Here is a 56995-nt window from a genome sequence, read left to right on the forward strand (position 1 = left end):
CGCGAGGGCGTCATCGGCCCGCCGTTGCAGGAGCACTCGTCCGGGTTGAAGCCGATCACCTGATGCTGCATGTACGTGCACCTTGCGCCCTGCTTCCCGGGCCGGTTGTGCCCGGCCGCCTCCCGGGTGGCGTCCATTTCCTCGAACCATCGATCCTCATCGATGATGTGCTGGGTATCGTGGTCCAGGACTTTCTCCCTGTCCCAATCGAAATACCGCTTGAGGTTTTGGAGGTGCTCCCCGCTCATGACGCTCGCCTGCTTGATTGCGGTCATTTTCCAACTCCCTTCAAAAACCGCCGTCAGTCGACGAAGAGGCCGGACCATCCGTCGGCAACAGGCGGCTCCGCGGCCTCTTCCTCGAATTCGGGAGTCCAGAGATCGACGCCGTCCTCACGACCCATTTGCCTTGATATCAGCCTGGCCTGGTATTCCATCCTCTTGGCCGCCTCGTGCTCGCGCGTCCCCAGATCGAAGTGCTCCTTCGTCGGCATCCGCGTGCAATCGCAGACAGGGGCCCGGAAGCACCCCGCATGTTCCCTGCCCACGCCGTTCTCCGCGGTCTTCACCACGATGACGCCGTCCTTGTCGGGGGACATCTCCGTCCACTCCCAAGGATGAATCAGGTCGTCGGCGTGCTCGCTGTAGGATGTCGACCCCGTACCGCCCGAAGGCCCCCTGCTCGAGCTGGTTCCCATGGTGTGCCGCGTCGTCTTCCCGACTAGCTCGGTGAAATACTGGCGGTCCTCGGCCTCGCCCAGTTTCATGGCGACCTTGACGCCGCAGTTTGCCAGGATCTTCTTCCGTCCGTCGCGCTCGCCGTACTTGTTCAGCTGAGAGATGTTCTGGACTGCGCCCATCCAGAACAGGTCGTACGAGCGCCCAAGGCTGAGAAGGCTAGGCAGGCACTCGACCTTCGGCAGGTTCCCCCATTCGTCGCCGAGGATGGACACCGGCCGCGGCAGCTTTCCACCAGCTGCGTCCGCGATGGAATACACGGCAGCGTAGAGCTGCTCGAACAGGACCGCCGCGATCGCGTTGTAGGGGGAGCCCTCGTCCATCACGTGGAGGAACAGCGCGGTCTTCTCGCTCAGGATTCTACTCGGATCGATATCATCGCCCGAGACCATTCGTGCAATCGGCGCCGAAGCGTAGATCCTCAGGTTGACCTTTAGCGTGGAAACGATGCTCCTCAGCTCGTTGCCGCCGCTCGAGATGAACTGTGAGGCACGCGAGCGGGCCGGATGCCCCTGCGGCAGGGAACGGAACAGGCCCTTCAGCGGCTCACACGGATCCTCGCCGGCCCCCTCCGTCCCCAGGCACATGATGTGGTAGACCGTCGCGAGGTGCTTGCAGCCCCGCGGGCAGCCCTCGTCCAGCACGACCAGAAGGATCGTCGCGGCGAGCAGCGACCGCGCGGATTCCGTCCAGTGGCTCGCCTTCGCATCGCCCTCCCCGGCGATGAGCGTACGGGCGACGGCATCCGCGGCCTGCTCAGCCCCCGGCAGATTCCCCCCGTTCGCGAGCCTATCGACCATTTCCAGTGGATTGAACGTGTCGCTCTTCTCGGGATGCTGGGCGTCCAGCAGAAGCACCCGGTACCCGCGACGCTCCAGCTCGTCGCCCGTCAACTCGATGAGCTCACTCTTCACATCGGACACGATAATGGTCTGCGGCCTCGATTCCCCGTCATCCGCCCCATACGTCAGCAGATCAATTGTCGGGATCAGCAGCGATCTTGATTTTCCGGCACCCGTTGAGCCGTCGAGGAACATGTGCCGCCTCGGTTCGAACAGATACTTGGAGCCGAACAGCGTCTTCTCAAACCCGTACACGAATCCTCTGCTTTTCGGCTGTCCGTGCCCGTCCCAAATCTCCGAGCCCCGGATGGTCTCCGGCCCCGTTTTCACCCGCGCCTCCCCAAGTACACCTCCGTCGGCGGCTCGCTCCTTCGAGGAAGCCGATAGCTGCATGAGCACGAATACCGACAGGAACAGCGCGAACGAGGCGAGACAGCCAGGGACGCAATGAGGCCCCACGTTAATCCACCACCAAATGGTGTTATCCACGCTCAGGGTGAATCCGATCGAGCTCAGCTCGATTGGAAATCCGAGGATCATGCAATCGAGGGGAATGGCGATAAGTGGCGCAAACCCCGCGGTAAGCAGCGCTGCGAAAACCAGCGCCATGACCACCTTCTCCTTCACGAGAACCACCTACTCTCTCGCACGGGCGAGTAGGTCGTTGACCCAGCCCACCGCCGTCGAGACGATTGATGTCGCCCGGTTGAGATTATTGAGGACGACCGGATCGGACCCGTAGGTGTTGAGGGCGCGGACCGCCTGGTTGAGGTTCGTGCCGATCTTCTTCAACTCAGTCCTGATACCGGCAAGTTCCCCCGCGTCGGCGACCCTGACCGGCTTCTCGCCGCAGAGCAGGGCGGCATCGCGCATGAAGGAGGACGCCGGCATGTTCATGGCCGCCGCCCTCTCCTCGATAGCCTTACGCTGCGACTCACTCATCCGTACGTTGATATGCGTATTCATGGAAGTCATAACCATCCAATCCGAGCGGGGCCGACGCATCGGCCCCGCCCCTTTTATTAAGTTGAAATTGTTTGGAGCATCTGACCGATGCGCCCAATCCTCACCCTCGCCCAGACATCGAAGGGGACTCCCGGCAAGCTGCCGAGATATATACGGTATGGTCGCCATTGTTCTCTATAGATATCGAGAGCATCGAGCAGGCGCTTCCATTCCCAAATGAGCTCATCGGCCGAGAGCAGAGGAAGATCCCTGTTCTCGGCGCGCGCGAGCTCATCGGACGACAAGCATGGATTGGGAGCCCGGTATCCACCAATGTAGGGTCCGGGCTCCATAATTAGCCGATTTCGGTAAACATCGCTGCTGGTGCGTTGAACTCAAACTCGACAATACCGCAGGAACCGTAACGGTTCTTTGTGATTGAAGCAATGACGGGCCGTTTTTTAAGCAACATATTGGCATTACGCTCTTCGGGCTTATCGCCCTTAATAGAAAGCGACATAACGAGATCTGCCGAATACTCGAACATGTTGCACCCGCCTATCGCCTGAAGCCCGGTGGTCTGCTTGTCGTAATTAACGCGGTTAATTGATGAGATAGCGAAGAGCGGACAATGGGCCTCATCCACGATTCGGCGGAGCTCGGAAGCGACGAGCTTGAGACCGATACGCTCGTCGGCAATGCGCAGTTCCTGCGGCAAAGAGACGATTTGCGCGTAATCAACAATAACCAGTGGCGGTTCGCCATGTTTATCGGCAACCTCTTCGATTGCCTTTCGCATCCCGGCATATTTAATTTCACCAGGAATGATATACATTCGCTCGGCGATGCTGCGGGCGTAAATGTCGAGAACCTTCTCGAAGAGCCCGCGTTTGTCCTCAGACATGCCATCGCCGTTCATATCATCGTGCGTGAGCTCGCCGCCCGAGATGCGGGTGAGGCTCTTCGCGAGCATGCTGTCTCGCCCGAGCTCGCCCTCAAAGATGACCACCGGATGGCCAGCAATGGCCCATCCGTCGGCGATTTGCTGCATAAACGTTGTTTTACCCGTACCGGGTCCGCCGGGGACGATGCACAGGTATTGACGAAGACCTCCGAGGATAGTATCCAGCGCACCGTGTTCGATATGCCCAAGCGGCCTATTCTTTAAGATACGCAAGGCGGTCTCGTCGAGGCCGACGCTCATGGGATTTAAAGCCGGCACGGTTCGCTCGCCTCCAATTCATGGAGGTATGCAAAGAAGCTCGATTCAAGGATGTAAATGCGGCGGTGCAACGCAATCGCGCGCCCGCTCTCCTTCATCATCTTCGAGGCCGTAACCGGACTCAAGCCGGTTATCTTGCACACTTCAGCGATGCCAAGAAGGCGCTCGTGGCCCAAGTTGGAATCAGAAGAAACCGCAGTTGATGCTTGTACGGCAGCGTACGGTTCAGGCTCTACAATCATGGTAGAATCCTTTCAGGCTAGCTCGCCCCTCCCCCTTCGTCGCCAAACTTAGATAGGGAAGGGCGGGCGGCTTTTTAATCAATGACCGAAAATAAAATAACTCCTTTCAAACAAGCTGGTCAGGCGCTTACTGTTTATATTGTAACACTGTCTGTTGCACAATCATATCTAGTTACAGTTCTAATTTCTAATTCACTTTCTGACTGTATAGACTTTATTGTCTGACTGATTTAATATATATACAACGATGATTGGAGTGGTTATGGGACGTTTACCATTATCCGGAAGTAAGATGCGGAAAATTAAGTTCGGAACAACTGTTCAGGCGACGACCCCGGAGAAAATCGAAGAGCTACGCCTCAAGAACCCCGAATCAGTCAGAAGCACCGGCGAGGCTATCGACTATCTATGCAACCTGCTCACGGGGTTGCAGCCGAGGGTCGCCAGGGCCCTCGATGAGGCGTGCCTCAGGGAAGCTCGGCAAATCACCAATGAAATGAAGGCCCTTCCCGTTGACGGATCAGAAGAAATGAGTTTTAGTCAATTGGAACTTTATCGAGAGCAATTCCAGAGGCTCCACGACCATTTCTCTTTATATTGCGAGAAAGAGGAGAGGCCCCAGGGAATGAGACGGGTCGATCTCCTCGGCGGCGATTACGCTGTCCTCCCCTCCTCTTGGACTTTATTGGAAACAGAGGAATGCGCGAAGTCTTGCAGCCAGGTCGGAATTATCGAAATTCGCGGCGGCGCAAAATACGATGCGCCTCATTTTGCCTTCTTCCATAACGGAGAGTACAGTCAAAAGGACAAATTGCAGCGCGCAACCAAACTCTGGCCCCGCATGACCGACGTGATGCGCGACGAGGTCAAACTGGTCACAGATGATGAGGGACATTACCTAAATATGGACGAGCACCTAGCCGCCCCCATCATTTGTTATTTCAACCTTCTAGATGCCAGCTACTATCAGTCTATGGAGCTGGAGCCGCCATATGGCGCAATGATCTACCGAAACAATGTCGCTTAAAAAAGAGGCCCCAAAGGGGCCTCTTTTTTAGCCCTTTTTAGCCCTTCAGCAGATCATCCAGCACTGATGCTGCCTTCTGGTCATTTGCCTCGATAAAGTGGCTATAGATAGACAGCGTCGTCGATGGGCTAGCATGGCCCAAACGCGCCTGGATCGTCTTAATGTCCGCATTGGCACCAACGAGCAAAGTCGCTTGCGTATGTCTAAGCTCATGAGGCTTCAGCCCGCTATAACCCGTATAGCGGGTACGTTTGACGCCGTCACTCCCAATGACTTCCCTGCTCTCCTTAAAAGTACCGAAGCCGTTTTTCGCCGCAAACAGCCTAAACGCCCTTGAATAGTTATGTCCATCCATCCGGGTCACAAGAGCCCGTTTGCCGTTGGCGGCGTCAACGATCCCAATGGAATGGACAATGGGCGTTTCTCCAGTCTGCCCCACTGCAAAGGAATCGAACTCACTCCGCTGAATGGCTTTCCACCTGTCCAGATAGTCGGCAAGTTCATTTCCAACCGAAATCTTACGCCTGCTCATCTTTGATTTAGGCGGCCTCAATGTCCTGTCGTTCGTATATTGCTTTACTATCCTCAGAGTCTTGGCGTCGGGGTCATAATCCTCCCATGAGAGACCAAGGGCCTCCCCCTTCCTCAAACCGCAGAGAAGTAGAAGCATTGTGCATGTGATAAAGGAAGATGGCTTCTCCTCCAAAAGGACCGCAAGAAGCCTTGCCGCCTCATCGGCGCTCAGCGCCTTACGAGCCTCGACATTCTGCTTGGGCAGTTTCACTCCCCTACAAGGGTTTTTGCCCACGAGGTCGTTATCGACGGCATCCTTCATTACCTGTTTGAGCTTGATGTGGATGCGGCGAATTTCACTTTCGCTGAATCGGCCTTCTTTTCTAGCCTTGGCATAAGCAGTGCGAACGTCATCCGATTTAAGCCGAGTGAGATCGGGATTGCCGAACAGCTCGCGTATGTGACGAATGTCCAAACCTTCACGCTCATAAGCAAGAGGTGATCCCATGGTCGACTCCCTGTTCGCGTGAAACCTGTCCGCATAATCTGATAGGCCCAGAGGACCATTGCCACGGTTGGAAGCGCCCTCAAGTTCAGCTCTATAGGCCTCCAGCGCCTTGGCGACTTCACTCGGCCAGTTTTTCGGGTTCTTGCTTCTGCAGTGAACCCTGCGTGACGGACTACGGCGGTACCGTCCTGTCTCCGGATCTTTTCCCAGGGAAAAATAAATCCGATAGACGCCTTTGCTCTTATCGATGCATTCCGATGTGCCGCGAGCGGTCTTTTTTATCAATCCCTGCAATCATATCCCTCGTTAGATTTTCGATTAGGCTTGCTGGCAAAGCCTTTAAAGCTTTGCCAGCAAGCCTAATCGAAACTTTTCACACTTTCAAGTCTCTCTAAGTGTGAAAATAGTGGGAAATATGATTCTAATAGCTAGCTCAATAATTGTTAGTTACCTATTTCTACCTGCGCTTCCTTTTAATTCAGTGAAATTGGCCTCATATCGTCAAATGCCGAATTCACGTACTCGTAAAGCGGGGGTCACCGGTTCGAGCCCGGTCGCTGGCTCCATTGCACAAGACAGCCGCCTTCGGGCGGCTTTTTTGTTGTCGATTTCGGGCGCGCATCCGCCAATCCAAGCACAACGCCGCCGGAAACTCTCCTACTCAACAAAAGCCCCGCCAACCGCAATCCCCAAAGGAACCGCGTTCAGCGGGGCCCAAGCGAGCTCCCCCAAGGGATAACGCTCGCAGCACGAACAGCTCAGCCGAGCAGCGCGCTACTCCTCCCAGTAAGCATCTGCAAGCAGCTTAAAGCAAATCTTCTTGACCGGCTGCGCGCCATCGCCCTGGAACTCGAGCGTGGGCATGTGAGGCTCGCCGGCAACAAACAGCGCAAACTTGTCGTCAGCAAGATCGCCGGCGATCGAGGCGTCGGAATCGACCAGATCGTAGTCGTCCTTCTCGTCGAACTCCTGGACCAGCGTCAGGCTGCCCGTGGCAACCTTAAAGGCCTCGCGACCCTCGACGTCGATCTGCAGGTCGTGATAGCGCTGATGCGTCTCATAGTGAGCCTCGGCTTCGGGACGCGTCGTGGGAGCCATGACGTTCGCAAAGACCTTGTCGCCCAGAATCGGATGGCTGCCGACCTCGAGCTTCGCCGGATCGTTCTCCTCGAGCCAATCGATCAGCACGTCGAGGCCCTTGAGCATTCCACGGTACTCCTCGATATCGCCCAATGCACCGTAAATCATCTAAATCCCCTCTCGGATCGTTTCTTTGGCGGCTACTCGGCAAACGCATTACCGACGCTGTTGCCACCCACATGCGTCTCGACCAGGGTAAGGTCGGGATTGAACACGACAGTGTCGGCGTCGCGCCCCGGCATAATGCTACTGCACTTGTCGTCGACATGAGCTAGCAACCGATGCCGGGGCCGCAGCACAAGCTCCTACAGCTCGGTCACGACAACGCCGTTGTAAACCTCGTCCCAACGATCCATAACCAAGTGGCCAGTCATGGGATCCATGGCATTGAGCTTGCCGCAGGTGTTGGCGGTACGCAGCACCGTCTCGTCGTCGGCGCCGGCAGCAATCGCATGTGCGAAGCCGGCAATGGTCGAATCGCCAGAGCCCGTAGCGTTAACGGCGGGGATATCGGGCGTCTTGGCGCGGAACGCACGGCCGTTATGGAAACCAACGGAGCCGGCAGCGCCCATGGATACGACGACCCAGGGGATATCGGAGAAGCGGGCGTCAGAGGCGAGCGCGGAACGGAGCTCGTCCACATCGTCGGTGGTAAAGCTCGTGCCCAGAAGGCCGTTGATCTCGGTCAGGTTAGGCTTGACCAGCTCAGGCTTGACCTCGGACTTGAGCGCAGCCTCGAGCGAGGCGCCCGAGGTATCAAGCAGCACCTTGGCGCCGGCGTTCTCAGCAATGCCCGTAATCTTGGCGTAGTAGTCCGCCTCGACGCCGCGGGGCAGCGAACCCGAGATGGTAACGACATCGGCCTTACTCGCAAGCTCGGCGAACTTGGCGGTAAAGGCATCGAGTTCCTCGGGGGCAATCGTCGGGCCGCTCTCGAGCAACTCGGTCTGGTTGCCAGCATGAAGGATGTTGAGACAAATGCGAGTCTCGCCCTTGATGGGCACAAAATCATTCTTAATGCCGTTAGCATCCATGAGCTCGGCCATATAGGCGCCCATATGACCACCAAGCAAGCCGGTTGCCACGACATCGTCGCCCAGCTGGCCCAGGACGCGGGCCACGTTGAGGCCCTTACCGCCGGCGGTCTTTTCGGGCGTCACGCGGTTAACGTCGTCGATAATGAGCTCATCGAGCTGATAGCGCGTATCGACGGACGGGTTCATCGTAACGGTGAGGATCATTTCTAGCTCCTTATCTCGCAGGCTCCTTATGCCTTGCAAAACGAATTGGCTACATGCGACTACAGAATCTCGATTGTGAACGAGCGCACGATGGTTTCTTTGGGCTTGGCGATAAGGCAGCCGCGCTTGTGCTCAAGCACGTCGTCCTCATCGGAGCAGGTCGAAAGACCGCCCCAGGGCTCAACTGCCACAAAATCACCCTCGGGCTTGCTCCACACAATGAGGTACGGGAAGCCCTCAAAGCTCAGGCGAACACCCTTGTCCTCGCCCTTTTTGGAAAGCGTGACCTGACGGCTCTCGAGCACGTCAAAGATGGTCTCCGCAAAATCGAAGAGCTCATGTGACAGAGGCAGCGTCTTTCCCACCATGGGGTTCTTGGAGCGGTTGGTCACGTCAATCAAGCCAGTCGAGGGGACGGCAGCGCAAAGCTCAGCAGCCTCGTCTTTCTCAAAACGCAACTCGTAGTCCGTATAGGCCTCGCCCTCATCGAGCGGGCACCTAAAGCCGGGGTGTCCACCGATAAAGAAAGGCATGTCCTCGGTGCCCTCGTTGGTAACCTCATAGGAGACGCGCACGGCGGCGTCCTCGAGCGTATAGCGGGCGACAAGCTTAAACGGATACGGATAATCGCTCAGCAGCGCGGCGTTATCCTCCGAAGCCAGGCACATCGCCAGCTCGTTCTCGCTCTGGCTCAGCAGCTTCCACTCCTGTTTGCGCGCAAACCCATGGCGGGCGAGCTTCACATGATGTCCGGCAAACGTCATGGCGCTGTTATCGCGCAAACCTCCGCAAATCGGGAAGCAAATCGGTGCCTGGCCGGACCACACGGCGGGATCGCCCTGCCACAAGTACTCGCGACCTCCTGCCTCAATCGAGGTAAACGAACCACCGGCCGTGGAGACCTTGATAGAAATCGAATCGTTGGAGAGAGCGTATTCCATTGTCCATCCTTTCGAACAACTGCTTTTTGCTCGCAAGAACCCGTCTCGGCCCTGACCAAAGGACAAACCCGCACGTTCATCGATGCGTCCGGTTTCCCAGCCATGCAACGGGGTACCATACAGACATTGATGCAATTACAGCTGAAAGGCCTTCTTATGCGAACCATCATCCTTTATGCCTCACACCACCACGGCAATACGAAAAAGCTCGTGGACGCCATCGTCGAGGCGCACCCCGAGATCGATACCCTCGACGTGAAGTCACTCGGTAAAAACGAGTACCCCGACCTGCACGAATACCATCTGATCGGTGTCGCCACGGGCATCTATTACTCCGAGATCGACAAGGACATGGCACGCGTGCTCACGAACGTGCTGCAGCCGCAGGACAAGGTGTTTGGCCTTATGACCTACGGTGGCAAAAACAAGTGGTACGGCAAGGATATCGATGGCATCTGCCGCATGAGGCAGGCCATCTTTATGGGCGTCTACGGCTGTCCCGGCTTTGATACGTGGGGGCCGTTCAAACTCACCGGCGGCGTCCAGAAGGGACACCCGACCGCTGAGGAAATTAAGGGCGCCGTCGACTTCTTCGACAAGATCGAAGACGAGTATGGCGACATCATCGTCGAAGAGTACGCCAAGCGCGAGAAGCGTCTAGCATACGAAAAGGAGCATCCCGCGGGGGGTCTTGTGGCCGGCGTCAAGCGCACGGCAAAGAAGATCGTTAACAAGCTGTAACTGTTAAGGTGCTTTTGAGCGTTTAACCCATACGGCGGGTCCGAGCAGATTCGGGCCCGCCGTCTTTTTCTATCGTTAATCGGTAAAGGCGTTGCCGACGCTCTGGCCGCCAACATACGTCTCGACGAGGGTGAGCTCATGGTCGAACACGACAAAGTCGGCGTCGCGACCCGGCATGATGCTGCCGCACTTATCCTCGATGTGCGCAGAGCGAGCCGGCACCTCGGTTGCCATGCGAATGGCGATATCAGCGCTGGCGATGCCCCAATCGACAATGTTCTTGACGCCCTGGGCAAGCGTGAGCACCGAGCCGGCAATGCTTTTGCCGTCGGCGAGCCAGCACAGGTTGTCCTTCATGATGACGTCCATGCCACCACTGGTGTAGCTGCCCTCGGGCATGCCGCCGCAGCCCAGGCAGTCGGTGATGAGCACCGTGTGCTGCCAGCCCTTTGCCTGCAGCAGTGCCTTGATGGCGGCAGGGTTTACGTGCTTGCCGTCACAGATGATCTCGGCGTAGGTCTCGGGCGTGGACATGGCAGCACCCACGACACCGGGCTCACGGTGATGCAGACCGCGCTGGCCGTTATAGGTATGCGTAAAGCAGCTGGCACCGGCATTGATAGCGGCGATGCACTCATCGTAGGTGGCGTCGGAGTGACCGATGCTGGTCACCACGCCCTTGGCGTTCAGAGCAGCCGCATAAGCAGCGGCACCGTCGCGCTCGGCGGCCATGGCGCTCTTAACGATGCGACCGCCCGCAGCCTCCTGCCACTGGTCGAAAACCTCCTCGGAGGGGTCAATCAGGTAAGCGGGGTTCTGCGCGCCCACGTGCTTCATGGTAAAGAAGGGGCCCTCCAGGTAGATGCCCTGAATGCGGGCACCGCAGAAGTCGGGGCCGCGGCCCTCGTCCGCCTTGGCGATAGCAGCGCAGGCGTCCTTGATCTGTTCGACGCCATCGGTGAACGTCGTGGGCAGCCAGCTGGTGGTACCGCGACGGGCGAGCTCGGTTGAGCTGATATCGATGCCCTCGGGATCGTTATCGGTAGTTGAGTGGTTGTAGAAGCCATGGATGTGAGTATCGACCATACCCGGTGCGATCCACGATCCCGTGTAGTCCTTAATCTCGCAAGAGGGCTCGTCGGCCTGCCAGGCGCCAAAAACGCCATCCTCGACCATAAGATAGCCGCCCAGTTGCGGGCCTGCCGGCAAGAAGAACTTGTCAGCCTTAATTGCGTACGTGCTCATATGCACTCCTCGCTTCTAAAGCAGTTGACTGTGGTAATGCTTATACCCAGCTCACGTAAAACAAAAAGCGCCCGCCCGCCGTTATGAGCGGACGGGCGCCCTTACAGGGGGACGCGATTAAGCGGTGAAGGGGTGAATCGTCACGCCCTTAACCACGCGGTTGACCGTGCCGGTGGGGCTCGGCGTATCGGGCGTGTTGCCCACGCGGACGGAGTTGAGCAGGCTGATAGCCTGGGCAAACATCACGAACGGCAGGGCAAGGTAGCCCTCGGGAAGCGCCTCGTAGCCCTTAAAGGTAAAGGACTCACCCTCATAGACGGTGGCACCTTCCTGCTGAACGGCGATGGTGTGCTGAGCGATCTCGTCGCCACCGATCTCGTTGAGGATGTCGATGTCGTACTGACGGGTGTAGGCGTCGTTGTTGACGAACACGAAGACGAGCGTCTTATCGTCGACGAAGGACTTAGGTCCGTGACGATAGCCCATGGAGGTGTCGTAGGAAGTAGCGACCAGACCGTGAGCGAGCTCGAGGATCTTGAGCTGGCTCTCCTGAGCAAGGCCACCGAAGGAGCCAGAACCCAAGTAGGTCACGCGGTTGAAATCGCCAGCCAGGTAATCGGCGATCTCGGGCTCACGGGAGATGACCTCCTCGCCCATCTTGGCAATCGTCTCGACCCACTCGGCCTTCTGCTCGTCAGAGGCAGTGTCGAAAATAAGGGTGGAGAGCAGGGTCATGCAGGAATAAGAACCGGTCATGGCGAAGCCCTTGTCGTTGGCGCGCGGAATGAGCAGCGTCAGCGCATTGGGATCATCGGCAGACTCGACGGCAAGCTTGCCCTCGGGAGCGCAGGTGATGTTGAGGAACTTGACGTTGTGGACGAGCTCCTTGGCAACGGCAACGGCGGCAAGGCTCTCGGGGCTGTTGCCAGAGCGGGCAAAGGAAACCACGAGCGTGGGATCCTCGGCGCGCAGGAAGTCGCGCGGGGCGCTCACGATGTCGGTCGTGGCGATGGGCTTAAAGTCGTAGAGATCAGTGTTGCCAGCGTGACGCAGGTACGGGGCGCAGGTATCGCCAACGTAGTCGGACGTACCGGCACCGGTGAAGACAACGGACAGACGACCCTCGCCCATAGCGCGAGCCTCGGCCAGGAAGGCCTCGATGGCCTCCTTGTTCTCGCGATAGATGTTGAGCGTATCACGCCAAAGCTCGGGCTGCTGAGCAATCTCGGCCGTGGTGATCTGGGCGCCGAGCTCGGTGAGCTCCTCGACACTCTTCTCGAACATTTCTAATACCTCTCTCTAGAAGTAATCCTCTGACGTGCAATTATACACTTCGGTTGGTTATCTGGTAGTAACCAGTTAAATGCAAAGAATCACCATATGGAAACGATGCGAGCACTAGTTACTGCGCTGGTGGTAAACCTTGTATTTAAACTGATCGGCACGAGCAACCGAAAGTGTGTACTCCACTACCTCGTTTGACTCGTTATACGTAGTCCTGACCAAATCGAGCACAGGCGAGCCCTCGACAATTCCCAAAAGGTGGGCATCGGTGGGACGGGCTATGCTCGCATAGAACTCCTCTTCGGCCACGCGAATCTTTTGCTGAAAGTCCTGCTCAATCACATCGTAAAGCGGCTTACGCTCCAGCAGCGGTCGCTTTAGGGACAGAAATTGACGAACCGGTAGATAGCTGCGTTCGACCATCATGGGCATGTTGTCGGCAGAGCGAAGACGCTTGAGCTTAAAAATGCGATCACCGATGCGCAATCCCATATGCTCGGCCAGATTCTTATCGGCCTCCATCTCGCAAAACTCGAGAATCGTGGTCTCGGGTTCTCGACCCATCGCGCGCATCTGCTCGGTAAAGCTGTAGGACTGCATAAGATTGGTTGCTTTTGCCGAACGGTCGGTCACAAAGGTACCGCGACCGTGCTGCCGAACCACCAGTCCTAAACGCTCCAGTTCCTGCAGAGCCAGGCGTACCGTAGTGCGCGAGAGACCATAGCGCTCCGAAAGTTCGCGCTCGGAAGGAATCATGTCACCGGCGCGATATTCATGGTCAATCTTTTCGGTCAGAATATCGACCAGCTGATCGTACAGCGGTTGCTTACGCGCTCCGATCGCCATCCTATCCTCCCTTTTGCTCGAATTCGGCTAACTACCTAGGGTGTTATGCATTATCTGTCTGCCACACCCGAATCATTAAGAAAACAAAAGCCGCGCGCTCTTTCGAGCACGCGGCTTTTAACATACACATGGCTTAAGGGGTCGGGGTGTGAGCCGCGTAGGGACACACCCCTCAAGCTAGAGCCTTACCAGATGCTCGGCCAGAGACCAAGCGGGCCAGCGCCCAGGATGCCAAGGACGAAGAGCAGGAGAATGCCCTTGGTCGGGGTCCAGCTGTGCTTAGCGAACATGTAGTAAAGCAGCAGCGTAAGCATAAGCGGGACGAGCTTCGGGACGATGGTGTTGAGGGTGTCGGCAACAGAGAAGTTGACCGGATCCTCGGTAACGGTGCCGTAGGTCACGGACTCCATGCCGTTACCCAGATCGGTGACGCCGCACTCGACAGCGTTGCCGTCGGCATCGGAAGCGGTAAGGGCGTTGCCGTCCTTATCGGTCATGGCGATGGTACCGGCCTCAGCGGTCTCGGTATCGATGCCCTCCATACCGGTGAAGTTCTCGGCCTCCTTCTCGGAGACGATCACGGTAGTAGCGGAGAGACCACGGGTGGTGCCGTTGGGGATCTGGAGGTTGATCTGGGTGCCACCCATGGTGACGACCAGGCAACCGACGACGAAGACGCCCATGATGGAAGCGGCACGCGTGAAGGCCTGCATGTTGGCGGTCAGAGCGTCAATAGCGCTGGTGCCAAGCTTGTAGGACCAGTTCATGAGCCAGAAGCGCAGAGCGAACTGGACGACGTTGAAGATCACCAGGAAGATGATCGGTGCAGCGGCGTTGCCGTTGATGGCCATGTTGGAGGTGATGCCGGCCGTGATAGGCACGAGCGTCAGCCAGAACAGGGCGTCACCGATACCACCGAGCGGGCCCATTGCGGCGACGCGGACGGCGCGGATCGTGGGGATGTCAACCTTGTTCTGCTCGAGCGAAAGCACGATGCCCATAACAAAGGTGACAAGGAACGGGTGGGTGTTGAAGAACTCCAGGTTGTGGCTCATGGAAGCCGCGAGGTCGTTCTTGTTGGTGTGGATCTTCTCCAGACCGGGGATGATAGAGTAAAGCCAGCCAGCGGCCTGCATGCGCTCGTAGTTGAACGATGCCTGCAGGAAGCAGGAGCGCCAAGCCATCTTGTTGAGGGTCTTCTGGTCGAGCTGCGGAGCAGGAGTGAGATCCTCGTAGTGCTCCGGGATCACATACTCATTAGATGCCATCTTCGAAGTCACCTCCGTCAGAAACAGCTGCACCCTTCAGCTCGGTCTGCTGCTGGAAGTCCCAGAAAGCGATGCCGAAGCCGATGAGAGCGAGGATGAGCAGAGCAGGGGTTGCCAGCGAATCGTTGGCAACGGTGATGAGCGCGAGGCCAAAGCCCATGAGGAAGAAGCCCCACATATCGCGGTTCATCATAACCTTGAGCAGGACGGCGAAGCCGACGAAGCGCATCATGCCGCCTGCAGCGGAGAGACCGGTCTGCAGCCAAGTCGGGATGGCAGAAGCGATGGTCTGACCGATGGTAGCGCCAGCGATGAAGAACAGGGTGACGACGACAGCGAAGATCAGGCCGAGCAGAGCCATGGCGAAGTAGTTCAGGCGCTCGATGCCCTTGGTGTCCGCGTTGTGAGCCATGTTATCGGCCGTGGACATAAGCGGGGACATAAGCGTGAAGACCAGGGTAACGCCAAGCTGGCCAAGCAGAGCGAACGGAATGGCGAGGCCGACTGCCGCGTTGGGCTCGAGGCCCGTGGCGATAGCGAGAATGGCTGCCATGATGCCGCCGATGACGGCGTTAGGCGGCTGAGCGCCTCCGATCGGCATGTTGCCGATCGTCATGAGCTGATAGGTACCACCCACGAGAAGACCGGTGTTGAGGTCGCCAAGGATAAGACCGATGACGGCGCCGGTGACGATGGGCTGATAGAGAGACTCGAGGAAGTCAAACTGGTCGATTGCCGCGATGAACGTGACGACGAAGACCAGAGCGATCTGGATGATCGAGTATTCCATCTTGCTCCTCCTTTCAAAATGTATGTACGCACTTTGGATTTCACGTACAGAACGTCAGGGTTTCACTCCTGACAACGTGGATCACGAGGATTACGAGAAGAGCTTGCTCGTGTCCTCAACAGGCGTGCTCGGAACGCGCCTGATCTCCAACTCCACCCCCAATTCCTGCAGCTCTTTAAACGCAGCGACATCCTCGTCGTTAACTGCGACGGAGGTGGCGACTTGGCGCTTTCCTTCCGACATGTGCATGTTGCCGATGTTTACCTTCTTTATAGGCACACCGCCCTTGACGAGCGTAAGCACGTCTTCCGGTGTTTCGGCCACGATGAAGATCTTCTGGCGCGGGCTCGCCTTGCCAATGACGTCGATGGTCTTCTGCAGAGAGAAGAAACGCGTAGCGACGCCGGCGGGAGCGGCCATCTTCATGAGGTTCTGGCGCATGGTGTTGGACGCCACGTCGTCGTTAGCGACGAGGATGAGGTTGGAGCCCAGGGTGGAGTTCCACTGGGTGGCAACCTGACCATGAACCAGTCGGTTATCGATGCGGGTAAGAAGAATGTTGGGTTCTGCCATGTTGATCAGCTTCCTTTCGTTATTTGCTGACGACAGTTACTTGATCTCCTGAATCGCGTAACGCGAAACATCTACGACGGCTCCGGATCGGACTTTGATCTGGACCTTCTCGCCTTCGATGCCTTTGACGGTTCCGTAGATACCGCCGGCGAAAAGAACCTCTTGACCCGGCTTGAGCTCGGTGTGCAGCTCCTTGAAGTACTTCTGCTTCTTCTTCATGTTGATTTGCGACCAGATGGTGTAAATCAAGCCCATGATGACAAGCAGGCCTAAAAGGGCGACCGAGGAGCTCAGGACGTTGGCTCCGAAATCGGCCATTAGATGCCGTCCTCGTCGCCGAAGATATCCTCTTCGTCGGAGCCGGCAACGGATGCGACCGTCTGGGCGGTGATGCCCGTCTGGCCAACGGTCACGGCCTGCTCGCCAAGCTCGGCGAGCGTGGCGTTGCCGCGGAGGAACAGAAGCTCAATAACCATGGGAAGGTTGGTGCCGGTCAGAACCTCGACGTTGTCGACATCCTGGGCAATCATCATCGCCTGGTTGAACGGGGTGCCACCAAGCAGGTCGGTAAAGACGAGCACGCCATCGCACTCCTCGCGCATGGCGGTAATAGCGGCGCGGAGATCCTCACCGTAGGAAGCAGCCTGGTCGCCCTCAAAAGGAACGACGGTAAAAGCGGGCTGGTCGCCAGCAACCATAGCGATAGCGCTTGCGAGGCCGGGTGCGAACTGTCCATGACCGGTAAGAATAAAGCCAACCATTCAAATTTCCCTTCCGAAGGTGTGTACGATCTGAGTCCGATGATTTTCGGAAGCCAGCGGGCGCTCGCCCTTAAAGCTTCTTAGAAAGCGTGCTTTGAAGACCAGTGGTTTCTAAACTGGTAGTAACCACGTGACGTGTTGTTGTCACTATATCACCCCAGAAGAGGTCGCTTTCGTTGATTCATACGGTAAAACGTTTTTGCACCGCTCACGGTGATAAATCGACCGTTTACCGGTCGTTAACACTTCTACCTGCGGTTTTGAAACCGTTCCGAAATGCTTTGGCAAAAGATCGGATCTTTTCCTGTGTCTAAACAACGCAGGGCGGCTAAAAATAGCGTGTAGAAAAATTGCAGGTCATTGTGAAGATATGTGAATTGGTCTTTTTGACTTAATACCAGTTAGAACCAGTTTTGAGATTATCGGTGAACGGTAGTTTTCGACCGTTCACCGGTTACTTGCAATCGTTTGCAGTCGTTTTCCCAGATGAATTAGGGAAACACAATGGAGCGCTTGCGCGGGCGCGAGGCCTACTCCAGTGGTTTCGGCAGCAAAAAGCCCGCTAGAACGTTGTCCGTTCTAGCGGGCTAAATCAGGCAGATCGGCTAGCGCACAGTAGTGCAGGCAAACCTTACGCAAACAGGCCGTAGATGCTGATGTTGGCCTTGGCGTAGAGACCGTTAGCATACTCGGTCCACTTGGAGCTGGCGCTCGAAGCCTGCGAAGAGTACTGCTGATAGGCGGTGTAATAGGCAGTCATGGCCTGCTTATAGGTCGCGCTATCGGCCGTAAAGGCATCGTCGGCGAACGCCTTAGCGTAGGTGCCACCGGCGTCCTTCCAGGTGCCCTTCTCGCTATCCCACTCGTCGCCGGCAAGGTTGATGATGTAGTCGGCGTAATCCTTGCTCGCGGTCTCCTCGTTGCCGTCAGAAGGCTCGGTTGGGGCGGTCGGCATGCTTGCGGAGCTATCGCCCACCTTCTTCTTGTAGAGCTTCTGCAGCGTCGCGGACTGGCGGACGATCTGCTTGGCCTGGTCCTTGGACACGCCATACTGCGTGGCCATGGTCTTGTAGTCCGAAGTGCCGATGGAATCCTCGGCGTACTTCTTCATCTCCTTAGAGGAGACGGTAATGCCCTCGTCCTCGGCGGCATCGAGCAGGATCTTGTTGCGCACGTAGGACAGGATGACATCGGCAGAAGGAGCGGTGTAGTTGCCATCGCTATCCTTGACGGTATCGAGGCTGTACTGGCTCTCGATGGCCTCGCGCGCGGTGATGTCGCTCTTCTTGCCGTTGTAGCTATAGCTTGCCACGGTCGAATCGAGCTGGTCCTCGGTCAGGGTCGACGAGCCGACACCCTTGCCGCCAAAGCCGCCATTGCCAATAAAGAAGCCGACCACGGCAGCGATAACGACGGCAACCACGAAGGCGGCGATCATCGTCTTCTTGTGCTTGGATGCGTGGTCGTCTTCGTCGGAACCCAGGATATCGTCGTCCTCATCTTGGGCCTCGGGCATCAAATTCTCGTCAGCGGCATCCGCGGCAATCTGAGCCTCCAGACGGGCGTCCTCCTCCTCGGCCGTCGTACCGGCAGCAATATGCTCGGCAGACGTGCCGGCGACCAGATCGATCTTCTCGTCCTCGTCACCGTCGGGGCCTTCGCCGCGCTCGATGATCTGGATGCCGTCGATCTCGTCCTTCTCGTCCTTCTTTTGAATCAGACCCATATCAGTTACTCCTTGTTAGGAAACATAGTCCTCAATAGAATACGCCCGACAGAGTGCCGGGCGTATTGATTCTTAGGTTATACGCAAACACTTAAGTACTATTTAGGCATTTGCAGCCTGCATGTCTTAGGCCAGGTGCGCGATAACGGCATCGGCAAAGGCCTGCGTGCCCACGGCCCCCTCGACGGAGCCGGTCTGGGCACGACGCACGTCACCGGTAACCTGCTCGCCCTCGTCGAGCGTGGCAGACACGGCGGCACGGATGCGATTGGCAGCGTCGTTCTCGCCCAGGTGATCGAGCATCATCGCAGCAGAGAGAATCTCGGCCGTGGGGTTGGCGATATCCTGGCCAGCGATATCGGGCGCAGAGCCGTGCGTCGCCTCGAAGATGGCGCACTCGGCACCGATGTTGGAGCCGGGGGCCATGCCTAAGCCGCCTACCAGACCGGCGCACAGGTCGCTCACGATGTCGCCGTACAGGTTGGGCAGCACCAGGACATCGAAGTCGTTGGGGTTCTGGACCAGGCCCATGCAGGTAGCGTCAACGATCTTGTCGTTGAACTCGATATCGGGATAGTTGGCGGCCACCTCGCGCGCCACGCGCAGGAACAGGCCGTCGGTCGCCTTCATGATGTTGGCCTTATGCACGGCCGTCACCTTTTTGCGGCCGCAGCGGCGGGCGTACTCAAAGGCGTACTCCACAATACGGCGGCTCTTGGCGATGGAGATGGGCTTAATTGAAATGGCGGAATCGGCGGCAAAGGTCTTCTGGCCCGAGCGCTCGATGAGCTGTGAGAGCTCCTCGACCTCGGCTGCGCCCTCGTCGAACTCGATGCCGGCATAGAGGTCCTCGGTGTTCTCGCGCACGATGACCAGGTCGACGTCGCGGAAACGCGAGCCGTCGCCCGGCTGCGACAGACAGGGACGCACGCAGGCATACAGGTCAAAGTGCTTGCGCAGGGCCACGTTAACGCTGCGGAAGCCCGTGCCGACCGGCGTGGTGATGGGGCCCTTGATGGCAACCTTGGTCTCGGCGACCGCGTCGAGCACGTGCTGGGGCAGCGGCGTGCCAAACTCGTCCATGACGCCGGCGCCGGCCTCCTGGACGTTCCAGTTGATCTGGACGCCGGTGGCCTCGACCACGCGGCGCATTGCCTGCGTAATCTCGGGACCGATACCGTCACCGGGAATCAGGACTACATCGTGCGCCATAATCTGTTACTCCTCGTCTTCGGCGTCGTCAGATTTTTTAACGCTAGCACGCTTCTTCTTTTTGGAGAGATCCAGGCCAAAACGTTTAACAAGCATTTCGCAAATCTCGCTCGAACGGGCCTTGAGATAGCTGCCCTTGCCGTTCTCGGCATCGAACTTAAGGCGCAGCGCAAGCTTCTCTGCAACCTCGGCGTCAATCTCGCCCTGGCCAAACTCGTACAGGCACCCGAGCATATCGCGATACTCAAGGTCGCCGTGGTAGCACTGGATGGCCTCGTCCAGGATGGGCCAAGCCTCGCGCGAACGCTCGACACTCGTGGCGCCCCACACGCACAGCAGGCGGAAGGCGGCATAGCGCAGCGTGGAGGAAATCTCGTCGAACAGCGCGGTCTCGGCGCCCTCAAAGGCGTCCTCCATCTGCTCGGGGCAGGTGGTGGCGAGCGCCGCCAGGGCATCGAGCGCCTCCCAGCGGGTCTGTGCCTCGGGGCGGTCGAGCGCCTCGATCAGCGCTGGCACGCAGGGCACGACGCGCTGCGGATCGCGCTCGGCAAGCAGGTGCAGCACACGGGCGGCAAACTGGCGGATGCGGCGCGTGGGGCAGCCGAGCTCTTGGACCAGGCGGTCGACGGCGTTCTCATTCTCCTCTGCCAGCTGAAGCTGTGCCAGCTCCTCGTCGGTGAGCTGTTCGTCTTTATTTTCTGCCATAGTTACCTCTTCTTACTATTTCTTAGCGTGCTTGCCAGCACCCTTGCTGTCATCGGTGACCGAGATGAGCTGTCGGTCGGCCGCGCCATTGCGACGCGCGCGGCGGCGCTCCTCGGCGTCGCCCGCGTCGGCGGCGGCGCGGTGAGCCTTGTTGACGTTAAAGACCTCGTCGTGCTTGCACCACGGGCCGACGGATTCGCCAAAGCTCATTTTAAGGCCGGCGATAAAGCCGCCGAGCCAGCCGATCGGCGCAAACTGCACTAGCGGGAACAGCGAGAACACCCAGGTCAGCAGGATGACTGCCGCCGCTCCCGCAAAGTTGGCAATCCAGTAGTCACGCTTGGTGATGACGCGCTTTTCGCACGCCCACTGGCCGCACAAAAAGCCAATGTAGATCGCAAAGAGAAAGAGCACCAGCGCAAGCACCACGAACGTCCAGCTCATGGGCGCTACTCCCCGTGATGGTGGCCGCAGCAGCACTCGTGGCCGTCGTCATGGCCGTGGCCGCCGCAGCACTCGTGGTCCTCGCCATGGTGGTGGCCACAACCGCACTCGTGGTCGTCGCCATGTTCGCCGCAACCGCAGCCTTCCTCGTGAGCACCATGCTCCTCGGGACGATACTGCGACCAGTCAAGACCGGCGGCGATGGCGTCGGCCTCCTCCTTGTAGAGCACCGTGATGGCCTGGGTGCCCAGCTTGGCGCCACCGATGGCATCGAGCATGTCGTAGAGCGTAAAGGCCACGTCGGCGCCGGGCAGCGCAAGCTCGCGGTCGTCGGCATAGGCGAGCGCCAAGCGCAGGTCCTTGATGAAGTGCTCGACCATAAAGCCGGGCTTGTAATCGCCGTCGAGCGCCTTGGGCGCCAGACTCTCCATGGCGCCGGACTTGCCGGTACCGCCCAGAATCATCTGACGGGTCTTCTCCAGATCGAGGCCGCTCAGCTCGGCAAACGCCAGCGCATCGGCCATGCCGACCATGCAGGCGCCCAGCGACACCTGGTTGGCGAGCTTGGCAGCCTGGCCCTTGCCGGCGCCGTCGAAGCAGCAGATGGTTGCCGCAAAGGTGGAAAGGATATCGCGGACCGGTGCAATGTCGTTCTCGGTAGCGCCCACGATAGCCGTAAGCGTGCCGGCGATAGCACCCGACTCGCCGCCGGTGACGGGGCAGTCAAACGCCATGCGGCCGGAAACCTGGGCGGCCTCGGCAATGTCGCGCGCCAGCTCGGGCGAGCTCGTGGTGAGGTCGATCAGGACCGCGCCGGGCTTAGTGCACGCGAGCAGGCCGTCGCCCGCCAGGTAGAGCTCCTCGACCTCGGAGGGATAGCCCACCATGGTAAAGACGACGTCGGCGTTCGCCGCGGCATCTGCCGGCGTATCGGCCCAGACGGCACCGCGCTCAACGAGCGCTGCAGCCTTGGACTTGGTGCGGTTGTTGACCGTGACGGGATAGCCAGCGTCCAGAATGTGGCCGGCGATGGGGGCACCCATAATTCCGGTGCCGATGAATGCGACGGAGAGCTTGTTTGCCATGAAACCTTTCCTTTTGGGTTGGGTGTTGTTACCAGGTTGAATACTCGGTGCCAGCGTTTGGGCTGTGAGTCGAGGGCGATTACGGACGCAGCGCTTGCCTACTGACCGCGCACGCGGCGGGCGATACGGTCGGAAAGCGACGCCTTGTCGGCGCGGTTCTTACCCCAAAACGCGCAGCCCACCATGCCGGGGCCCACGTGCGAGCCGATGGTGGGACCCACGGAGCCGCGAATGATCGTGACGTCGGCGCAACCCTCCTCCTTGCGGATGGCGGCTTCGAGCCAGTCACCATCCTTTTCGGCATCGGCCGTCATGATGGCGATGGGCATGGTGCGATCGGGCACGTAGTTCTCGCGGAACGACTTGAGGATGGACTTGAGCGCCTTCTTGCGGCCGCGGTTGACGCCGATCAGCGACAGCGAGCCGGCCAGGTCGTAGGAGAGCTCGGGCTTGACATCGAGCTTTGCCGTGAGCTGCGCCGCCGCGGGCGGAATGCGACCGCCGGCAGCCAGCGCATCAAAGCTCTCGAGCGTAAAGTAGCCGTGTACGTAGGTCTTGGCCTCGTTTGCCCAATCGACCAGCTGCTTGGCAGTCAGTCCTGCCGAACGCTGGCGCACGGCCTCGAGCGCCAAGAGCGCACCGGTCGCGCAGGGCAGAGCGTTGTCGACCACGTAGAGCTCAAAGTTGGGATACTCGGCGCGCACGGCATCTGCCGCCTGGCACGCGGAGTTGTAGCTCGACGACAGCGCCGAGGTAAAGCACAGGTAGACCGTGGGCGTGCCCTCTTTGGCGCACTCGGTAAAGAACTCGATATAGCGACCGAGCGACACAGCCGAGGTGGACACGCGGGCACCGGCGCGCATGCGGTCGTAGAACTCCTTAGGGCTCATGCTCGACCAGATGTCGTCTGTGCGCTCCTCGCCATCGATAATGAAGGGGAAACCCAGGATATCGACATCAAGGTTCGCGGCGACCTCGGGGCTAAAGTCGCAGCAGGTATCGACGACGATGCGGCAACGGTTCGAATGACCGGCGGATGCGGCCTTGTCCATCAAAGCGACTCCTTACGTAAAAAGGCGGCCACCCGCATGGGATGGCCGCCAACCGTTAACTCATGCAAGTTAACGTATTTTACTCGTCAAGTGTTTCGATGCGGGGCTTGATGATGCCATATCCACCATTCTTACGGTGATACACCACATTGATGAGACCGGTCGTCGCGTTCTCGAACACGTAGAAGTCGTGGCCCAGCAGATCGGTCTGCACCAGCGCCTGCTCCTCGGTCATCGGGGTGACGTCGATAACCTTCTCGCGGACGAGCAGATCGTCCTCTTCCTCGGGCAGCAGCAGGTCGGCCAGATCCTCGACGCGCTCGACCGGCGCGACATCCGCGGCACTGGCACCACCCTGGCGGTTGTCCACGACCTTGGTCTTGAACTTGCGCAGCTGGCGGGTGACCTTATCGGCGGAGAGATCGATGGCGGCATACATATCTGCGCCGTGCTCGGCAACGCGAATCACAGAACCGCGGACACGAACCGTGACCTCGACGATTGCCGGGTTGGGGTTCGAGGGGTTCTTCTCATAACGAAGCACGACGTCGACTGTCATGGGCTCGATGTCGAAAACCTTGAGCGCCTCGCCGATTTTCTCATCCACATGCGCACGCAGAGCATCGGTTACCGTCGTCTTGCGTCCAGAAACCTTGATATCCATACGTGGCTCCAATCTGCCTCGGGGACTTACCGTACTGGCTATGTACCCATTGCCGTGCATTTAATCACGCGAATTCCCAAAGACCCGAATAACGACTGCTTGATACCGCATACCGAAGTCTCGCACTTTTCCGTGGCAAAGTGCGCTATAGGAAGGCGTCGACGGAGTTAATTTTTCTCCTGGAAATTAGCTTTGACCTGCTAGTTTTACCAAAATAGAAAAGCCGGGCTCCCCTATTTGGGAGACCCGGCCATGCGTGTTGAAACCGTGAAGAAGTGCCTCGTTCAATGTATGGCAGGCGCCACCCCTACCAATAACTAGCTATTGAGCTTGTTGATGTCATCGTCGGTGATGGTGCCCTCCTGGCTAGACGACGGGCTGTCGCCGTTGTTATCAGAGGCGTCGTCATCGGAGGACTCGGTCTCGTTGGACGTGGAGTCGGATGCCTGCACATTGGCCCCCGAAACGGTCTTGGCGGTAAGGTCATAGGGCATCTGTCCGTACCAGACGCAGTGGACTGCCTCGAGCGTGCCATCGACCGTGATGCCATCGAGGGCATCGCTCGCGGCACGGCACAGCTCATCGTTAGAGCTTAGGCCTGCGACGCCAAGCGTGGAGGGCGCCTCGAGCGTACCGACATAGGAGATCTGGCTCATCAGACGCGCGAGGTAGCCACCAGCCGTGGAATCACAGATCACGTAATCGACCTCGCCCGACTCGAGCGCCTCAAAGCACTCATTGATGTTGGAAAAGGTCTTTTGGTTGGCGGTGATGCTTTGCTTGGCGAGCGCCTCCTGCGAGGCCGAGGAGGTCTGAACGCCCAGGGTAGCGGTGTTAAGCGTTTCGGTGGAAACGCTCAGCGACTCGCCGTCACTGCTCTTGCCGAATACGGCGGCGGCATCGTACAGACAGGTGCCAAGCGAGCTGATGTCGCCGCCCGCAGACTTGATGTCGCCAATGAAGATGTCCGCCTTTTTATCGCTGAGCGCGGAATCGGCCGAGGACGCATCGACAAAGGCGACCTTGAGACCCATGCGGCATGCGAGGGCACGAGCGGCATCGACCGCATAGCCCGTGAGGTTTCCGTCGGCATCCTGCATGGCCTGCGGTGCATCGGACGTATCGAGGGCGACCGTCAGGGTTCCCGGCGTGACCAGGGCATCGTCCGATACCGTGGGGGTAACGGTCTCGCGCTCGATCTGGTCGATCGTGGGCGTCGTGAACGTGGACAGTGGATTGAACGCACATCCACTCAGGCCCAAAACGGCAATGACCACCGCGGTCCCAGCACCTAACCGAGCCGCATGCATCAAGCTGCCCCTCACCATGTCCACTACCCTGCCTTCTGTGTCGTATACAATCCGTTCCCTGCACGGAATATCGGGTTGTTCCCACCAGCTGACCTGGTATTTGACCCCACACTTGCGCACCGGGGCGTTTGCTCGGGAGGCCGCAGCCACCTTCACGACTGGCCCGCTCGCCCGCGAGGCGGTATTGCCCCAAAGAAAGTAGAACGGACGGTGCGGCTTACATCTAGGACGCGCCATGATCGCGCCGCGCGCACGCGGTCGCTTACGTGGATCCCTTTGACCGCGTCTGTCTTGGACTAGGATGGGCATTTCGTCCGTCCGCAACCACAGCCTGGCAGGAACGTAGGGCATTATAGCTAAGTTCAAGCTATAGTTTAAGGTTAGGGACGTTATTCGCATCGCGAGCACAGATTTCGCAGGTCGGGGCGGGCTGCACGCGCTCTGATTCAAGACTTTAGTCCGCTGGCCGCGCAGCGGCCAGCTTTAAACCACCCGCTACGCGGGTGGAGACAAACGGCTTTACAAAGCCACCCCTCCGACCGATATTGACGATTGTTCAGGCCGTCAAGAATTCGAGTCGAAGGGGTGGTCGCCATGGCCCAGAAGGCCTACAGCCTTTCCCACACGAAGTGGATGTGCAAGTACCACATCGTGTTCACGCCGAAGTATAGGCGCAAAGTGATCTACAACCAAATCAGGAGCGACATAGGGGAGATCCTCAGGAAGCTGTGCGAGTACAAGGGGATCGAGATAATCGAGGGGCACCTGATGCCCGACCACGTGCACGTGCTGCTGGCGATCCCGCCGAAGTACAGCGTCGCGAGCGTCATGGGCTACCTGAAGGGGAAGAGCTCGCTGATGATATTCGACAGGCACGCCAACCTCAAGTACAAGTTCGGCAACAGGAAGTTCTGGGCGGAGGGCTACTACGTGTCCACCGTCGGCCTGAACGAGGCGACGATCGCCAAGTACATCAGGGAGCAGGAGTCCCACGACATCGCGCTGGACAAGCTGAGCGTGAAGGAGTACGAGGACCCCTTCAAGAGGGGGTGATGCTGCCGGTTCGACCGGCGCGCCACGGGTCAAGATGCACTAGGCCTGGACGAAGTCCGGGCCCGCGCCTTTAGACGCGAGCCCGGGGCCCGTGGGTTATACCCTAAGAGCAAACCACCCTTTTTAAGGGTGGTTCTGATTGAGCCCGTAGCTCCCCATGGAGAGCCCCGACGCGCTCGTCTTGGGGCGCGTGGCCAAAAAATAGCAAATATGAGTACTGTTATCAAATTAGTGGCAGGAATTTTTGGCTCTGCAAACAGTTTTCACTCTCTATAACGTCAGATTGATGCCAGGGTATTCCACATTTGTTTAATATCTTTCTGATTTACGCCATCTTCTAGTCCCAAAATCCCTGATTTTGCTGTTACCGAATTTGTAGCAGTACTCATATTTGCTATATTTTGGCCAGAGCATGTATTCAACCCCCTGTTTCAGAGCATTGCTAGGCGGGTTTAAGCCCAAAACACGCCCGCAGCGTGTTAAATAGCGCCTCTTGTTTCTTTCTGCAAGCGTCAACACGGTTGCGATATCTCGCTTACCCATACGTTGGTGGATGCGCCATGCGAGCGCTTCCATCGCTTCCATGTCGCAGAGCATTTCGTTGTTGACCGTCGCGACCTCGATTCCCATAGTAATCAAGCCCGTGTTGCGTTTTTCATCATGGATACGTCCCCTCCGGGAGGAATGGCCCAGCTCACCGTTGTATTCCAGGTCAAACCGGGCTGCTTCCTGATGGGCATCGCAAACCGCATACGGCATCCCCGAGATCGCCTGCGCTCGGTCGTTGAACTCGATCTTGTGGTCGGTCTTAAAGGGACCGCAGGCAAATCCGCCATAGGAAAACGGAAGCGAAAACATGGCAAGCATGATGCATTCCATGGGTGAGCGCAGGTTTTCCGACAGAAAGGGGCACAGCCGCCGCAGCTGCTTGGCCGCGCTCCCCTTGCATGCCGCAAGGTAATCTGCCAGGCGATCGGGCGTCAGCACTGGCTCTACCTCAAAGTAGCCCACATCTGACGGCTGGTCCTTATCCTTTGCAAGCCTGTTCACGGTAGGCGAGCTGTAGGGAGGCAAATACTGCCCGCGATCGCTCAGCGAAATCTTGGAGCACAGCTCCTGGGCCAGGGCAAATGCCTGGATACAGCCGACTTCGCGCGCAACGGCTACGCAGAGGGCCTCGGGAGACAAGCTGTACACCCCCGGCTCCACCTCCAGAATCGAACCAACCGGCAGTCCTGCAGAACAAACGGACCAGCTTGCACCAGGCATGCGGCGACGCTGCTTTGCAGACCCCACCAGTAGACACAGGTCTTCTTGGACCTCGCCGCTCACGGCCCCGATCCTCACCAAATCGGGAAGATAGATGTCCTCGGCCGAGGGCGACGATGCGTGCAGCACACGGCGCTCTTCATCGGGATCGAGGTCCCTCCAGCTGATGTAACCCATTTGTCGGCGCTCGGCGCGCATCATGCGCAGCGCCGAGGTGCCGGTCAGGATTACGGAGGAAGCCAGTTGCTCGCTTGTCGGCTCGTCACGCCGCGCTATCTTCACTGCCACAAAACCACCCCTACCAGACGCGTACGATAGCGAGGCCATCGACTGCCGCGGCGCCGGCACGCTTGAGCTCTGCCGAGGCCGCCGCCATGGTCGCACCCGTGGTAATGACATCGTCGATGAGCAGCAAACGACAGCCGTGCACATCTTCGACCGTCTCGTACATGCCCCGGGCATGTTCCCGGCGCTCATCGCGACCGAGCTCTCGCTGGTCACCGTGACCGTATTTGACCAGGGCGTCCAGCAACGACACACCCGAAAGATCGCAAAACGAGCGCGCGATTGCTTCCATATGGTCGAATCCACGCCGCCGAAACGCTGCCGCAGTCGCGGGCACAAATACCACCGCGTCGGCGCCGGACAGCACACCGCCGTAGCGATCGGGGGCTGCCACCTGGGCATGTAAGACGGTGTCGTAGAGTAGCTCCGCCAGATACGGTGCCAGGCGGCGCTCGCCCGCATCCTTGTACGCCTTGATGATGCGCGGCAGCGGATGTGCGTAGACGGCACACGCCAGGCAGCGATCGAGCGCCTCGGCCATTGCCGAAGACGTGCCCTCGACCGAACACTCGGTGCACAGTAAATCCCCAAACGGGGCGCCACATCGGATGCAGCTATGGCACGGATCGATGAGCACGAGCGATGCCAGACAATCCTGGCAGATCAACGCACCGGAACGCTCGCAGCCGGCGCATCGCGTGGGCGACAACGCCTCAAGTGCCTCGTACGTCGCGCGCTCGGCAAGCGGTAGCAATTCGTCCGCAAACGGTAGGGTGCCTGCACCCTGCAAGCGACTCAACACATTCAAATGCCTCTTCATGACACAACCCTCCCTACGCGAAGGCGAAGGGAGGGTTGTCGGTGTAGAGCCATGATACCCAGAGGTGCTAGGGTCAGGCGAGTCACATCCGCTTACGGACGTTATTCGCCGGCAGGCGGTTGCGGTGCGGACGAGGTGTGAGTCGAGCCTTCACCACCGTCCTGGCGCGGCTTGCGGGAGCGACGGCGACGGCGACGCTTTTGACCCTGGTCGGTCGAGCCCTCGCCACCGCGATCCTCACGCGGTTCGCGCTCGTCGCGAGTACCGCCGCGCGAAGCCTTGGCGGCAGCTCCTCCGCCGTCTCCAGGGCGACGGCGCGTGACCTTGACTTCACCGTCCGAAACCTGATCGGCCACGGAAGGAACCGAGGGCTTCTGCTGCGTGCCCGAGGAATGGCGACGGCGCGGACGCGGCACGCGCTCCTCCTCGCCACGCGGCTTGCCGCCCTTGTCGGCAGGCGCGTCGGAAGCCGAGGCGCCCTTGGGAGCGGCACCGGCTTCGCGAGCGGCTGCGGCGCGGAAGGCGTCCTCGCGCTCCTCGCTCGACAGGTGACGGCGGCGACGGCGCGTGGGGTTCATGCCACCGCCGCGGTTTTGCTGCTGGGGCTGGTGAGCCTCGCGCTCGCGGGAAGCGTTCTTGCCCGCGGTCTCGCCATTGTCGACGGACGCCGTGCGCTTGCGGCGGCGACGGCCATCGGCCGCCCCCTCGGCCTCGAGCGCCTCGGCCTTGCCACGGCCCTTTCCGCGGCCACGACCCTCGCCCTGACCCTGACCGGAGCGAGCATCGGATTCGGCATCGCGGCGACGGCGCTTGGGCATCGACGTACCGGCCAGACGGTCGGCACTCGACAGGCCATCGCCCACGTCGACGCCGTTCTCGCGATCGAGCTCCATGAGCGCCAGGCGCATCTCGGGCGACTCGATGCGCTCGAGCACGTCGCGCGTCACGCAGTCGGGGCGGCAGTTGCAGCCCTGCTCGGCGGCCTTCTTTTTGCAGCCCTCCGAGCACGTCATATCGGCCAGGTTGACCTTAAAGACCTTGCCGTTCTCCAGGCGCAGCACCAGCTGCTCACGCGGCGTGTCATATTCCTGGATACGCGCCTTGCCAAGCGGCGTATCGATGAGCGTCTTCTTTTTGGGCGCGCGGCTCTTAAAGTCCTTGTACGCCTCGAACTCGTAGCGCAGGCAGCACATCAGGCGGCCGCAGACGCCACTAATCTTGGACGAGTTGAGCGGCAGGTCCTGCTCCTTTGCCATGCGGATCGAAACCGGCTCAAACTGTCCGCCAAAGCGCGTGCAGCAGAGCTCCTGGCCGCACTGGGCATAGCCGCCCACCAGGCGGGTCTCGTCGCGCACGCCGATCTGGCGCATGTCGACGCGAATGTGCAGCGTCGAGGACAGGTCCTTGACGAGCTGACGGAAATCGACGCGCTCCTCGGCCGCGAAGTAGAACACAGCCTTCTCGCCGCCAAACAGGTACTCGACGCCGACCGGCTTCATCTCGAGGTCGAGCTCTTTGACCAGACGACGGAAATCGACCATGGCCTCGTCGCCCTGGATGGCCAGGTCGTCGGCAAGCTGCAGGTCGATGTCGCTCGCCACGCGCAGCACGGGCTTGAGCGGCTGGCCGATCTCATCTTGCGGCACCTCGAAGGGATCGGCCGTGACCAGGCCGATCTCGGTTCCGCGCTCGGTGGAGCAAATGGCATAATCGGCCTCGAGGATATCCAGATCCTGCGGATCAAACCACAGGTCGCGCGAGGCGTAGGTAAACTTAACGGGTACGACTAACGGCATTTCAGTGCCTTCCTGATATCGAACAGCATGACCTCGATGGCCAGCTGGGGAGTAACGTTTCTGGCGATGTTGCGCTCGGCGGTCGCGACCGCCTCGAGCGCCCGGGTGGCACCCGCAACATTCGTCGCGGCGGCAAGCCGCCCGATCGTGTCGCGCACGTCTTCGTTCACGACGTCGGCCGCCTCGTCCTGAAGTGTCAGCAGCACGTCGCGCATGAGCGTCCGCGCGCTCGCCAGCGCTTCCATGATACCCGAACGCTCGCGCGCGTTGAGTTCGCGCTTGTTGCGGTCCTCAAGCTGCTTCAATGCTCCACGCGACAGGTAGTCGGCGTTTTGCTCGAGCACCTTTTCCTGTGTGGACTTGACCTCGGCGAGCGGCGCCTTAACGGCGACGATGAGCGACTTGGCGCGGCTGAGCACATCAGCCTCGTCGGCAGCGATGAGCGAATCGATGGCGCGGACCATTTGGCGGCGAGCATCCTGGCGCTCGGCACTCTTAAGGAACTCGATGCCGCGTGTGGGGCTTCCCGCCACGGCGACCGCCATGCGGCAACGCGCGAGATCCTGACCCGTCGCGCGGCTCACGGCCTGCGCGGCCACGGTGGGCGACACCAGCCGAAACGGCACGCACTGACAGCGGCTCACGATGGTGGGCAACATCACGTCTGCCGAGGTGCCCAACAAGATGAACATAACGCCCTCGGGCGGCTCCTCGAGTGTCTTGAGCAGCGCGTTGGCGGTGTTAGCGCGCAGTTGCTCGGCACGATCGATGATGTAGACCTTGGCCTTGGCACGGATGGGCGCCAGCGGCACGTCATCGAGCAGCTCGCGGGTCTGGGCAATGAGGTAGCCTGTGGCGCTCTCGGGCGTGTAATAGTGCACGTCGGGGTGCGTATGGCGGGCGACGCGCACGCAGCTATCGCATGAGCCGCAGCCATCCTGCTCGCACAGGAAGGCTTGGGCGAGCGCCCACGCGGCGTCGAGCTTGCCCGCGCCGGGCGCGCCCAAAAACAGGTAGGCGTGCGATGCGCGACCGCTGGCGACGGCATTGGTCAAAAAGTCGCGCACGCGCTGTTGGGTGTCAAGCTTGGCCAGCAGGCTTGCCTGAGCGGGGGCCATGTTACTCGGCCTCCTGGGCAAGCGCGGCGGTGACGGCATCCTGGGAAATGTCGAGGCCGTAGGCGCGAACCTGCTCGACCGTCTGTGCGAATACGTCCTCGATGGACGCGGTCGCGTCGATGAGCTTTACGCGGTTTGGCTCCTCGGCGGCAATTGCGCAAAAACCCTGGTAGACACGCTCTTGGAAGGCCATGCCCTTAGCCTCCATGCGATCTGCCGCGCCACGGGCTGCCATGCGCAGCGCCGCCTGCTCGGGCGTGATGTGATAGACGAGCGTGAGCGCCGGGTGCGTACCCGCGACGGCCAGGTTGTTGGCATCGCGCACCATCTGACGATCGAGGCCATCGGCAAACGCCTGGTAGCAGGTCGTGGAATCGTAGAAGCGATCGCACAGGACCACCTTGCCGGCAGCAAGGGCGGGCGCGATGACCTCGTGCACCAACTGAGCGCGTGCCGCCTCGTAGAGCAGCAACTCGCAGGTGTCGCCCATCGCCGTATTGGCAGGGTCGAGCAGCAGAGCACGGATCTTTTCGCTGATGGCGGTACCGCCCGGCTCGCGCAGGCTCACAACCTGGTAGCCAGCGAGCTCGAGCGCACGGGCAAGCAGGCGCGCCTGCGTAGATTTACCGGCGCCATCGACACCCTCGAGCGTAATGAAGCTATGTTGAGCGGGCTCAAAAGCCATGGGCGCAGCCCCTTCCTACAAGGCGCGTAAATGCAGATATATATCAACCAAGCCATGATACCCCAGTGCTCGGTGCGTCCCAAATCGGGCCTAGTCATTGGGTAGTCATTGGGGACGCTCTTAAATGACTAGGCGACAGCTAGGGACTGTCCCCAACTGCCGGCAGAGACGATATGAGCAGGACATAAAAACATTGGGAGCCCCCGGCATGAAAGACCGCGGATTAGGCCGACAATGGTGAGTGTCTAATCCAGCCGTGGCGGCCACGCCGCATTCATGGAAGGGGCTCCCATGCTCGATACTACCACCTTCGTCGGCCTCGACGTCCACGCCCGCTCGATAAAGGCCGTCTCCCTCGACGTCATGACCGGGGAGGTGCGCTGCGCGACCTTCGGCTACGACGCCGCGGCCGTCGCGGAGTGGGTCCGGTCCGTGGACCCCAAGGCCAGGTGCGTGTACGAGTCCGGGGTCACGGGGTTCGACCTCCAGAAGAGGCTCTCCGGCCTGGGTGTCGACTGCGTGGTCGGCGCCGTCTCGAAGATGATCAAGCCCAGCGCGGACAGGCGCAGGAAGAACGACCGCAACGACGCCGAGTTCCTCGCCCGCATGCTGTCGGTCGGCAACGTGGTCGAGGTGTGGGTCCCCGACGACGAGTGCGAGGCCGCCCGCGACCTGACCAGGGCGCACTGGTCCTGGATCGAGTCGATTAGGTTCGCGGTGGGGCCGACAACGACGTGCTCGCCTACTACGTCGACGCGGTCAGGCGGGCGGCGGAGGAGAAGTCGAGGCTCGAGGGGCTCGTCGAGGCCGAGGCCCGCAAGCCCAGGTGGAGGAGGAGGGTCGACTCCCTGCGCTGCCTCAAGGGCGTCGACACCGCGTCTGCCGCCGACCTCGTGTTCGAGGCCGGCGAGTTCTCGAGGTTCAGAAACGCCCGCTCGTTCGCGGCGTGGGTCGGCCTGACGCCCTCCGAGCACTCCAGCGGGGAGAGCGACCGAAGGGGCGCGATCACCAAGGCCGGCAACAAGCACCTGAGGAAGACGCTGGTCGAGGCCGCGTGGCACTACCTGACGTGCTCGGGGCGGCCGAAGGACCTCGCCAAGGGCCAGGCCCCGGACCGGGGCGCCCGGAGGCATGCCGCCAAGGGCGTGCGGAGGCTGGTCGAGAGGCGCGGGGCCCTGCTCGCGCGCGGGGTCCACAACAACAAAGCGAACGTCGCCACGGCGCGCGAGCTCGCCTGCTGGGTGTGGGCGGTCGGCCTCATGGCCGAGGAGGCGTAGGGGGCGGCCCCCCGCACATAAGCCAGTCACCCCGGAAGCGGTTCGATCCGAAGCCGTTGAGGCGAACCTCAGGTCCCTTTTCTGCGAGCGCCCAGGGCGCCACACGCGTGCACAGACTGTCGGTTCGACGTAGAAGCCTCAGCCGTAGCAACGGATTGCCCAGCGAGAGATCGCCACGGGCGGATATTAAACTGCAAAGACGAGCGTCGGTAAGACACGCCGAGGTCGCCGCGGACGGGTTGATATAGGGAGAGGGCCTGACCCCATATCGTTGGGGCCAGGCCCGATTTTGCCTCTTGACAATGTCCTGCTCATATTAAAAGGAACGTCCCTAACTGCCGACTTTTTTGAGCGCTGGGTATAATCGTCGTATTGATTTGAAATGTGGCGAAAGGAGTGGCAATGTCTCGGTATTGCGCCTCGTGCGGCAAACTTCTTGCAGATGATGCCAAGTTCTGCACCTCATGCGGTGCACCCGTTGAGCAGACAACCGCAAGCAATGGCCAACCCGCGTTTGAGCAGACCGGCTTCCTCGATACGCCGCAAGCTAAGCCGGACGACTCCCTCGCCTATCGCCCCGACCCCGCCGCCAGCCCCGCAGCGGTCGAAACGACGCAGCGCATACCCGTCGCGGACACCCCGCCCCAACAGCAACCGGCATCTACGTACGCGCCTGATTCACCACAGGCCCCCGCCGCCAAAAAGAGCAGCACCAAGGCGCTTATCGCCGTTATCGTTGTGCTCGTGGCAATTATCATCGCCTTGGTCATCTTTTTTGTGATCAAGCCTTTCGACAACGCCGCCACGCAAACGACTGCCGAGATTACTAAGCTGCACCATGATGTTGACGATGATGACCTCAAGCCTCTCGACGACCCCAATAGCCTCTACGATGATGACGACGAGGACGACGAGGACGACGGCGAAGCAACCCTCTCCGAGCAGAACCTCTACCGTCGCCTGAGCGAATACTACGATCTGCTCGAAGATCTCGATAGCCAGGTCCGCGCCTGCGCGCAGGCCTTCAATGGCAGCTATCTGGAAGAAGATCGCACCGCCCGTCAAAATCTCGCCGACGTCGCCGAGCGCACGGAGGACACCATCGAGCAGTATTACGACATCGTCGAGGACCTGGACGTCCCGACGAGCTCCAAGAACTACAGCTCCTGGAAAGACATCGTTGCCCTGTATGACGACCTGGACCACCGCATTGACGCGATCTGCGATGCCTGGGAGATCAGCCTGAAGTACGCAAAGCCCGCGGACCACAAGAATGAGATCGTGGCGCCGCTGTCACGCGACAACGTGGCGGGCACCAATGACAATAAGTACCGCCTAGACTTTGAGGACCGTTATCCCGGCGCCAAGCCCGTCGAGGTGAACTAATCCCAACAACTGATCAAAACTTGCGGTGAAATAGAGATTAGTTAGGCCTTTTGCCAGCAAAAACAGTCCCTATTTCACCGCAACTTAGAAGTGGGGCCGGGCGCGCATTTGCATTTGCGCGCCCGGCCCCGCCGTGTCTATATGTGCTCGGATATGTGCTCGGTTACTTGCCGGCAGCGGTCTTTTTGGTAGTCGTCTTCTTGGCGGCAGCCTTCTTGGCAGTCGACTTCTTGGCGGTCGAAGTCTTCTTTGCTGCCGTGGTTTTCTTCGCCGTGCTCGCCTTGGTCGCAGTCTTGCGGCCGCGGGCGGGCTTCTTCTCCTTGGTCGGGCAGTCCATGTTGACGCAGATACGCCACGGACCGCGCGCCGTGTTGACCACCACGATGGGGGCGCCGCACTCGGGACAGGTCTCGCCCGTCGCCTCGAGCTTGCCACGCGCCGGCAGCGGATAGCTCACGCCGCAATCGTCATAGTTGGTGCAGCGGATAAAGCGCTTGCCGCTCTTCTCGCTCTTGTGTGCAATCAGATCGCCATGGCGTCCGGCCTCGGCACACACCTTGCACTCGCCCACCTTAAGGTCGGGCTCGTAGTTGGTGGGGCATGTGGGGTTCACGCAAATCTCGAAGGCCTTCTGGCGGAACGGCTGGCACTTAATGCGCGGCGCGCCGCACTCGGGGCACACGGCCGCCTCGCCCTCGAGCGGGCTTACCTTGACGCCGCTCGGCACCGGATAAGTCACGTCGCAGTCGGGCCAGCCCATGCAGCCGATAAAGCTGCCACGGGTCTTGGCGCTCGTCTTCATAACCAGGTCCTTGCCGCACTTGGGGCAGGCGCCCACGCGCGCATCGGCCGTGACGGCGTCGCTGATAGCGTCGCCCAGCTCCTGCGTATGCTTGAGCAGCTCGTCGAGCACGCCGGCCAGCAGCGCGCGCGAGTGCGTCACGACATGCTCTTCGGTGTCCTCACCGCGCTCCACGCGGGTCATGTCACCGTCGAGCTCGCTGGTCATGTCGGGGCTCGTGATGCGCGGGGCAAACTGCGACAGCGCATCGATAATGGCGATACCCAGCTGGCTCGGCTCCACGGGATCATTTTTGAGGTAGCGCACGGCATACAGGCGCTCGATGATGCTCGCGCGCGTGGACTTAGTACCCAGGCCGCGCTTCTCCATCTCCTGCACGAGCTTGCCCTGGCTGTAGCGCGCGGGCGGCTCGGTCTGCTTGGCCTCGAGCTTAATGTCGAACACGTCGACCGTGTCGCCCTGCTCCAGCGGCGGCATCTGCTCGTCGCGCTTAAGGCCGTACGGGTACGCCTCGCGGAAGCCCGGGGTCACGAGCACATCGCCCGAAGCCACGAACGGCTCGCCGTTCACATCGAGCTCGAGCTTGGTGTTCTCGATGGTCGCGGGACCCATGAGCGTCGCCAGGAAGCGGCGGGCGATGAGGTCGTAGAGCTTGCGCTGGCCGCCGTCGAGCGTGGACGGATCGCCCTCGCCCGTGGGATAGATAGGCGGGTGGTCGGTGGTCTCGACTTTGCCGCGCGTAGGCTTCATGGGGCCGGCAAGCACCTTTTTGCATACGGGCGCCAGCGCCGGGTTGATCTTTGCCAGGTCGCTCACCACGGCGCCCAGATCGAGCGTCGCGGGGTACACGGTATTGTCGACACGCGGGTAGCTGATGAGACCGGCCATGTAGAGGGACTCAGCGATGCGCATGGTACGCGCAGGCGAGATGCCCTCGGCCGCGGCGGCAGCCTGCAGCGAGGTGGTCGCAAACGGCGTGGGCGGCTGCTGCTTGCGCGAGCGCTTGGTCACCGCGGCGACGGTTGCCGTCGCGACGCCGTCAACATGGCCGTACGCCGTCTCAGCAGCATCCTTGTCGGTAAAGCGCGCCGTCTTGTGCGCGATCTTAAAGCGATCGTCCTCGGCAGCGCCCTGCGCGGCACCCATGCCGCGAATCTGCCAATAGTCCTCGGGCACAAACGCCATGCGCTCGCGCTCGCGCTCGACCACCAGGGCAAGCGTCGGCGTCTGCACGCGGCCGGCGGAGCGCACGTTACCAAAGCCGCCAAACTTGGCGAGCGTCAGGTAGCGCGTCAGCACCGCACCCCAAATGAGGTCGATGTGCTGACGGCTCTCGCCGGCGTCGGCCAGGTTCTGGTCGAGCGAGACAAGGTTATCGAAGGCCTGCGTGATCTCGGCCTTGGTAAACGAAGAATACTGGGCGCGGGCGACCGGCAAGTCGGGCGCCACCTCGCGCACCTTGTTGAGGGCGTCCGAACCGATCAGCTCGCCCTCGCGATCGAAGTCCGTGGCAATGATGACGCTGTCGGACTTTTTGGCGAGGTTCTTAAGCGAGCGAATGAGCTCTTTCTCAGCCGGCAACTTAATGACGGGCGCCCAGGTGAGGTAAGGCAGACTCTCGAGCTTCCAGCCCTTAATGGAGATGCCATCGGCAAGGAACGGCTTACGCTTGGTGTCGTAAGGCGGACGCGCCAGGCCATCGGGCATGTCGGCCGGCAGTATCTCGCCGTCCTCGGTGACCGAATACCAGCCCAGCTTTTTATCGAACAGCACGCTGTCGCAAAAATCAGGCGCAAGGATGTGACCGGCAAGGCCGATCGTCACGCACTCCTCGCCCTTCCACTCAAAGCGGTAGATGGCGGTGTTGTACACCTTGTCCTTTTTGGGCTTACCCGTGGACAGACGCTCGGCGATCTGACGCGCGGCGTCGTTTTTCTCGGCGATGATGAGCTTCAAAAGAGGCTCCTATCTCGTGTCTCTGCGGCTACGCCCGCCCGTATGGCGGCCGATTTACGCCCTTGCTTGCTCGATCTGCCCGATGAGCCAATCGCACCAGGCATCCATGCCCTCGCCCTTGCGCGCGCTCACGGCAAACCGCGGCGCCTGCGGATTGAGGTCATCGAGTGTCTTAGTATACCCATCCATGTCAAAATCGAAAGCCGGGGCCACGTCGACCTTGTTGAGCAGCTGTGCGCCGGCGTGCTGGAAGATGCCCGGGTACTTGATGGGCTTGTCGTCGCCCTCGGGCACCGAGAGGATCATGATGGACAGGTTCTCGCCCAGGTCAAAGTCGACCGGGCAGACCAGGTTGCCCACGTTTTCGATAAAGATGACGTCGATGTTTTGAAGGCCCACCGCCTGGTCGAACGCGTCAACGGCCTCCATGATCATGTTACCCTCGAGGTGGCACAGGCCGCCCGTGTTGATCTGGATGGCGGGCATGCCGGCTTCCTTCATGGTGATGGCGTCGACATCCGAGGCGATATCGCCCTCGATGACGGCACAGCGCAGGCCGGCCTTGTCGCGCAGGCGCTCGTTGGTGCCCAGGATCGTGGTGGTCTTGCCCGAACCGGGGCTCGACAAGACGTTGATCACATAGGTGCCTGTCTCATTAAATCGCTGACGCAGCTGATCTGCCAGGCGCTCGTTGCGCGACAGGATCGGCGACGCGATATCAATCGTTTTCTCGGCCATACTTAGCGCTCCTTACTTTAGCCCCTTTGTACCCTGTCCCCAGGTGGCTGGCGGGTTAATCGTCGGGGGTTTCGATTTCGATACTGGCGATGTCGAGCTCGCGGCCGTGCAGCAGACGCACGTTGGCGCCGCCACACTGGGGACAGCGGCAATGGAAGCGGTCGTGCTCAAAGACCTCGCCGCAGTCCAGGCACTCGCTTTGTGGATGGACTTCCTCCACAGCAAGCTCGCAGCCGCGCGTGAGCGGGTCCTCGTCGCGAAACGTCTCCCAGGCAAAGTCGAGCGCCTCGCGCACGACCTCGGTCATATCCCCGATACGCAGCGTCACCAAAACGGCGCGCGAGGCCCCCGCCCCACGCGCCGCGCGAATCACTGTATCGAGTATGCCGTTGACAATGCCAACTTCGTGCATACCGTTTTACTCCTCGTCGTCCTCGTCGTCCGAGAACAGGTCCAGACGGCTCACAAACAAGCCCTCCTTGCCCTCGCGCGCGGTAATGACCACACGGGCGATGGCGAGCGAAATCTCGTAGAGCGAGAGCAGGGCGCCATACATGAGACCCAGCGTAACGGGCGAGCCGTCGGGCGTGATCACAGCCGAACCCACGAGCAGGCCAACGTATACATAACGCCAGGCACCGCGGAAAGCAGCGTAGGACACGATGTGGAAGACGGACAGATAGAAGATGATGAGCGGCAGCTCAAACGCCACGCCAAAGCCGATCATAAAGAGCAGCTCCATGTTGACGTAGTTCTCCAGATCGGGCAGTGCCGTAGCGACGGCCGAGGTCTCGCCGATGAGCCACTCAAAGCCCGCAGGAATGATGATGAAGTAGCAGAAGATGGCACCCAGGAAGAACAGCACCGTCGAGGCGAGCACCGTGGGCACGACCCACTTGCGCTCGTTGGGGCGAAGCGCCGGCAGGAAGAACGCCAGAATCTGCCAGATGATCATGGGCGTGCACATGACCACGGCCATCTTGATGGCCAGCGAGAAGCGCAAGCCAAAGCCGCCGAGCGTGGTAGTGATGTAGAACTTACCGTCCGGCACAAAGGAGCGGATGGGATCTTCCAGGATGTCGAGCACCACAGGCGTGGCGAAATACAGCACGATAGCGGCGGCGAACACCGACACGACCACGATGGTCAGGCGGCGACGGAGCTCTCCCAGGTGATCGAAGAGCGGCATACGCGCAGGTCCGATAGGCATTACTCATCGCCTCCCTTCGGGGCGTCGGCGGCAGCGGCGTCGTCCTCGGCCTCGAGCTCGCGAGCGAGCTGGTCGACGACAGCCTTGCGCTTACGGGGACGACGGGCGTAGAGGTCAGCCGTCGTGGGCTCTGCCGGCTCGGGCTCGGGCTCCGGCTCTGCAGCAGGCTCGGGCTCGGCGACGGCAGCGGCAGGCTCGGCCTTGGCGGACTCGGCGCTCTCGGCCTCATCAGCAGCGCCTTCGCCCTCGGTGGCACCCTCGCTCGCAGCCTTCTCGGCGGCAAGGCGGGCACGGCGCTCGGCAAAAGTCTCCTTCTTTGCGGGCGCAGCCGTCTCGACGGCACCCTCGTCCGCATCGGAATCGTCATCGACGGCAGCCTTCTTGGGCTTGACCGGGGCCGACGCGGCCTCGCTCACCGGATCGATAATCTCGGACTGAACAACGGCCGTCATCTTTTCCTGCGTCTCGCGGAACTGACGGATGGCACGGCCGATTGTGCGGCCCATCTGCGGGAGCTTATCCGGGCCAAACAGCAAAAAGCCGAAGACCACGATGATCGCGAGCTCACCCTCTCCAATACCAAACACACATACCTCCAAGGCTCGATGTGAGTCGAGCCCGCACCGCGCCATTCGGCCGGAACTCGTCTATTCATTCGGTCAAGTATAGCGCCCGGACGCCAAAACGTCCGAGCGCATCACAAACATATGCCAAACGGCATGCCCTTTTGGGGGCAAAGATTATGCAGCGGTGATCGAAATCTCCTGGTCGACACCCAACAGCTGAACCACGCGCATCACCGGGGGCTGCACATTGGTGCAGCTAAAGCGCTTGCCGTGGTCGACCGCGTGGTGCGCGGCGCCCACGAGCACGCCAATGCCCGTCGAGTCGATGTAGCTCACCTGGGCAAAATCGAGCTCAACGGCCTCAGTGGGCTGCTCGAGCGCCAGGTCGATGGCATTGCGCAGGCTATCGGCGTTAGAGATATCGATCTCGCCGGTTACCTTAATGGTGTAGAGCTCTGGCGAGGGGTTGGTGGAAATACCCAAATCCATGTATATGCTCCTTTACGTATCGAAAGTGCGGATAGTACGGGAAGCCGCGCGTTAGGCGCGCTCGGCACGCGCAAGCTCGGCAGCGACGAGCTTAACGGCCAGCACCAGCACATCGAGCGCGGCCTCCAGGTCCTCGACCGTGGGATAGCTCGGCGCGATGCGGATGTTGGTGTCGCGCGGGTCCTTGCCATAGGGCCAGGTAGCACCGGCCGGCGTGAGCTTGACGCCCAGGTCGGCGCAAAGCGCGGCGACCTTCTGGGCCGAGCCCTCGGGGCCATCGAAGCTCACAAAGTAGCCGCCGCGGGGGTGCGTCCAGGTGGCGCAGCCCGCGTCGCCCAAGCCCTCGGTGAGCTTGCGCTCGACGGCCTCAAAGCGCGGACGCAGGAACTCAGCATGCTTTTTCATGTGCTCCTTGACCGCCTCGATGGTAGGAAGGAAGCGCACGTGACGCAGCTGGTTGAGCTTGTCGGCGCTGATGAGGCCGGCCTTCAGGCGCTTGGAGAACTCGGCGATGACCGCGGGGCTCGCACCGATAAAGCCGATGCCGGCGCCCGGGAAGGTGATCTTGGACGTCGAGGCAAAGGCCACCACGCGGTCCTCGGTGCCCGCCGCGCGGGCAAGATCGAAGATGTTGGCGAGCTCGTCGGTCTCGTCGTACAGATCGTGCACGCAGTAAGCGTTGTCCCAGAAGATGCGGAAATCGGGCGCGGCCGTGGGCATCTCGACCAGGCGGCGCACAGTGTCCTCGCTAAAGGTGATGCCCGTGGGGTTGGAATACTTGGGCACGCACCAGATGCCCTTAATGGAGTCGTCGGCGGCAACGAGGCGCTCGATCTCGTCCATGTCGGGGCCGTTGTCGGTCATCGCGACGGGGACGTTCTCGATGCCCAAGTCGGCGGTGATGCCAAAGTGGCGATCGTAGCCGGGAACGGGGCACAGGAACTTGACCTTCTTGCCGTCGTGCGCGGCCTCGTAAGCCTCCCAGGGCTCGCTGCCGCACGAGCCACAGCGCCAGAACATGCCGGCGATGTCGTGCTCAATCAGCAGGCTCGACGAACCCAGTACGAGCGTCTGCTCGGCGGGACAGCCCAGGAACTCCCCTGCCAACTTGCGTGCCGAGGGAATACCCTCAAAGCAGCCGTAGTTGGAGCAGTCGACGTTGCCATCGTGCAGATCGGCGTCGGCGTTGAGGATATCGAGCATGGGTCGAGAGATGTCCACCTGGGAGGGCGACGGCTTGCCGCGGGCCATGTCGAGCGCCAGGCCCTTGGCCTTGACCTCGGCGACCTCGGCTTTGAGTGCCTCGATAGCGGCATCGAGTTCGGTGGTTTCCATCTTCTGGTAGATCGTCTGCATGGGTGCGACCTTTCGCGAAGCGGGACGTTGCAGTTCGTCTAAGTATAGACCGCCACCGCCGCAACGTTATGAAGCCGTGATAGATTAAGTACATCGCAATAAATTACGAATCGCCGCGCATGCCGGCGTGGGGCGCCCAAGGAGGCACTATGGAGTACGGATCGTTCCAGGCCGAGGAATTCGGCGACCTGCAGCGCCTGGTCGACGGACTGTTTTACGATCGCCACGCCATCGACCGCCTAGATCTGATCGTACAGGCCGAGATCTTGGACCTGGCGCCCGACCTCATGGAAATCGTCAACCTGCTACCGCCCGGCTACTACGACCGCCAATCGCTTTGCGACCAGCTCAACTCCGCCTTGGCCGCCCACGGCTGGGGCGCCGTCTACGGCACCGTGGAATAAGCCTCGAGGCCGGCATTTGGCCCGTTTCCCGACCCTGGCGAGGCTTGTTTTAGGGCTTGTGGCCAAAAAAGGGCAAATATGAGTACTGTCACCTTTTTAGTAGCAGCGTTTCTTGGTCGAAATCGGCAAAACTCGACTTGAAACTCCCTAATCACCGTCAGCTAGCGCCAAATTGGAAGTCGATGGTCACTCATTAACGTACAGTTCTTATAAATTTGTTCATTATTTTCCGCACCTAAAATGATACGCCGTTTGTGACAGTACTCACAAACGGCGTTTTTTGACCACGGGGGGGGTATCTGGCAGGGGGCCAGTAGCGCTCGGATCCGAGTTTCGAACGCATCCAAACCGGTTCTGGTGTCTTTTTTCGAGCTTTTACTCGTTCTTGGGCGCGGGGTGCTTGCAGACCACACTCATGTAGATCATGCCGAGCACGGCCGCGGTGACCGAACCGGCAAGAATGGCAGCCTTGGCGGCAAGAACCTCAAACTCGGCCGTCGGGAAAGCGAGGCCGCTGATGAGGATCGACATCGTAAAGCCGATGCCGCCCAGAATGCCCACACCGGCAATCATGTGCCAGTTAACGTTATGCGGCAGCTCGCAGACCCTAAACTTAACCAGGGCAAACGTCATGCCAAAGATGCCGATCGGCTTGCCCAGCAGCATGCCAAAGTACACGCCGAGCGTCACCGGGTCGGTGAGCAGCGTGCTCATGTCCACGCCCACTAGGCGAACCTGTGCGTTCACGAACGCAAAGATCGGCAGAATCACAAAGTTGACCGGCGTGGAGATCAGACGCTCCATGCGGATGAGCGGCGGGGTCACGCGGTGCATGACGCGCTCGACCCTGGTGGTCGAGACGGTAAAGTCATGCTGGCCCAAGATGTGCGCCTCGTCGTCGTAGCGGTCATCGAGCAGCGGCAGGCACTCGCCCAACCAATCGGTGAGGCTATCGAGCTTGACGCCGCACTTGGCCGGAATGGTAAAGGCCAGGATGACGCCGGCGAGCGTGGCATGTACACCGCTCTTGAACATGCAGAACCACAACAGCAGGCCCAGTACCGAATACGGGGCGAGGCGGTAATGCTGCGTCTTGTTGAGCCACACGAGCGCGCAGGTCACCAGCGCGGCGGCACCCAACCAAAACGGATTGGGGCTCTGACCGTAGAAGATGGCGATGGCGGCGATGGAGATGAGGTCATCGGCGATGGCGAGCGTCGAGAAGAACACGCGCACGCCGTTGGGCACGCGGTTGCCCAAAAGCGACAGCACGCCCAGCGCAAAGGCAATATCGGTTGCCATGGGGATGGCCCAACCGTTGCGGGCGCCGGCATGGTTAAAGATCAGGTAGATGCAGGCGGGAACGACGACGCCACCCACGGCCGCCAGCATGGGAAGCATGGCCTGACGCGGATTCTTGAGCTCGCCGACCGTCATCTCGTACTTAAGCTCAATACCCACCAACAAAAAGAAAATCGCCATGAGAAAGTCGTTGACGAAAAGCTCAACGGTGAGACCGGCCGTAAGGTTGCCCAGACCCACATACAGCGGGGTCTCCAAAAAGTGATGGATGGCCTCGTAGGCATCGGTATTGGCGCAAATGACGGCGGCGATGGCGGCGAAGACCATGACGGCGGCGGAAATCGTGCCGTTCTCGGCGATGCGCTCCCAGATGTCGTGACGCTCAAAACGCTTGCGCTCACGGACGTTGAACAGCTGCTCGGGTGCTGCCATGGGCGGCTCCTTTCACGGGAAGGCTCCCGTCTTAAAAAAGCACGGCCCGCCCAAGTGGCGGCGCCGCGCTCTAACGTATTACGCTTGCATCTAGCCTACCCTGCACGACAAGCACGCAGGCGTGGCCGAAAAGCGGAACCACAGGTTGAACATTATTTGCCCAACGGCACGGGCACGCCTGTCCAAGAGACGACGCGGCACCATGCACAAAAAACGACCGGAGCGCGGGGCGTCCGCGATCCGGTCGTGGCGTTTAGTGAACTAAACCTAGCAGGCGGCCATGATGGGGGCAGCGACCTGCTTCTTACGGGAGAGGACGCCCGGCATCCAGACGCCGTCGTGCTCGTCGGCAATGCCCAGGCCCTTCTGAGCGGCCTCGGTCTCGCCCTCGAGCAGGACCTGCGAGCCCTCCTCCATGATGTCGGTGATGCACAGGACAATGCCGTCAGCGCCCTTCTCGGCAGCGTAGGCGCGCATGGCCTCGCGAATCTCGTCGATCATGCCGAGTGCGCGGGTCTTGTCGACAGTCTCGTACTGGCCGATGAGCAGCTTCTTGCCGGCGGGCTCGAACATCTTGATGTCGTTGCCGACCATCTCGGCAGCGGTAAAGGAGCCGGACGGACGGGTGAGGAAGACCTCCATGCCAAACTTGACCGGGTCGACGCCCACCTGCTCGCCGAGCTTGGCGGCGACGGCGCGGTCGACATCGGTGGTGGTGGGGCTCTTGAGCATGAGCGTGTCGGTCATCATGGCCGAGAGCAGCAGCTTAGCCTGGACGTCGGAAAGCTCAACGCCGAGCACGCCGGCGAGCTTGGTGACGATGGTGCAGCTGGAGCCCCAGGGCAGGCAGATGTAGTGCAGCGGGCCGGCGGTCTCGAAGTCGCCGATGCGGTGATGATCGACAACGCCAAAGACCGTGGCGTCCTTAAGGCCGGCGACGGACTGGGCAGACTCGTTGTGGTCGGTGAGGACGACGAGCTGACCGGCCTCGACGGACTCGATCACGCGGGGCTCGGCGATGCCGGCGTCGGCGAGCAGCTTGGCGGACTCGGCCGGAAGCTGACCAAGGGCGCAGGCCTCGTAGGTGTTGCCGGCATACTCAACCTGGTTGAGCAGCTGGGACAGGACGACGGCGCTCATGATGGCGTCGTTATCGGGGTTCTGGTGACCAAAGACAAGAACGTTTGCCATGGATATCCTCCACTTGATATGTGTACTTGGACGTAGCTATGGTAGCACGCCGATGCCGAGCCTTCGCAGACGGAAGGGTCACGGCATATTTTGGGGCAGGCATGGGGGCCAAGACTGTCCCTTTTGCACCGTGTTGGTGCAAAGTAACCTGACCCCCTTGCACCAGCTATTTACCGGCGGCGCGCAGGGCTACGTAGGCGGCACCGATGATGCCGGCGTCGTTTCCGAGCGAAGCGACCTTAATGGGCGTCTCGCGCGAGGCAGAGAGCGCGTACTGCTTAAAGTGCTCGCGAACCTTGTCGAGATAAACATCGGCCGAAGCGGACGCGCCGCCACCGATCAGGAACATCTCGGGGTCGACCACGTTGGCGATAAGCGCCAGGGCGCGGCCAAGGTAGTCGGCCATGGTGTCGGCTGCGGCCAGCGCGAGCTTGTCGCCCTCGCGGCAGGCCTGGAACACGTCCTTGGAATCGGAGGGGCCGGTGAGCTCAATGGGCTCGACGCCCGCCTTCTTGCACTCGGCAAGGTAGTTGCTCACCACGCCGGTGGCGCTGGAATACTGCTCCAGATGGCCATGGCCGCCACAGCCGCAGGTGCGCTCCTCGGCCGGGTTCAGGCACATGTGGCCAATCTCGCCGCCGGCGCCCACAACGCCCGATACCACGTCGCCGTTAACGATAACGCCGCCGCCCACGCCGGTACCGATGGTGACCATCACCACGTTCTGCACGCCCTTGGCAGAACCGAGCCAGGCCTCGCCCATGGCAGCGGCGTTGGCATCGTTCTCATACTTAACGACCGCATCGGGGCAGTGCTTCTGAATGGCGACCCTCAGCTCGGGCAGGTTAATGGCAATGTTGGCCTTGACCTTGGCATCGCCCGACGCCGGGATGGGACACGGAACGGCCAGGCCAATGCCCGCCACAAAGGCACGCGGAATCTGTGCCTTGGCGACCACCTGGTCGATAGCCTCGGTCACCGCGGCAAAGCCCGCGGCGTCAACGATAGGAGGCGTGGGCACGCTGGCCTTGGCAAGCAGGTTGCCGTCCTCGTCGAACAGGCCCTCCTTAACCGAAGTGCCGCCGACGTCGATGCCGATGTAGTACTGCTTAGGTTCCATGGGAGCCCACCTTTCTCGTTTAAACATTGCCTGTATGGTACCGCTCTCAAGGCAAAAACCTACCAAAAAGGGACAGGTTTGTTTTGGCAGGTTTTATCTGGGGTAACGCAATTGGCTGCCCAACAGGCCGCGCAAGACCATCCCCAAAAATAAAGGCGCCGGGAGGCGGAGGCTCCCGGCGCCCGTCAAAGGGACTATGTTGTCTGTTGGACCGCACGGTCCGTCGCGGCGATAACGCCGACTAGGCCTGAAGTACCTGCAGCTGCTTGTGAATCTCGATGAGCTCCGTCGCCATGACGCGCATGGTCTCGGTACCGGCCATCTGGTCCTCGGCATGCAGCAGAATCAACGGGGCCTCGCCGTTACGCTCGCCGTTGGCCTCCTTCTTCAGAAGCCCCATGTGAACATCGTGGCCACCGTTATAGGCCTCGTCGCCCTGCTTGATAAGCTCCTCGGCGGCGTCAAAATCGCCCTCCTTGGCCTTTTGCACGGCATTGATGTACATGCTCTTGGCGGTACCGACGTAGCTGATGATCTCGAAGCAGGTCATCTGCAGTTCGTTCATATCCTCCATGCGGAGCACCTAGCCCATCACGCTGACGCAGTGGTCGATGATGCCGGCAGCGTTCATGCGGCCGTAGTCGACCATGTTGATGACCTCGACCGGAAAACGACCGGCGGCCTCCTTCTCAAAATCGCCCTTGGTGTAGCCGATCTGCGGACCAAGCAGCAACATGTCGCACTCGTCCAGGTGATCGTGGGCCTCGTTCATGGGACGAGCCTCGACCTCAATATCCAGACCACGGCTTGCAACCTCGGCCTGCATCTTCTGGACCAGCAGGCTCGTGGACATGCCGGCATTGCAGCAAAGCATGATCTTCTTCATGGTTTCCTCCTTATAACTGCGCGGCGCGCAGACGACAACTGGTTTTATTCCTTGCGGCTACTGTACCCACCCCCTGCGTCTTTACGCAGGGAGAGCCGCGAGCACCGGCACCGCGTACCGGCGCCCGCAACAATGAAAGGGAAAACGAACCGTTTAGGCGTTCTGCTCGGCAAGGGCCTCCTGCTTGGCGATGGCCTTCTCGGAGATCCTCATAAAGGGCAGGTAGACAACCATGCCGATGACAAGCTCGAGGGCCTGCCATACGCCGGCGCGCCAGTCAAAGCCCGTGGCAAGCAGGGCGTTAATGACGGGAGGCATGGTCCAAGGCACCTGGGCGATGCAGGGGCTAATGATGCCCGCGCAGGTCAGGCCATAGGTGATGCCGATGAACAGGTCGGGAAGAAGCACGAACGGAATCATGAGCGGCAGGTTGTACACGACGGGGTAACCGTAGATGACCGGCTCGTTAATGTTAAACAGGCCAGGAATGATAGCCATCTTGGCAACGGTCTTGGAAGCCTTGTTCTTGGAGAACAGGAAGGTATCGAGCAGGAGCATGAGGGTGCAGCCCGAGCCGCCGATGAGGGCGAAGCTGTTGACGATCTGCATGTTCATGTAGTGATCGGGTTGGATGGTGCCGCCGGCGGCAAAGGTAGCCATGTTGTCGACGATGAGCATGGTCAGGATCGGCTCGACGGTAGCGCCAGAGATGGTGGACTGGTGAATACCGACGCAGAACAGCAGGTTCGCAAGAGTGTAGATGAGGATAACAGCCCACGGACCGGCGTTCATGATGCTCTTGAGCGGGTTGGAAATGCACGTGGAGATGATGGTGCACAGATCGGTGCCGGCAAACACGGCGAGCAGAGCCGCGGCAATGGCGAAGATCGAGAGGTTGAGCAGCATCGGGATCATGACGTTAAAGGAGTTGGAGACCGCGGGAGGCACACCCTCGCCCAGCTTGACCTTGAGCTTCTCGACGCCGGAAATCTTAATGAAGAGCGTAACGGAGAGCAGGGCGATGATAATGGCCGCGAACAGACCGTTGGTACCGGTGTTGGCAGTCGAAAGGGCGCCCGTGACCTCGGCAGAGGTAATCTTGTCGGTGAGCAGCGGACTCGTGGCGGCAAGCGTGGCGGTGATCTGCTGCGGCATCATGATGACGAAAGCGGAGATGGCGACGACCACGCAAGCGAGCGGGTTATCGAAGCGCTCGTTCTTAGCGAGGCTGTAGCCAATCAGTCCAGCCAAGATGATGGCAGAGACGTTGAGGGTGCCCAGCGTAATTGCCGAGCCCCAGGTCTGAAGGTTGGCAAGGCCCGCCGCATCGAGCGGGAACAGAGGGAACACGACGTTGTTAATAAGAACCGCGATACCCGCAAGGATATAGAGCGGCGTGATGGTTGCGAAGGCATCGCGCAGGGAACGCAAGTGAACCTGGTTTCCCACCTTCGCAGAGACCTCGGCAAACTTGTCGAGGAAGCTCTTTCCGTTGTCACTGGCCATGATTGCTCCTAACTTTCAAATCCGGCCTTTTCCTATGCGCACGGTGGTCTGTCGCCCTCTGCCACCAGATGTGCCATGTGTTGCGCGCGGCGGCGCGCGGTTTGGGCGCTTGCTTGGTCGCTAGTCAACCACGTGGGTCGTTGCAACCTGCTTGAGCCAAGCTGCCGACTTCTTAAGGCGGCGCTTGTAGCCGTCCATAAGGTCGACCTCGACAAAGCCGTAACGGTTTTTAAAGGCATTGGCCCAAGACCAGTTATCGATGACGGCCCAATAATGGTATCCGCGGCATTTGGCGCCCTCGGCGATTGCCTTGGCGACCCACTCCAGGTGCTGGCGCACAAAGTCGACGCGGTAGTCGTCCTGGATGGTCCCCTCGGCATCACGGTTCTTGTATTCGTCCATGATGCCGATGCCGTTCTCGGATACGAACCACTCAAGATCAGGGTAATTCTTGGCGCAGTCCATGCCAAAGTCGTAGAGACCCTGCGGGTAGATCTCCCAGCCGCGGCTCTCGTTCATAACGGCGTCGGGCCACACGTACTCGTCGGCAAAGTGCGGCAGGCCATACTGGTCGATCTTGCTCGCCGGAGCCTGGACGCGCGTGGGGTGGTAGTAGTTGCAACCAAGCCAGTCGACAACGCCCTGCTTGAGAATCTCTTGGTCGCCGGCACGGAACGGGAGCCTAACGCCGCCCTCGGCCAGGCTGTCGAGCACGTCGGCGGGAAGCTCGCCCTTGGTAATAAGATCGAGCCACCAGCGATTGTTGACACCGCTGGTCATACGCACGGCCTCGAGGTCCGCCTCGCTGGGGTTCTCCTTGGTGTAGACCGGGGTAAAGCAGTTGATCATGCCGATCTTGGCGTCGGCGCGAACGGCACCCTCGTCATAGGCGCGACGGTAGTTGGCCACGGCCAGCGCGTGCGCCAGCGAGATGTGATACTGAACGGTGCGAGCGCGGCTATAGTCGTGGAGCCGCGGGAACCACACGCCCTCCTGATAGCGCTGCTCGGGCTCGACGATAGGCTCGTTAAAGGTAAACCAGTACTTGATCTCCTGGCCAAATTCGCGGAAGGCAACCTCGGCGTAATGAGCGTAAGCCTCGACGACCTCACGGCTCTCCCAACCGCCGCGGTCAAAGAGGTAGGTGGGCATGTCAAAGTGGTACAGGTTGACGAACGGCTCCAAGCCGGCCTCGCGAGAGGCACGGAACAGCTCGTGGTACCACGCGGCACCCTCCTCATTAAGGTTGCCGTCGGCATCGAGCAGACGACTCCACTGGATGGAAGTGCGATAGGTATCCAGGCCCAAGTCCTTCATAATGCGAAGGTCCTCCTGGTACTTAGCCATAAAGTCATTGCCGGCATAAGAGCCAACGCGGTTGTAGAACGAACCCAGATCCTGGATGGACCAGGTGTCCCACAGGTTCTCGAGCTTGCCGCCCTGGTTCCACTGGCCCTCAGTCTGCGGGCCGGACATAGCGGCGCCAAAGAAGAAGTCACGGGGCAGCTGATACTGTGCCATCAAGTCCTCACTTTCGTGTTCTAGAGCTTCCGGTTGGAGACGGGTTTGCCTTGGCAGGTTATCCGGCGCGGGCGCGCACCGGTTATCTGGGTATCCAGCCCGCCAAAACAAAACCGTCCCCAAACGGCCGGCCCCGCTGTACTGCAGGGCTCCGTTCGTTGTCTACAACTATAGCGCTCTAATTTTAAAGTAAAGCGTCTTTTTCTTTTTCCTTTCTCGGACTTCTTATATAAAAGTAATATGGGTGCCTCGTTGGGGGTTATACTTACTTATGTATTCATGTATGTATTTATATATGCCGGAAAGGAGGTTCCATGATTCCCAAATACGAGTCGATAGCTGCAGATATCCGTTGAAGCATCGAGGATGGCGCTCTTAAACCGGGCGACAAGCTACCCACCGTCGTTGAGTTCTGCGAGCTCTATAGCGTTTCCAAAATCACCGTCAAACGAGCTATCGAGCAGATCACCGAGGAGGGTCTTGTTACCAGCCGTCGCGGGTCGGGCACCTACGTTAAGGACACGGCGGGTCTTCCCAACCAGGCGTTTTTCCAGGGCAAAAACGACCGCGCCCAGGGTTTTTCGTATGAGCACCGCGGGGAGAAGGTAACCTCGGTGGTCTACGATTTCTCGATTGTCAATCCACCAGCGGACGTCGCTACTCAGCTGGGAATTGCCGAGGACGACTTTGCCTATCACATCGTGCGCGTGCGCCAGGTCGACGAGAAGCCCATCGTTATCGAGTACACCTACATGCCTCTCGAACTGATACCGGGCCTTAAAAAGAAGGACCTATACGGATCGGTCTATAGCTTTATCCGCGAGCAATGCGGGCTGAAAATTTCGAGCTTCCACCGCACCATCCGTGCCGTGGCGGCAACCGAGGAAGAGGCCGAGCGCCTGGACACCAAACCCGGCGCTCCCCTGCTCGAGCTCAACCAGATTGGCTTTTTGGATAGCGGCAACGCCTTTGAGTACTCGATTTCGCGCAACGTCGGCGACCGCTTTGAGCTGCACAACGTAACGTTGGCATAGGTTTTTGTAGTCATGCGGGCGCTCGTTATGGCTCGTCTAGAACGGACGGCCGCACAACACCATGGGGGTATGAATATGTCTGATTTGATTAAACTGACGCCGATCTTCCATGAGAAGATTTGGGGCGGCCGCCAGCTCGAAACCGTATTTGGTTACAACATTCCCGAGGGTCCCATCGGTGAGTGCTGGGCCATCTCGGCACACCCCAACGGCGACTGCCAGATCGCTGAGGGCCCGTATGCCGGCCACACGCTGTCGTGGCTATGGGCCGAGCACCGCGAGCTCTTTGGCAACTGCGAGGGCAAAGAGTTCCCGCTGCTCATTAAGATCCTGGACGCCAAGGACGACCTTTCGATCCAGATTCATCCCAACGATGAGTACGCCGCCGAGCACGAGAACGGCAGCCTGGGCAAAACCGAGTGCTGGTACGTGCTGGATTGCGAGCCCGGCGCCACAATCATCGTCGGCCAGCGCGCGCATGACCGCGCCGAAGCCGCACAGATGATCAAGGACGGTCGCTGGGACGACATGCTCAACGTGTTGCCGATCCACAAGGGCGACTTTTTCCAGATTGACTCCGGCACCGTGCACGCCATCAAGACCGGTACGCTCATTTTGGAGACGCAGCAGTCGAGCGACGTGACGTATCGTCTGTACGACTACGACCGTCCCGGCACCGACGGCAACCTGCGCCCGCTGCACATTGAGCAGAGCCTCGACTGCATCGACTTTGATGCCCAGGCTCCGACCGACGGCACGGTGACCGCGCCCGAGGTGAACGGCGTGACCGAGCTCGAGTCTAACTCCTGCTACACCGTCGATCGTGTGCGCGTCGACGGCAGCAAAACCCTCGACCAGCGCTGGCCCTTCATGTGTCTGTCGGTCATCGACGGCGAAGGCACCGTCTGCGGCGACCCCGTCCACAAGGGAAGCCACCTGCTGGCCCCGAGCACCGTCAGCTCCATCGACCTCGAAGGCAAGATGGAACTGATCATCAGCCACCTGTAGGCCACCGGTCCCCAAGCGCTCGCCGGGACGGGGCGCGGGGTTTGGTCGCCTGCTCGGACAGTCCTGCTCGCACGGAGAGCACATTAAGTGCTCTCCGGCTCGTGCGGAACTCGCGATCGACCAAACCCCGCGTCCCGTCCCGGCGAGCCTCTGGCTAGTTACGACAATCAAAAAGCAACAAGGGGCTCCCCCGCTCATCAAACGGGAGAGCCCCTCACCATACATAACGAATCAAGGTGCCTATAGGTAGACCTTTTCGAGAAACGATAATGTGTCCTGAAGACGCGCTCTCTCTTTACGATCGGTCTGCCGATTTACATAAGAAGAAAAGTCCGCAAAGAAGTCTCCGGCGTCAGCCCTCATTTGCTCTATTAGCTCCAAGCGAGCCGAAGGCGGCAACAAACCCGCAAGTCGAACAATATCCGAGCGATGCTTTCGTCGATCTTTATCGTTGCAATGGCGCCCTTCTTCATAGCTCCTATTGATATCAATGTGTGCACGCATCTTGAGGGGAATGATATGGAGCGCATCGAGCAACGTAATGCCCTCTACGTTCGTTGCGTTGTCGCGAATAAATTCGTAGTAGCCATCGTCGAGAATAATTGCCGAAAGACTTGATACGGCCCCGTCAAAGGAAAGAGGTGCCACTTCGCTCGTTTCATCTTCGAGCACAAAATCAGGATGTCGGGCGAATAGCTCAATTTGGCCGGGATAGTCTAGGACTTGCCTTGATCCTTCGGGCAAACAGAACCGATAGTAAGTGCACTTTCCATCGCCGACCTTCCCAGTCTCATATCCGACAGCTTTGATAAATGCCCACAATGCAGTGGCGAATTCAACGCCTTCCCCATCAACAATTACGACGATATCCAAGTCTTCAGTAGCTCTAAACGAATCGCCCTCATTGTCAAATAGAACGCTGCAGGCCCCTCCACCAATAAGGACGTAACCGCCTTTACAGCCGCTCATGGCATCGGCAAATCGCTCTATTCCCCTCACTTTTGACATATCGTCCTCCTGAGCTGTTCGACCGCGTCGAGCAGACGATCTTCTTTGTAATCTGCTTTTGCGCAAGCAACGTATAAGGAAAACGGGTCGACACACTGCAAACCCGTCGCGTCAAAACTAATATCGGACGGCGCGTCCACGGGATACGACCAGACCTCAATCACAACTGCCGCCGGTTCGTACCACTGAGCCTCCAGCCATCTGTCGCCCATATGCTCTTTCAAGGCCTCTAGCTGATATTTTTCGAGAGCAATGGTTGGAGCAGAGTCTTCATGGGCAAGGTCGGACATATAGCTAAGGGCAGACACACCGGAAAGCAGCGCATCAACGGCACGTAGCTCTGTTCTCTCGATAACCTTCTTGAGCCGGATTCGCTCTAAAACTGGCGTGCGAAGATAGTCCTCAAACCCATCTAGCAACGTCTCGGTCGACAGCCCGGCGTCGCACAATATACGCTTTTTGCCGTCCCGCATAATCAACCCAGGAGCTATAGCGGCGATTTCCGAAAGATAGCCGCTGACGCTTGCCGCGCTTTTGCCACACAGACGCGCTAGGTCGCCGGCGGAGCAGTCAACCCATCGTCCCGCAATGAGATTTAGGACGATTCGTTGAGATTGGGGCGAAAGCGGAGCAGCGGGAGAAGCACCCAGCACCTCATCGGAAATAACGGCTCCGATAAACGGCAGGAACGCATTTCGCTCATCTCGGATATATGCGATTCCCTCCGAAGAAAGCGCGCGCATAAAACCTAAATCCATAGCATCCCAGCAAATTACCACCGGGTGAACATCTAACTTGCGCACCGCACTGACGAGATTTCGCGCCGAAATGACACTGGGCGGTTCCTTTGGTTCCGCAACAATAAAACGGCCCTGTTTAGACATGCCGAGCCGTGCCAAGCGAAGCGAATACCGCTCAAGATACATGCGAGGAATCTGCATCTCAACTGGCTCCGGGTCGATAGCGAGCTCTAAAGAGAAGAGTCTTTTTGGGAGGCAGTTTATCAGCATGTACAATCACCGTTTTCATTTCGGTTACATTTTAGCGTCTATCTGAAATTATACTGAATCGTATAAAATCATCAATCATCAAAGCCAAGCGCACCATTCAAAACGCAACAAGGGGCTCCCCCGTTCTTTAACGGGGGAGCCCCTTGCCATGTCTAAGTATTCAGCCCACCCGGCCCTCCAGACCAAAAAGCGAACGGGCAAAGCGACGTTCGCAAGCAACGTTATCTAAGGACCTGGGCGGGCGTATGGGGCAACATCGATCGCGAGTTCCGCACGAGCCGGAGAGCACTTAATGTGCTCTCCGTGCGAGCAGGACTGCCCGAGCAGGCGATGTTGCCCCATACGCCCGCCCAGGTCCGCCGGGATTATGACAGCTTGACGATCGGAGCGAATCCCTTCATGAGCTTTTTGGTCTGGCCGGTCTTTTCGAACTGGACCTCGATCATGTCTCCGGCGACCGAGATCACGGTACCCGTGCCAAAGGTCTTATGGCTCACGGTATCGCCCGCGGCAAAGTCCTGCGATGCGCTGGCGCGATCGACCTTGCGCTCCACCGTCGGGGACACCTTGGACGACGGCTTTTTGGCTCGCGGCGCGCCCGAGCCAAAGGTCGAGGCAACACGGCCGGCGTCGGGCGAGACCCCACGATGGCGCTCGGTCCCGTAGCTGCTGCCACCAAAGAAATCGTCAAAGCTCGAACCGCCAGTCGAGCGCGTATGCGAACCAAATACCTTGCCGCCGTACATATCCGAACCCATGCCCGAGCCAAAGGTGCCGTGACGGTCGCCGCGCTTCTCCCAACCCGTGCCTTCAAAACCGGCAGAACCGATACCGCTAAACTCGATATCCTCAAACGGAATCTCGTTGAGGAAGCGCGAGCGCGGGTTGGCAGAGGTCGAGCCGTAGGTGCGACGCGTGGCCGCATAGGTCAGGAACAGGCGCTTACGGGCACGCGTGATGGCGACGTAGGCCAGGCGACGCTCCTCCTCGAGCTTACCCGGGTCATCGCTGCCGCCAAAGTCGTGCACGTGCGGGAAGATGCCCTCCTCCATGCCGGCCACGAACACCGCCGGGAACTCCAGGCCCTTGGCGGAGTGGATGGTCATCATGGTAATGGCATGCGTCTCGCCGGCCAGGGAATCCAAGTCGGAGCGCAGGGCCAGCCACTCCATGAGTGCCGGTAGCGCCTTACAGGTGAGCGGACCATAGGTGCGCTCAATCTCGTCGGCATGCACGGCACCCGCCGGCATCCCCGTCGGCGCGGCATACGCGTTGCCCGCGATGGCGGCGGCCAGGGCATCCTGCGGCGAGAGCGCCGGGGCGGCTAGGCTATCGAGCGGATTGGAACCTGCGGCATCGCGCGCGCCGACGAGTGCCTCAAACGAGGATGCCGGGGCAAATGGCCCCGGTTCGGGCGCGGGCGCGCTCACCACGACGGGCTCGGCGCCGGCAGGCACGTCGGCAACGCCGGCTGCGCGCAGCTCTTCCAAGCTCTCGAGCGTACCCTCGATATCCTCGTGCGTCTCCTCAAATTCGGCGGCGACGCCCAGGAATTCCTGAATGTTCTCGGCGCGGCTCTCGGACTCCATGGTGCCCTCGGCACGAAACGCCTGCAGCAGACCCGTCTTATCGACGATCATCTCGACGACGTCCTTGAGCTCGCCGTCCATGCGGCGGCCCTCGCGCACCAGCGACACAAAGCTTGACAGGCCATTGCGGACCTTGGCGCTAAACATGCCGGTTTCGGCGCACGCGATCTCGCAAGCCTGGAAGAACGAGCAACGGTTGTCGCGCGCCAGCTGCTCGATTTTTTGGATCGAGGTGGAGCCGATGCCACGGCGCGGTGTGTTGATGACGCGCTTGACGCTCATCTCGTCGGCCGGGTTCACGATCATCTTGAGGTAGGCCATGACATCACGGATCTCGGCACGGTCGAAGAATCGCGTGCCGCCCACGATCTTGTAGGGCACGCCCGCGCGCAGGAACATATCTTCGAGGATACGCGACTGGGCGTTGGTGCGATAGAACACGGCAATGTCGTCGTAGCTCGTGCCTTTGGCATGCAGCTTCTCGATCTCGCCGGCAATCCAGCGGCCCTCGTCGCGCTCGTCGCTCGCCTGGAAGGCCTGGATCTTCTCGCCATCGCCCTCGGCCGTAAACAGGCGCTTGTCCTTGCGCTGCGAGTTGTGGCGTACCACGGCGTTGGCGGCGTTCAGGATATGACCCGTGGAACGATAGTTCTGCTCCAGCTTGACGGTCTTGCAGTTTTTAAAATCCTTCTCAAAGTCCAGGATATTGGTGATGTCGGCGCCACGCCAGCTGTAAATGGACTGGTCGTCGTCGCCCACGACCATGAGGTTTTGGTACTTGGCGGCCAGCAGGTTGGCGATCTCGTACTGGACGTGGTTGGTGTCCTGATACTCGTCGACGCTAATGTAGCGGAAGCGCTCTTGGTACTTATCGAGCACCTCGGGGCGGGTGCGCAGCAGCTCGAGCGCGCGCACGAGCAGGTCGTCGAAGTCCATCGCATTGGCGGCGCGCAGGCGGCGCTCCAGCTCTAGGTAGACCTGCGCGGCCTTTTTGTCGTTGGGGCTATCGGCGCTCTTGAGCATGTCCTCGGGGCCGATCATGGCGTTTTTGGCCGAGCTAATCTTGCTGCGGATCATGTTGATGGGGAACTGCTTTTGCTCGATGCCGAGCGCC

The 56995-nt window shown here is 60.0% G+C and carries 55 protein-coding genes and 1 pseudogene (2 of these 56 running past the window's edge); 9 read left to right on the forward strand and 47 right to left on the reverse strand.

Annotated features, from left to right (window positions below):
* From ACGHEN_RS09405 to ACGHEN_RS09425, 5 genes are all read right to left on the reverse strand, one after another.
* Positions 1–275 carry the 5' end (the start) of a relaxase/mobilization nuclease domain-containing protein gene (locus ACGHEN_RS09405; protein WP_225093920.1) on the reverse strand. It extends 661 nt beyond the left edge of the window, so only the first 275 of its 936 coding nucleotides appear in the window; it begins with the start codon at positions 273–275; its stop codon lies off the left edge, out of view.
* A gap of 26 nt (positions 276–301) precedes the next feature.
* Positions 302–2206 (reverse strand): type IV secretory system conjugative DNA transfer family protein, encoded by a 1905-nt coding sequence (locus tag ACGHEN_RS09410; RefSeq protein WP_390399005.1) that lies wholly within the window; start codon positions 2204–2206, stop codon positions 302–304.
* A 9-nt stretch (positions 2207–2215) separates the two neighbouring features.
* Positions 2216–2554, reverse strand: a complete 339-nt coding sequence (locus tag ACGHEN_RS09415) for a plasmid mobilization protein (RefSeq protein ID WP_349076090.1) — start codon at positions 2552–2554, stop codon at positions 2216–2218.
* A 325-nt stretch (positions 2555–2879) separates the two neighbouring features.
* The gene (locus ACGHEN_RS09420; RefSeq protein WP_225093923.1) at positions 2880–3746 is read right to left on the reverse strand and encodes a DnaB-like helicase C-terminal domain-containing protein; all 867 of its coding nucleotides are present in this window, start codon (positions 3744–3746) and stop codon (positions 2880–2882) included.
* Positions 3734–3988, reverse strand: a complete 255-nt coding sequence (locus ACGHEN_RS09425) for a helix-turn-helix domain-containing protein (RefSeq protein ID WP_225093924.1) — start codon at positions 3986–3988, stop codon at positions 3734–3736. The genes ACGHEN_RS09420 and ACGHEN_RS09425 overlap by 13 nt, the downstream gene beginning before the upstream one ends.
* Positions 3989–4280: 292 nt before the next feature.
* Between ACGHEN_RS09425 and ACGHEN_RS09430 the strand changes: the two genes are divergently transcribed.
* Positions 4281–5015 carry a hypothetical protein gene (locus tag ACGHEN_RS09430; protein ID WP_225093925.1) on the forward strand — a complete coding sequence of 245 codons (735 nt, stop codon included), beginning with the start codon at positions 4281–4283 and terminating at the stop codon, positions 5013–5015.
* Positions 5016–5052: 37 nt separating this feature from the next.
* On the opposite strand, the gene xerC is transcribed toward ACGHEN_RS09430, so the two are convergent.
* The 4 genes from xerC to ACGHEN_RS09450 all read right to left on the reverse strand — a co-directional run bounded on the left by xerC (position 5053) and on the right by ACGHEN_RS09450 (position 9358).
* Complete coding sequence (xerC, locus tag ACGHEN_RS09435) at positions 5053–6036, reverse strand: tyrosine recombinase XerC (protein WP_390399010.1); 984 nt, start codon at positions 6034–6036, stop codon at positions 5053–5055.
* 774 nt (positions 6037–6810) lie between these two features.
* Positions 6811–7284 (reverse strand): YhcH/YjgK/YiaL family protein, encoded by a 474-nt coding sequence (locus ACGHEN_RS09440; protein ID WP_117772916.1) that lies wholly within the window; start codon positions 7282–7284, stop codon positions 6811–6813.
* Positions 7285–7481: 197 nt separating this feature from the next.
* The gene (locus ACGHEN_RS09445) at positions 7482–8417 is read right to left on the reverse strand and encodes a hexose kinase (RefSeq protein WP_055251199.1); all 936 of its coding nucleotides are present in this window, start codon (positions 8415–8417) and stop codon (positions 7482–7484) included.
* 59 nt (positions 8418–8476) lie between these two features.
* Positions 8477–9358: an aldose 1-epimerase family protein gene (locus tag ACGHEN_RS09450; RefSeq protein ID WP_117847913.1), complete on the reverse strand. Its 882-nt coding sequence runs from the start codon at positions 9356–9358 to the stop codon at positions 8477–8479.
* A gap of 156 nt (positions 9359–9514) precedes the next feature.
* Between ACGHEN_RS09450 and ACGHEN_RS09455 the strand changes: the two genes are divergently transcribed.
* On the forward strand, positions 9515–10099 hold the full coding sequence (locus ACGHEN_RS09455) for a flavodoxin domain-containing protein (protein ID WP_225093927.1): 585 nt from the start codon (positions 9515–9517) through the stop codon (positions 10097–10099).
* Positions 10100–10174: 75 nt separating this feature from the next.
* Here ACGHEN_RS09455 and nagA read toward each other — a convergent pair whose 3' ends face one another.
* The 16 genes from nagA to ACGHEN_RS09535 all read right to left on the reverse strand — a co-directional run bounded on the left by nagA (position 10175) and on the right by ACGHEN_RS09535 (position 25031).
* A complete protein-coding gene (gene nagA / locus ACGHEN_RS09460) occupies positions 10175–11344 on the reverse strand; it encodes an N-acetylglucosamine-6-phosphate deacetylase (RefSeq protein WP_117847910.1) in 1170 nt (389 codons plus the stop codon).
* 117 nt (positions 11345–11461) lie between these two features.
* Complete coding sequence (locus ACGHEN_RS09465) at positions 11462–12628, reverse strand: SIS domain-containing protein (protein ID WP_035137674.1); 1167 nt, start codon at positions 12626–12628, stop codon at positions 11462–11464.
* 114 nt (positions 12629–12742) lie between these two features.
* Positions 12743–13474 (reverse strand): GntR family transcriptional regulator, encoded by a 732-nt coding sequence (locus ACGHEN_RS09470; RefSeq protein ID WP_022094608.1) that lies wholly within the window; start codon positions 13472–13474, stop codon positions 12743–12745.
* Positions 13475–13659: 185 nt separating this feature from the next.
* Positions 13660–14742 (reverse strand): PTS system mannose/fructose/sorbose family transporter subunit IID, encoded by a 1083-nt coding sequence (locus ACGHEN_RS09475; RefSeq protein ID WP_055251210.1) that lies wholly within the window; start codon positions 14740–14742, stop codon positions 13660–13662.
* Positions 14732–15532, reverse strand: coding sequence for a PTS sugar transporter subunit IIC (locus ACGHEN_RS09480; protein ID WP_022094610.1), 801 nt, complete (start codon positions 15530–15532; stop codon positions 14732–14734). The genes ACGHEN_RS09475 and ACGHEN_RS09480 overlap by 11 nt, the downstream gene beginning before the upstream one ends.
* A 90-nt stretch (positions 15533–15622) precedes the next feature.
* Positions 15623–16105, reverse strand: coding sequence for a PTS N-acetylgalactosamine transporter subunit IIB (gene agaV / locus ACGHEN_RS09485; RefSeq protein WP_022094611.1), 483 nt, complete (start codon positions 16103–16105; stop codon positions 15623–15625).
* A 36-nt stretch (positions 16106–16141) separates the two neighbouring features.
* The gene (gene yajC / locus ACGHEN_RS09490) at positions 16142–16423 is read right to left on the reverse strand and encodes a preprotein translocase subunit YajC (RefSeq protein WP_022094612.1); all 282 of its coding nucleotides are present in this window, start codon (positions 16421–16423) and stop codon (positions 16142–16144) included.
* Positions 16423–16866, reverse strand: a complete 444-nt coding sequence (locus ACGHEN_RS09495) for a PTS sugar transporter subunit IIA (RefSeq protein ID WP_022094613.1) — start codon at positions 16864–16866, stop codon at positions 16423–16425. The genes yajC and ACGHEN_RS09495 overlap by 1 nt, the downstream gene beginning before the upstream one ends.
* A gap of 631 nt (positions 16867–17497) precedes the next feature.
* On the reverse strand, positions 17498–18592 hold the full coding sequence (locus ACGHEN_RS09500; protein ID WP_390399017.1) for a hypothetical protein: 1095 nt from the start codon (positions 18590–18592) through the stop codon (positions 17498–17500).
* A gap of 126 nt (positions 18593–18718) precedes the next feature.
* Positions 18719–19804 carry an isocitrate/isopropylmalate dehydrogenase family protein gene (locus ACGHEN_RS09505; RefSeq protein WP_390399019.1) on the reverse strand — a complete coding sequence of 362 codons (1086 nt, stop codon included), beginning with the start codon at positions 19802–19804 and terminating at the stop codon, positions 18719–18721.
* A 6-nt stretch (positions 19805–19810) separates the two neighbouring features.
* Entirely contained in the window at positions 19811–20509 is a 699-nt protein-coding gene (locus ACGHEN_RS09510) for a hypothetical protein (protein WP_089572411.1), read from the reverse strand.
* A gap of 15 nt (positions 20510–20524) precedes the next feature.
* A complete protein-coding gene (locus ACGHEN_RS09515; protein WP_390399021.1) occupies positions 20525–20953 on the reverse strand; it encodes a hypothetical protein in 429 nt (142 codons plus the stop codon).
* A gap of 5 nt (positions 20954–20958) precedes the next feature.
* A complete protein-coding gene (locus ACGHEN_RS09520) occupies positions 20959–22038 on the reverse strand; it encodes an NAD(P)-dependent oxidoreductase (protein ID WP_195232797.1) in 1080 nt (359 codons plus the stop codon).
* Between the two features lie 98 nt (positions 22039–22136).
* Positions 22137–23090: a DegV family protein gene (locus ACGHEN_RS09525; protein ID WP_343001421.1), complete on the reverse strand. Its 954-nt coding sequence runs from the start codon at positions 23088–23090 to the stop codon at positions 22137–22139.
* A gap of 79 nt (positions 23091–23169) precedes the next feature.
* Entirely contained in the window at positions 23170–23754 is a 585-nt protein-coding gene (gene hpf, locus ACGHEN_RS09530) for a ribosome hibernation-promoting factor, HPF/YfiA family (RefSeq protein WP_055310422.1), read from the reverse strand.
* Positions 23755–24071: 317 nt separating this feature from the next.
* Positions 24072–25031, reverse strand: coding sequence for a substrate-binding periplasmic protein (locus tag ACGHEN_RS09535; protein ID WP_390399024.1), 960 nt, complete (start codon positions 25029–25031; stop codon positions 24072–24074).
* A gap of 627 nt (positions 25032–25658) precedes the next feature.
* Between ACGHEN_RS09535 and tnpA the strand changes: the two genes are divergently transcribed.
* Entirely contained in the window at positions 25659–26117 is a 459-nt protein-coding gene (gene tnpA / locus ACGHEN_RS09540) for an IS200/IS605 family transposase (RefSeq protein ID WP_055287554.1), read from the forward strand.
* Positions 26118–26426: 309 nt separating this feature from the next.
* Here tnpA and ACGHEN_RS09545 read toward each other — a convergent pair whose 3' ends face one another.
* The 5 genes from ACGHEN_RS09545 to tmk form a co-directional block, all read right to left on the reverse strand.
* Positions 26427–27587: a hypothetical protein gene (locus ACGHEN_RS09545; protein ID WP_390399026.1), complete on the reverse strand. Its 1161-nt coding sequence runs from the start codon at positions 27585–27587 to the stop codon at positions 26427–26429.
* A gap of 97 nt (positions 27588–27684) precedes the next feature.
* On the reverse strand, positions 27685–28491 hold the full coding sequence (locus ACGHEN_RS09550; protein WP_390399028.1) for a ComF family protein: 807 nt from the start codon (positions 28489–28491) through the stop codon (positions 27685–27687).
* Between the two features lie 101 nt (positions 28492–28592).
* Positions 28593–30287 carry a stage 0 sporulation family protein gene (locus ACGHEN_RS09555; protein ID WP_390399031.1) on the reverse strand — a complete coding sequence of 565 codons (1695 nt, stop codon included), beginning with the start codon at positions 30285–30287 and terminating at the stop codon, positions 28593–28595.
* Positions 30278–31405, reverse strand: coding sequence for an ATP-binding protein (locus tag ACGHEN_RS09560; RefSeq protein WP_390399032.1), 1128 nt, complete (start codon positions 31403–31405; stop codon positions 30278–30280). Before ACGHEN_RS09560 ends, ACGHEN_RS09555 begins: the two co-directional genes overlap by 10 nt.
* A gap of 1 nt (position 31406) precedes the next feature.
* Positions 31407–32090 (reverse strand): dTMP kinase, encoded by a 684-nt coding sequence (gene tmk / locus ACGHEN_RS09565; RefSeq protein WP_161115023.1) that lies wholly within the window; start codon positions 32088–32090, stop codon positions 31407–31409.
* Positions 32091–32453: 363 nt separating this feature from the next.
* Between tmk and ACGHEN_RS09570 the strand changes: the two are divergent.
* From ACGHEN_RS09570 to ACGHEN_RS09580, 3 genes and pseudogenes are all read left to right on the forward strand, one after another.
* Positions 32454–32732 (forward strand): annotated as a pseudogene (locus ACGHEN_RS09570) (IS110 family transposase); the annotation flags it as partial.
* A 92-nt stretch (positions 32733–32824) separates the two neighbouring features.
* A complete protein-coding gene (locus ACGHEN_RS09575) occupies positions 32825–33367 on the forward strand; it encodes a transposase (RefSeq protein ID WP_390399035.1) in 543 nt (180 codons plus the stop codon).
* Positions 33368–33769: 402 nt separating this feature from the next.
* On the forward strand, positions 33770–34753 hold the full coding sequence (locus tag ACGHEN_RS09580; protein ID WP_390399038.1) for a zinc-ribbon domain-containing protein: 984 nt from the start codon (positions 33770–33772) through the stop codon (positions 34751–34753).
* A gap of 163 nt (positions 34754–34916) precedes the next feature.
* Here ACGHEN_RS09580 and ACGHEN_RS09585 read toward each other — a convergent pair whose 3' ends face one another.
* The 7 genes from ACGHEN_RS09585 to ACGHEN_RS09615 form a co-directional block, all read right to left on the reverse strand.
* Positions 34917–37511 (reverse strand): DNA topoisomerase I, encoded by a 2595-nt coding sequence (locus ACGHEN_RS09585; RefSeq protein ID WP_390399040.1) that lies wholly within the window; start codon positions 37509–37511, stop codon positions 34917–34919.
* 54 nt (positions 37512–37565) lie between these two features.
* The gene (gene hypB / locus ACGHEN_RS09590) at positions 37566–38249 is read right to left on the reverse strand and encodes a hydrogenase nickel incorporation protein HypB (protein WP_390399042.1); all 684 of its coding nucleotides are present in this window, start codon (positions 38247–38249) and stop codon (positions 37566–37568) included.
* Positions 38250–38304: 55 nt separating this feature from the next.
* Positions 38305–38661, reverse strand: a complete 357-nt coding sequence (hypA, locus tag ACGHEN_RS09595) for a hydrogenase maturation nickel metallochaperone HypA (RefSeq protein WP_117565013.1) — start codon at positions 38659–38661, stop codon at positions 38305–38307.
* 6 nt (positions 38662–38667) lie between these two features.
* The gene (gene tatC / locus ACGHEN_RS09600; RefSeq protein WP_022093860.1) at positions 38668–39459 is read right to left on the reverse strand and encodes a twin-arginine translocase subunit TatC; all 792 of its coding nucleotides are present in this window, start codon (positions 39457–39459) and stop codon (positions 38668–38670) included.
* Positions 39459–40046 (reverse strand): twin-arginine translocase TatA/TatE family subunit, encoded by a 588-nt coding sequence (locus ACGHEN_RS09605; RefSeq protein WP_270224990.1) that lies wholly within the window; start codon positions 40044–40046, stop codon positions 39459–39461. Before ACGHEN_RS09605 ends, tatC begins: the two co-directional genes overlap by 1 nt.
* A 153-nt stretch (positions 40047–40199) precedes the next feature.
* Positions 40200–40514 (reverse strand): STAS domain-containing protein, encoded by a 315-nt coding sequence (locus tag ACGHEN_RS09610; protein ID WP_390399046.1) that lies wholly within the window; start codon positions 40512–40514, stop codon positions 40200–40202.
* Between the two features lie 51 nt (positions 40515–40565).
* Entirely contained in the window at positions 40566–41870 is a 1305-nt protein-coding gene (locus ACGHEN_RS09615; RefSeq protein WP_390399049.1) for an aminotransferase class I/II-fold pyridoxal phosphate-dependent enzyme, read from the reverse strand.
* 149 nt (positions 41871–42019) lie between these two features.
* Between ACGHEN_RS09615 and ACGHEN_RS09620 the strand changes: the two genes are divergently transcribed.
* Positions 42020–42274, forward strand: a complete 255-nt coding sequence (locus tag ACGHEN_RS09620; protein WP_022093864.1) for a hypothetical protein — start codon at positions 42020–42022, stop codon at positions 42272–42274.
* Positions 42275–42649: 375 nt separating this feature from the next.
* Here the strand turns inward: ACGHEN_RS09620 and nhaA are convergent, their stop codons facing one another.
* The 7 genes from nhaA to ACGHEN_RS09655 all read right to left on the reverse strand — a co-directional run bounded on the left by nhaA (position 42650) and on the right by ACGHEN_RS09655 (position 50232).
* The gene (gene nhaA, locus ACGHEN_RS09625) at positions 42650–44008 is read right to left on the reverse strand and encodes a Na+/H+ antiporter NhaA (RefSeq protein WP_390399052.1); all 1359 of its coding nucleotides are present in this window, start codon (positions 44006–44008) and stop codon (positions 42650–42652) included.
* Positions 44009–44275: 267 nt separating this feature from the next.
* Positions 44276–45199 (reverse strand): manganese-dependent inorganic pyrophosphatase, encoded by a 924-nt coding sequence (locus ACGHEN_RS09630; protein WP_118226883.1) that lies wholly within the window; start codon positions 45197–45199, stop codon positions 44276–44278.
* 166 nt (positions 45200–45365) lie between these two features.
* Positions 45366–46319 carry an ROK family protein gene (locus ACGHEN_RS09635; RefSeq protein WP_233540726.1) on the reverse strand — a complete coding sequence of 318 codons (954 nt, stop codon included), beginning with the start codon at positions 46317–46319 and terminating at the stop codon, positions 45366–45368.
* Positions 46320–46560: 241 nt separating this feature from the next.
* Complete coding sequence (locus ACGHEN_RS09640) at positions 46561–46893, reverse strand: PTS lactose/cellobiose transporter subunit IIA (protein WP_199576444.1); 333 nt, start codon at positions 46891–46893, stop codon at positions 46561–46563.
* A gap of 9 nt (positions 46894–46902) precedes the next feature.
* Positions 46903–47205 (reverse strand): PTS sugar transporter subunit IIB, encoded by a 303-nt coding sequence (locus ACGHEN_RS09645; RefSeq protein ID WP_390399055.1) that lies wholly within the window; start codon positions 47203–47205, stop codon positions 46903–46905.
* 153 nt (positions 47206–47358) lie between these two features.
* The gene (locus tag ACGHEN_RS09650; protein WP_390399057.1) at positions 47359–48711 is read right to left on the reverse strand and encodes a PTS sugar transporter subunit IIC; all 1353 of its coding nucleotides are present in this window, start codon (positions 48709–48711) and stop codon (positions 47359–47361) included.
* Positions 48712–48831: 120 nt separating this feature from the next.
* Positions 48832–50232: a glycoside hydrolase family 1 protein gene (locus tag ACGHEN_RS09655; protein ID WP_390399059.1), complete on the reverse strand. Its 1401-nt coding sequence runs from the start codon at positions 50230–50232 to the stop codon at positions 48832–48834.
* 359 nt (positions 50233–50591) lie between these two features.
* Here ACGHEN_RS09655 and ACGHEN_RS09660 point away from each other — a divergent pair, with 359 nt between their 5' ends.
* Entirely contained in the window at positions 50592–51266 is a 675-nt protein-coding gene (locus ACGHEN_RS09660) for a GntR family transcriptional regulator (protein WP_390399409.1), read from the forward strand.
* Positions 51267–51341: 75 nt separating this feature from the next.
* The gene (locus ACGHEN_RS09665) at positions 51342–52274 is read left to right on the forward strand and encodes a type I phosphomannose isomerase catalytic subunit (RefSeq protein ID WP_390399061.1); all 933 of its coding nucleotides are present in this window, start codon (positions 51342–51344) and stop codon (positions 52272–52274) included.
* A gap of 240 nt (positions 52275–52514) precedes the next feature.
* Here the strand turns inward: ACGHEN_RS09665 and ACGHEN_RS09670 are convergent, their stop codons facing one another.
* The 3 genes from ACGHEN_RS09670 to ACGHEN_RS09680 form a co-directional block, all read right to left on the reverse strand.
* Positions 52515–53282 (reverse strand): hypothetical protein, encoded by a 768-nt coding sequence (locus ACGHEN_RS09670; RefSeq protein ID WP_195364286.1) that lies wholly within the window; start codon positions 53280–53282, stop codon positions 52515–52517.
* A complete protein-coding gene (locus ACGHEN_RS09675) occupies positions 53270–54292 on the reverse strand; it encodes a hypothetical protein (RefSeq protein WP_195364285.1) in 1023 nt (340 codons plus the stop codon). Before ACGHEN_RS09675 ends, ACGHEN_RS09670 begins: the two co-directional genes overlap by 13 nt.
* Before the next feature lie 365 nt (positions 54293–54657).
* Positions 54658–56995, reverse strand: the 3' portion of a protein-coding gene (locus ACGHEN_RS09680) for an ATP-dependent helicase (protein ID WP_390399063.1). It continues 539 nt past the right edge of the window; only the last 2338 of its 2877 coding nucleotides appear in the window; the start codon falls outside the window, past its right edge; its stop codon occupies positions 54658–54660.

Source organism: Collinsella sp. i06-0019-1H4 (assembly GCF_042849575.1).
GTDB lineage: Bacteria > Actinomycetota > Coriobacteriia > Coriobacteriales > Coriobacteriaceae > Collinsella.

Coding starts and splice junctions, on each gene's coding strand:
- ACGHEN_RS09580 (WP_390399038.1), top strand. CDS start 33,770: ATGTCTCGGTATTGCGCCTCGTGCGGCAAACTTCTTGCAGATGATGCC.
- ACGHEN_RS09470 (WP_022094608.1), bottom strand. CDS start 13,474: ATGGCGATCGGAGCGCGTAAGCAACCGCTGTACGATCAGCTGGTCGAT.
- ACGHEN_RS09550 (WP_390399028.1), bottom strand. CDS start 28,491: ATGAAGAGGCATTTGAATGTGTTGAGTCGCTTGCAGGGTGCAGGCACC.
- ACGHEN_RS09635 (WP_233540726.1), bottom strand. CDS start 46,319: ATGGAACCTAAGCAGTACTACATCGGCATCGACGTCGGCGGCACTTCG.
- ACGHEN_RS09505 (WP_390399019.1), bottom strand. CDS start 19,804: ATGGCGCACGATGTAGTCCTGATTCCCGGTGACGGTATCGGTCCCGAG.
- nhaA (WP_390399052.1), bottom strand. CDS start 44,008: ATGGCAGCACCCGAGCAGCTGTTCAACGTCCGTGAGCGCAAGCGTTTT.
- yajC (WP_022094612.1), bottom strand. CDS start 16,423: ATGGCCGATTTCGGAGCCAACGTCCTGAGCTCCTCGGTCGCCCTTTTA.
- tatC (WP_022093860.1), bottom strand. CDS start 39,459: ATGCCTATCGGACCTGCGCGTATGCCGCTCTTCGATCACCTGGGAGAG.
- ACGHEN_RS09510 (WP_089572411.1), bottom strand. CDS start 20,509: ATGGCAGAAAATAAAGACGAACAGCTCACCGACGAGGAGCTGGCACAG.
- hypA (WP_117565013.1), bottom strand. CDS start 38,661: ATGCACGAAGTTGGCATTGTCAACGGCATACTCGATACAGTGATTCGC.
- ACGHEN_RS09655 (WP_390399059.1), bottom strand. CDS start 50,232: ATGGCACAGTATCAGCTGCCCCGTGACTTCTTCTTTGGCGCCGCTATG.
- xerC (WP_390399010.1), bottom strand. CDS start 6,036: ATGGGATCACCTCTTGCTTATGAGCGTGAAGGTTTGGACATTCGTCAC.
- tmk (WP_161115023.1), bottom strand. CDS start 32,090: ATGGCTTTTGAGCCCGCTCAACATAGCTTCATTACGCTCGAGGGTGTC.
- ACGHEN_RS09465 (WP_035137674.1), bottom strand. CDS start 12,628: ATGTTCGAGAAGAGTGTCGAGGAGCTCACCGAGCTCGGCGCCCAGATC.
- hpf (WP_055310422.1), bottom strand. CDS start 23,754: ATGGATATCAAGGTTTCTGGACGCAAGACGACGGTAACCGATGCTCTG.
- ACGHEN_RS09520 (WP_195232797.1), bottom strand. CDS start 22,038: ATGGCAAACAAGCTCTCCGTCGCATTCATCGGCACCGGAATTATGGGT.
- ACGHEN_RS09425 (WP_225093924.1), bottom strand. CDS start 3,988: ATGATTGTAGAGCCTGAACCGTACGCTGCCGTACAAGCATCAACTGCG.
- ACGHEN_RS09525 (WP_343001421.1), bottom strand. CDS start 23,090: ATGGACAAGGCCGCATCCGCCGGTCATTCGAACCGTTGCCGCATCGTC.
- ACGHEN_RS09475 (WP_055251210.1), bottom strand. CDS start 14,742: ATGGCATCTAATGAGTATGTGATCCCGGAGCACTACGAGGATCTCACT.
- ACGHEN_RS09615 (WP_390399049.1), bottom strand. CDS start 41,870: ATGCAGACGATCTACCAGAAGATGGAAACCACCGAACTCGATGCCGCT.
- ACGHEN_RS09480 (WP_022094610.1), bottom strand. CDS start 15,532: ATGGAATACTCGATCATCCAGATCGCTCTGGTCTTCGTCGTCACGTTC.
- nagA (WP_117847910.1), bottom strand. CDS start 11,344: ATGAGCACGTACGCAATTAAGGCTGACAAGTTCTTCTTGCCGGCAGGC.
- ACGHEN_RS09450 (WP_117847913.1), bottom strand. CDS start 9,358: ATGGAATACGCTCTCTCCAACGATTCGATTTCTATCAAGGTCTCCACG.
- ACGHEN_RS09665 (WP_390399061.1), top strand. CDS start 51,342: ATGTCTGATTTGATTAAACTGACGCCGATCTTCCATGAGAAGATTTGG.
- tnpA (WP_055287554.1), top strand. CDS start 25,659: ATGGCCCAGAAGGCCTACAGCCTTTCCCACACGAAGTGGATGTGCAAG.
- ACGHEN_RS09610 (WP_390399046.1), bottom strand. CDS start 40,514: ATGGATTTGGGTATTTCCACCAACCCCTCGCCAGAGCTCTACACCATT.
- ACGHEN_RS09455 (WP_225093927.1), top strand. CDS start 9,515: ATGCGAACCATCATCCTTTATGCCTCACACCACCACGGCAATACGAAA.
- agaV (WP_022094611.1), bottom strand. CDS start 16,105: ATGGCAGAACCCAACATTCTTCTTACCCGCATCGATAACCGACTGGTT.
- ACGHEN_RS09645 (WP_390399055.1), bottom strand. CDS start 47,205: ATGAAGAAGATCATGCTTTGCTGCAATGCCGGCATGTCCACGAGCCTG.
- ACGHEN_RS09500 (WP_390399017.1), bottom strand. CDS start 18,592: ATGGGTCTGATTCAAAAGAAGGACGAGAAGGACGAGATCGACGGCATC.
- ACGHEN_RS09670 (WP_195364286.1), bottom strand. CDS start 53,282: ATGTCAAAAGTGAGGGGAATAGAGCGATTTGCCGATGCCATGAGCGGC.
- ACGHEN_RS09415 (WP_349076090.1), bottom strand. CDS start 2,554: ATGACTTCCATGAATACGCATATCAACGTACGGATGAGTGAGTCGCAG.
- ACGHEN_RS09430 (WP_225093925.1), top strand. CDS start 4,281: ATGCGGAAAATTAAGTTCGGAACAACTGTTCAGGCGACGACCCCGGAG.
- ACGHEN_RS09640 (WP_199576444.1), bottom strand. CDS start 46,893: ATGGAGGATATGAACGAACTGCAGATGACCTGCTTCGAGATCATCAGC.
- ACGHEN_RS09630 (WP_118226883.1), bottom strand. CDS start 45,199: ATGGCAAACGTTCTTGTCTTTGGTCACCAGAACCCCGATAACGACGCC.
- ACGHEN_RS09675 (WP_195364285.1), bottom strand. CDS start 54,292: ATGCTGATAAACTGCCTCCCAAAAAGACTCTTCTCTTTAGAGCTCGCT.
- ACGHEN_RS09620 (WP_022093864.1), top strand. CDS start 42,020: ATGGAGTACGGATCGTTCCAGGCCGAGGAATTCGGCGACCTGCAGCGC.
- ACGHEN_RS09445 (WP_055251199.1), bottom strand. CDS start 8,417: ATGATCCTCACCGTTACGATGAACCCGTCCGTCGATACGCGCTATCAG.
- ACGHEN_RS09555 (WP_390399031.1), bottom strand. CDS start 30,287: ATGCCGTTAGTCGTACCCGTTAAGTTTACCTACGCCTCGCGCGACCTG.
- hypB (WP_390399042.1), bottom strand. CDS start 38,249: ATGGCCGAGAAAACGATTGATATCGCGTCGCCGATCCTGTCGCGCAAC.
- ACGHEN_RS09560 (WP_390399032.1), bottom strand. CDS start 31,405: ATGGCCCCCGCTCAGGCAAGCCTGCTGGCCAAGCTTGACACCCAACAG.
- ACGHEN_RS09440 (WP_117772916.1), bottom strand. CDS start 7,284: ATGATTTACGGTGCATTGGGCGATATCGAGGAGTACCGTGGAATGCTC.
- ACGHEN_RS09545 (WP_390399026.1), bottom strand. CDS start 27,587: ATGATGCGCGCCGAGCGCCGACAAATGGGTTACATCAGCTGGAGGGAC.
- ACGHEN_RS09650 (WP_390399057.1), bottom strand. CDS start 48,711: ATGGCCAGTGACAACGGAAAGAGCTTCCTCGACAAGTTTGCCGAGGTC.
- ACGHEN_RS09495 (WP_022094613.1), bottom strand. CDS start 16,866: ATGGTTGGCTTTATTCTTACCGGTCATGGACAGTTCGCACCCGGCCTC.
- ACGHEN_RS09515 (WP_390399021.1), bottom strand. CDS start 20,953: ATGAGCTGGACGTTCGTGGTGCTTGCGCTGGTGCTCTTTCTCTTTGCG.